The following is a 57,224-nucleotide window of genomic DNA, read 5'->3' as shown; positions in this document are numbered from 1 at the left end:
GCGCCGACACGGGTGTCGAGGGCATGGCGACCGGCCGCCTGCATTCACCCAAGGCGCGACTGGCGGACCGTCGGGGCGACCGCCATGGTGCGGCGGGAGTGAATCGGAGCGTTCGGCGATGAGAACCCTGTCCCTGCACCGTCGTTCGGCGCTGACCCTGGCGGGAGGCGGTCTGCTCGCCGGCCTGGCGCCCCTCCCCGCCTTCGCGCAGTCCGAAGACTGGGCCACGCAGGATTGGGAACAACTGGGCGCCGATGTGAAGGCCGAGTTCAAATGGGCCTGGGACCACTATGTCGAGCGCGCCTGGGGCAAGGACGAGATCAATCCCGTCTCCGGCACGTCCCAGTCCTTCTTCATCGAGGGCCAAGACCTGGGTCTGTCGCTGGTCGAGGCGCTGGACACGCTCTGGATCATGGAGCTTGACGCCGAGTTCCAGGCGGGCGTCGACTGGGTCAAGGCGAACCTGAACTTCGACATCGACGGCGAGGCCCAGGTTTTCGAGACCAATATCCGACTGGTCGGCGGCCTTTTGTCGGCGCACCTGGCCTGCGGCGATCCGGTGTTGCTGGAAAAGGCGAAGGACCTTGCCGACCGGCTGATGAAGGCGTTCGACGCCTCTCCGCACGGCCTGCCGTATCGCTATGTGAACCTGAAGACCGGCGCGGTGCGCGACCCCGAGACCAACCTCGCCGAGATCGGCACCTACATCTCCGAGTTTAGAGTCCTCAGCCGGCTGACGGGCGAGCCGAAATACCATGCGGCGGCCAAGCGGGCGATGATGCATGCCCTGAACATGCGGTCCGAGATCGGCCTGATGGCGGCCAACATCCATGCCGGGACCGGCGCGTTCACCAGCCGCAACGCCTCGATCGACGTCTATGCCGACAGTTTCTACGAATACCTGTGGGACGCCTCGGAGCTGTTCGGCGACGAGGAACTGAAGCTCGCGGCAGAGCAGTGTCTGCAGGCCATGATCGACCATCAGGGCAGGCGCTACGACGGCCTGCTGTGGTTCCCGATGGTCGACTACGAGACCGGCGCGGTGACCGGCACGTCGCAGACGGTGCTCGGCGCCTATCTGGCGGGGCTGCTGGGACAGGCAGGTTTCAAGACCGAGGGCGACGACTTCCTCAAGACCTACGAGACGATGCAGGATCGCTATCTGATCGTGCCGGAATCGACCGACGTCACGACCGCCCGCCCCCGCACCCTGCGCACCGGCCTGCGCCCCGAGGTGGCCGACGCCTGCCTGAACCTGTGGCAGCACGACCGCGACGATCGCTACCGCGCCATCGCGGCCACCCACTATCACAACATGAAGTCCAGCTCGAAGGCCGAGTACGGCTACACCTCGCTGCAGGACATCTCGACCCGGCCGATGACCCAGGGCGACAACTGCCCCGGCTACTGGTGGTCCGAGCAGATGAAATACTATTTCATCCTGTTCGCCGCGCCGAAGCGGATCGACATCGACCGGCTGGTGCTGAGCACGGAGGCCAATGTGCTGCGGGGGTTTGTCCGTTCGTCCTGACGAAAAACACCCTGACGAAACGGACGAAACGGACGAAATCCTCTGTTCGCCCTCTCCGCGAACCGTGACCATGAACTCTACACCCGCCGCGAACCAGGGCGCGTTCGGAAGGGTGTACGTCCCGCCGACACTGACTGGATCAGGATTTCCATGTCGAATAGAAAAATCCGTTCGACGTAGTTTGCAGGGTTTGAGATGGCGCCGGACGCGTCACCGCCCCACGCGCCTTCGCGCGCGCAGAGGTGATCGTCAGCGCCCGCTCATCGAATACGGCCGCGCCTCCGCGCCAGCGCCCCATGTCCGGTTCGGCTCTGAACCCATGACGAAGTGGAGTTCGCCGCCGGCGGTGATCTCATCGTGCCCGATCCAGGTGCGGTCGAGCGGGCGGCCGTTCAGGGTGACCGACTGGATATAGCGGTTGGCGTCCGCCAGACCGGCCGTCGAGATCACGAACCGACGCCCGTTCGGCAGGTTCAGCGTCGTCCGCTCGGTGAACGGGCGGCCGATGACGTACTGACCCGAGCCCGGCGTCACCGGATAGAAGCCCATGGCCGTGAACATCAGCCAGGCCGACATCTGGCCAACGTCATCGTTGCCCGACAGGCCGTCCGGCCGCGCGTGGTACTGGCTCTCGACGATCTGCTTCAGCCGCTCCTGCGTCCGACAGGGCTGGCCCGCATAGACATAGGCATAGGCCGAGTGGTGGCTGGGCTCGTTGCCGTGGATGTACTGACCGATCAGGCCGGCGATGTCCTCGGCGTGGGAGTAGTCGAGGCCGGCGTTGTCGTAGTCGAACATGGCGTCGAGCCTGGCGACGGTCGCCGCATCCCCGCCCATGACGCCGACCAGAGCCGCCATGTCATGGGGCACGAACCACGAATACTGCCAGGCGTTGCCCTCGGTGTAGTCGGAGCCGTAGTTGATCGCGACGGGATCGAACGGCTCACGGAACGAACCGTCAGCCAGACGGGCGCGGACGAAGCGGGTCTCCTGATCCCAGGTGTTCCGCCAGAAGCCGGCGCGGCGATCGAACTCGGCGGCGACGTCCGCGCGGCCCAGACGCTCGGCCATGCGGGCGATGGTCCAGTCGTCATAGGCGTATTCGACCGTCTTGGACGCCGCCTCGGGCTCGCGGTCGATGGGGACGTAGCCCAGGTCCATATAGTCGCCTAAGCCCCCGTAGGGACGGTAGGTGGCCGAGGCGACCATGGCGTCCAGCGCGGCCTTCCCGTCGATGCCGGGAATGCCTTTCAGGTAGGCGTCCGCGATCACCGGCACGGCGTGATAGCCGATCATGGTCCAGGTCTCCTGACCGTGGAACGACCAGACCGGCAGGATGCCGTAGGGGCTGACCTGCTGCGCGGCGATCAGCGAGTTGACGATGTCGGCGTTGCGCTGGGCCGGGGCCAGCAGGGTCAGCAGCGGATGCTCGGCCCGGAAGGTGTCCCACAGGCTGAAGGTCGAGTGGACGGTGAAGTCGGACCTGTGCACCGCATTGTCCGGGCCGCGCCAGCGACCGTCCACGTCCGAGTGGACCGAGGGCGCGATCAGGGCGTGGTACAGCGCGGTGTAGAGGGTGGTGCGCAGTTCCGGCTCGGCCTCGATGTCGACGGCGCCCAGCGCCTCGTTCCAGGCCGCCCGCGTCGCCGCGCGCCGGGCGTCGAAGTCGAAACCCTCGCCTTCGGAGTCCAGATTGGCGATGGCCCCGGCCTCGTCGACCGAGGAGATGGCGACCTTGACCAGCAAGGGCCCGTCGATCTGGCCGAAGTCGAACGCCGCCTCCAGCGCCCGACCCTGCACCTGTTGACGGTCATCCAGCGCTCGGCCCGGCTGGCGGAAACCGTTGTAGGGGACGTCGGTCTCGCGGTTCTGGATCTCGTGGCCGACCATGGGCGCCGAGAAACGCATGGCGAAATACAGCTGCCGCCCCGGCGCCCAGCCGCGCAACTCGCGGAAGCCCGTCACCGTCCCGTCCGGATGGACCCGGATGCGCGACCACAGAACCTTGCCCGGATAGTCGTAGATTGAGTTGCGCAGATCCAGCAGCACCCGCGCCCGCGCGCCGTCCTCGAAGGTGTAGCGGTGCAGGCCGGTGCGGACGCCGGCGGTCAGCTCGGCCCGAACCTTGGTGTCGGTCAGATGGACCGAATAGTAGCCGGGCTCGGCGGTCTCCGAGCTCTTGTCGTAGCGCGAGCGGTAGCCCGAGCCGGGCGTGGCGACGTCGCCCACATCCCATTTCACCGCGTCGCCCGTCTGCGGCGTGATCAGGACGTCCCCCAGGTCGGAGTGGCCGGTGCCGGAGAAATGGGTGTGGGAGAAGCCCATGATGGTCGGGTCGTCGTTGCGATAGCCCGAGGCCCAGTCATAGGACTGGCGGAAGGCGCGATAGTCCGTGTCGGGGCTCAGCTGCACCATGCCGAACGGCGCGACCGGGCCGGGGAAGGTGTGGCCCTTGCCCGCCGTGCCGATGAAGACGTCCACGGCCTCGACCGGATCGGACGGCTGCGTCCATCCGGGCCCCGCCAGACACACCGCCATCGCCGCCGCCAGACCGATACGCCGCATCAGGATACTCCCCGCCCCCGTTTCCCGACCCTATCAGCCGGGATTCTCCCTGTCGCCAAGCACCACGACAGGCGAACAGAGGTCCGGGCACTTGCAAATCATTCTCAACGTATGGCACAGGCCGTGTGTGACCGACGCCGCCGCAAAACCTGTCGCCAAGGCCGCCGCCCGTGCGCGGTCGATGAACGGCGCGCGCGCCTTCTGGCTGAAGGAACTGCACCGCTGGCACTGGATCTCGGCGGGGCTGTCACTGGCCGGGATGCTGCTGTTCGCCATCACCGGCATCACCCTGAACCACGCCGCCCAGATCCCGGCCGAACCCGTGACGATGGAGCTGACGGCGACCCTGCCCTCGCCTCTGCTGGAGCGGCTGTCGGATTTCCCGACCGAGACCACCGATCCGGTCCCCGACGCGATCGCCCGCTGGGTCTCCTCGGAGCTGGATATCTCCATCGCCGGCAAGGCGACCGAGACCGCGCCGGACGAAATCTATATCGCGCTGAAGGGCCCCGGCACCGACAGCTGGGTCACCATCGACCGGGGTACGGGCGAGGCCCTGCGCGAGACCACGACGCGCGGCTGGGTCGCCTACATCAACGACCTGCACAAGGGCCGCGACACCGGACCCGTCTGGTACTGGTTCATCGATGTCTTTGCGGTCGCCTGCATCGTCTTCACCGTCACCGGTCTGACCCTGCTCTGGCTACACGCCCGGACCCGCGCCTCGACCTGGCCCCTGGTCGGTCTGGGCATCGCCATCCCGGTCATCATCGCCCTCCTCTTCATCCACTGACGAGTCTCACCATGCGTCCTCTCCCCCTGATGCTCGCCGCGATCGCCGGTTCGATCGCCGCCCCGGCCCTGGCCGCCGATCTGACCGTCACCCTGGACGTGCCGCCGATCTCCACAGCCGCCTATCACCGCCCCTATGTCGCGGTCTGGATCGAGCAGCAGGACACGGCCCAGACGGCCGTGCGCACCATCGCCCTGTGGTACGAGGCCGGCGCCACGGCGCGCGGCGATGGCGACGGCGAACAGTATCTGAAGGACATCCGCACCTGGTGGCGCAAGGGCGGCCGCGCCATGGCCCTGCCGATCGACGGCGTCACCGGACCGACCCGCGCGCCGGGCCGCCAGACGGTCACCGTTTCCGGCGCCCGCCTCGCCAGCCTGCCGGCCGGTTCGTACAACATCGTCGTCGAGGCGGCCCGCGAACAGGGCGGCCGCGAGACCGTCCGCCTGCCCTTCATCTGGGGCGGCGCGGCCAACATCGCCTCCGCCGCAGGAACCTCCGAACTGGGCGCCGTGCGCGTCACCGTCACCCGCTAGGGATCAGTCGCCATGAAGACCTCCATCCTTCCCACGAAAGCCCTGGCCGCCCTGGCCGTCCTGGCCGCCGTCGCCGCGCCGATGTCGGCCAGCGCCCACCGGGGCTGGCTGATGCCCTCGCACACCGTCCTGTCGGGGGACTCCTTCTGGGTCTCGTTCGACGCCGGCGCCTCGAACGGCGTCTTCATCGCCGACCACGCCCCGCTGCGCCTGTCGCCCGAGAGCCTGTCGATCACCGCGCCCGACGGCTCGGCCGGCGCGGCCGCCAACCTGATGCAGGGCGCCTACCGCACCACCTTCGACGTCGAGGTCAGCAAGCCGGGCACCTGGAAGATCGCCAACGCCTCGGCCGGCATGACTGCGACCTGGACGCTGAACGGCGAACAGGGCCGCTGGCGGGGTCCGGCCGCCGAGATGGCCGCCAACATCCCGGCCGGCGCCACCGACGTCGCCTCGGCCTTCAGCGCCAACCGGCTGGAGACCTTCGTCACCCTGGGCGAGCCGACCACCACCGTCTTCACCCCGAGCGGGGTCGGCATCGAGATGGTCCCGGTGACCCACCCGAACGACCTGGTCGCCGGTGAGCCGGGCGTGTTCCAGTTCCTGAAGGACGGCCGGCCCTACGCCGACGCCGACGTCGTCGTGGCGCGCGGCGGCCTGCAGTACCGCGACAACCCGGAAGAGATCACCGCCAGGACCGACGCCGAGGGCCGGGTCTCGATCGCCTGGCCCGAGGCCGGCCTGTACTGGGTCAACACCTCGTGGCGCGATCCGGCGGCCCCGGCCGGCGGCGGCCGCAGCGGCCCGCCGGTCGCCTCGGCCCAGTACACCGCTGTCCTGCAGGTCCTCCCCTGACCCTTCGCGGATCGCGCGGAACCCCGCCGCCGCTCGATCTCCGCGAGGCGGACGACCGGTCGGCGACCCGCGTCCTGATCCCGCCCATGGGCGCTCCGCCGTCCAGACCGCCAGGCGACGACGTCCGGCGGCTGGGCGGCGAGACCATGGGCACGACCTGGTCGGTCCGCGCCGTCGCCCCGGCCGGGATCGACGACCCGGCGCTGATGGTCGCCGTCCGGACCGAGCTGGACGCGGTCATTGCCGCCTTCAGCCCGTGGGACCGGACCAGCGAGATCTCCCGCTTCAACGCCGCGCCCGCCGGAATCTGGGCCCTGTCCCAGACCTTCTGGACGGTGCTCGACGCCTCCATGAATCTGGCCGACGATACGGATGGCGCGGTCGATCCGACCCTGGGCGCGCTCGTCGATCTATGGGGTTTCGGCCCGTCCGGAGCGCGCGTCGGGACCGTCCTTCCGTCGGACGCCGAGGTCGCCGCGGCCCTGGCCGTCAGCGGCTGGCAGAAGCTGCGCCTGAACCGCGACGCGCGCGGCGCCATGCAGCCCGGCGGCATGAGGCTGGACTTCGCCGGCATCGCCAAGGGCCATGCGGTGGACCGGGTCTCCGAAGCCCTGACGCGTCTCGGCGCGACCTCCCACCTCGTCGAGATCGGCGGCGAGATGCGCGGCCAGGGCGTGAAGCCGGACGGCCAGCCGTGGTGGATCGGTCTGGAGGAACCGCCGGGCGCCCCCTCCACCCGCACCGTCGCCGCCCTGGTGGATATCGCGGTCGCCACCTCCGGCGACTGGCGCCGCGCCTTCGAGCACGACGGCCGGCTCTATCCGCACACCATCGACGGCCGCACCGGTCGGCCGATCGACAACGGCGTGACCTCCGTCACCGTCTTCCACGCCAGCGCCATGATCGCCGACGCCTGGGCCACCGCCCTGACCGTTCTGGGCCCCGAGGCAGGTCCGGCGACGGCGGAGGCCTACGACCTCGCCGCCCAGATGGTGGTTCGCACCGCCGACGGTATCGTCGAACACCTGACCCCCGCCTTCGTCGCCATGATGGACGAGGACGACGCCGGGTGAGCGACGACCCGATCCGGTGGATCTGGGCGGCCCTGACCGTCGTCGCCTGGCTCGGCTTGACCGGCTGGACGATCCGGCGGTTCCGCGCCAGGCCAGCGGCGCCCGCGCAGCAGGGCTCGACCCTGATCGCCGTCGCCAGTCAGACCGGCTTCGGCGACGAACTGGCCGAGATGACCCGCAAGGCCTTCGCCGACGCCGGTCGCCCCGCCCGGGTGAAGTCCTTAGTGGACATCGAGCCGACCGACCTGATCGGCGCCGCCCGCGTCCTGTTCATCGCCTCGACCACCGGCGAGGGCGACGCTCCCGACAGCGCCTCCCGCTTCGTCCGCCGGATCATGACCGATCAAACGCGCCTGGAAGGGCTGGAGTACGGTCTCCTCGCTCTCGGCGACCGGACCTATGTCGAGTTCTGCGGTTTCGGTCGCGCGCTGGACGGCTGGCTGAAGTCGGCCGGCGCGCGATCCCTGTTCGATGCGGTCGAGGTCGACAACGGCGACGCCGCCGCCGTCCGTCACTGGCAGGGCGAGCTCAGCCGCCTGACCGGCTCGGTCGCCGCCCCCGACTGGGCCCCGCCCGCCTATGCCGACTGGCGTCTGGTCGAGCGCCGCCTGCTGAACCCCGGCAGCCCCGGCGAGGGCGCCTGGCATCTGGTGTTCGAGCCCGTCGACGGCGCCCTGCAATGGGTCGCAGGCGACATCGCCGAGGTCGGCGCCCCCTCGCCCGAGGGCGGTCTGGCCCACCGCGAATACTCCGTCGCCTCCCTGCCCGCAGACGGCCGCGCCGAGTTCCTGATCCGTTTGATGCGCCGGCCCGACGGAACGCCCGGCCTCGCCTCCGGGTGGCTGACCGAGACGCTGGGAATCGGCGAGATCGCACCGATGCGCATCCGCGCCAACCGCGCCTTCCACGGCCCGGACGCGGCGACTCCGATGATCCTGATCGGCAACGGCACGGGCATCGCCGGCCTCCGCTCGCATTTGAAGGCTCGCGCTGCCCGGAAGGCGACCGCCGGCGCCTGGCTGATGTTCGGCGAGCGTACGGCGGCCCATGACAGTTTCCATGACGCCGAACTGCGCGGCTGGCTGACGAGCGGCGCACTGACCCGTCTCGATCGCACCTTCTCGCGCGATCCCGGCGACGGCCGCTATGTTCAGGCAGTGATCGAGGCTGAAGCCGTTGGCGTCCGCGACTGGGTCGCACGCGGGGCCGCGATCTACGTCTGCGGCAGCCTCGAAGGCATGGCCGGAGGCGTGAACACGGCGCTCGAAACCGTCCTCGGCGCCGACGCCCTGCGCGACCTCGTCGAGACCGGCCGCTACCGTCGCGACGTCTACTAGCCGCTGACGCAAACCCGGGTGTAGCCTCGTTGCGGGAATCGGGGAGACGACGATGACGAACTTCAGGGCGGCGACGCGCGACTGGCTGCTGACGCCCGTCATGATGCTTATGGCCGCCCTGACGCTGGGCCTCGCAGGCTGTTCCACCGTCGCCGCACCCACGACCTATGCCGCGCCTGCTCCGGCCGTCCTCGTCGAGGCCTGGGCCGGACCGGTCGAGGAGGTCCGCACCGGTCGCGTCATGACCTTCTACCGGGCGTACGGGGGTGGCGCGAACCGCCTCGGGGCCTGGCTGTCGCCCGTTCAGCCGACGTCTTCGCAAGGCGTGCGCGAGGCCATGGCCCTGCCGCCCGCCAACACGGCGGAGTTCTACTCCGTCGTCACGGTCCCCGCGGGCACCCTGATGAAGGTCGGTATCGCCGCCCCCGCCTTCGACCAGCCCGGCGGCGGCCGGCAGGTCCAGCTTCTCGAACTGATCCCGGCCGAGAGCTTCTCCGACCCGATCCCCCTTCCATGACGCAGATCGAACTTCCCGACGGCGACCGCCTGGTCCTTCACGGCCTGTCCGCGCCCGAAGACGAGCGCGGCGCGGTCGTCCGCCTGCATGCGACGGGTCGCCGGCGCTGGATCGCCCATCCGCCGAAGGGCGACGCCCAGGACGCCTTCGTCGCCATGAGGCTGGAGGACGGGGTCCTGTTCGCCGACAGTTTTCAGGGTCTGAGCTTCCACATCGACCTCGCCACCGGTGCGGTCCGGGCCAGCGCCTTCCTCAAATAGCGGCCGCGCGGTAGCCGAGCCGCACCCAGGCCGCAAAGCCGATCATCACTGCCGCCAACAGACCCAGCCACACCGGCCCGATCACGCTCCACAGCAGATAGACGTTCAGCGAGGCGATCACGGCGCAGATCGAATAGCCAACGACCTGCACGACGCGCCCGTTCGCGAACTGGCCCATCCTCGCCTTGTCCGACGTCAGCATCATCAGGGGGAAGATGGCGAACGGCAGCTGCATCGACAGCACGACCTGGCTGATGACCAGCAGCTGGACCGTATCCCGCCCGCCAGTGGCCGAGACGATCACCAGGGCCGGAACGATGGCGATACTCCGGGTGACCAGCCGCCGGATCCACGGCTTGATGCGGATCTTGAGGAAGCCCTCCATCACGATCTGACCGGCCAGGGTCCCTGTAATCGTCGAGGACTGGCCCGAGCACAGCAGGGCGACCGCGAAGGCGGTGGCCGCCGCTCCGCCCAGGGCGGGCTTCAGCAGTTCGTGCGCCTGGCGCAGGTCGTCGACCTCGACCCCCGCCTTCCAGAACACCGCCGCCGCCAGCACCAGAATCGCGGCGTTGACGAAGAAGGCAGCGCCCAGGGCCACGATCGTGTCGACCGTATTGTGTCCGATGGCCGCCTTCAGGTCGGCGATCCCCCGGCCGTGCGCCCGGGTCTGCACGATCGACGAATGCAGATAGAGGTTATGCGGCATGACCGTCGCGCCGAGGATGCCCAGCGAGATCAACAGCGCGCCGCCGCCCGGCAGGCTGGGAAGGAAGGCTCCGTGCGCCGCCGCGGCCCAGTCGGGCTGGGCCAGGAAGATCGACCAGGCGAAACAGGCTCCGATGGTCGTGACCAGGGCGATGACGATGGCCTCCAGCCAGCGGAAGCCGAAATTGATCAGCATCAGCAGGATCAGGACGTCGAACCCGGTGATCAGCACGCCCCACATCAGCGGGATGCCGAACAGCAGGTTCAGGGCCACCGCCGCCCCCACCAGCTCGGCCAGGTCGCAGGCGATGATGGCGATCTCGCACAGCAGCCACAGCGCGATCGACGTCGGCTTTGAGTAGGAATCCCGGCAGGCCTGGGCAAGGTCCTGGCCCCTGACCAGTCCCAGCCGCGCGCACAGCACCTGCAGGAAGATGGCCATCAGGTTGGAGGCCAGGATCACCCACAGAAGGGCGTATCCGAACTGACTGCCGCCCGCGAGATCGGTGCCCCAGTTGCCCGGATCCATATAGCCGACCGCGACCAGGAAGCCGGGGCCGGAGAAGGCCAGCATCCGCCGCCACCAGGGCCGCGCCGCACTGCCTTCGGTCCACACCGGGATGCTGCGATGGGCCTCCGGCAGGGAGTGGTTGTGGTCAGCGGCGCCCGGAGCGGCCATCGATATCCCCCTGCGCGGCGAGAATTCAGCCTCGGCTGAATCTATATACGCGACAAATCGTCACCGGATGCGAGGGAAATCAGCCCCCGTCGCGCAGGCGCCGGGTGAGGCTTTCGAACAGGGTCAGGGTCTCGGGACTGACGTGGTGCTCGATACCCTCAGCATCGGCCTCGGCGGTCTCTCCGGTGACGCCGAGCGCGATCAGGAACTCATGCACGATCCGGTGCCGTTCGCGCGACGCCGACGCCATCGTCTCGCCCGCCGGGGTCAGGGCGATGGAGCGGTAGGGTTTGGTTTCCACCAGCCCGTCCCGCTGCAGGCGCTGCAGGGCCTTGGCCGCCGTCGCCGGCGCGACGCCGAGGCAATCGGCCAGGTCGGTCAGCCGCGCCGAGCCGGTTTCCGCGATCAGGTCGCCGACCAGTTCAACATAGTCCTCCGCCACCTCGCTGGAGCGGGCGTCGCGCATTCGACGAAAGGCGGCGGCGCGTCGGGCGGCGCCGGGAACCTGGACCACATCGGTCTCCTGAAACGCACGGGCGCTCCGCGCGCGATCACCCTAGACGAGGCGGCGAGCGATTTCATCGTCCTGTCGTCTTAGGTCCGCATGAGGTCGGCATGGTATCAAGATTTCCGATGCGTTCGCCCCTGCTCGTCCTCATGGCTCCCGCGCTGCTGGCCCTCATGTTGGCGGACTCTCCCGGGCTTGCCCAGGCGCCCGCCGCGTCGCCGATCCCGGCCGCCGCCGAGCCGGTGCAGTTCTATGTCTTCAGCTTCACCGACACGCCCGTCGCCGAGGCGGCCCAGGACGTGGTCGGCGGAGCCCTCGCCTGGGACCTGACCATCGATCCGGCGGTCGACGGCCTCGTCACCTTCCGCGCCGACGGCTGGTACACGGGCGAGGCCCTGCTGAAGGATTTCGGGGCCGCCCTGCTGGATCAGGACATCGCCCTGATGCGCACGGGGGCCGGCGCCTACGCCGTCATCCCGCGCGCCAATGTGCCGATGATGCTGGCGCGAGGCGGCGTGCTGATGACCCTGGCCGAGCCGACGACGGCGCGCCCGCCGGTCCCGGCGCCTTCAGCCACCGCGCCGACCGCAGTGTATGGCAAGGACCGCTGGTGGGACGGGGCCTTCACCGCCCTTTTGATCTTCTTCGGCGGAGCCCTGGCGGGCGGCGTCGCCCTGTTCGGCGGCCAGACTGTCTATCGCCGGGCGGAGGCGCGGGGACGGATCGCGGCGCCCCTGCTGCGACTGACCGACCAGCGTCTGCGTTTCGAACGTCCGGCGGAGGGCGCCCCTGCCGATCCTGGCCTTGTCATCCCCCGGTTCACCCCGCGCCACGACCTTTGATCCCGTGCATCCCCGCGAAGGCGGGGACCCAGGTTTTAGCCAAGAGCACGGCGGGTGGGATTGCTGTCAGCACGGGGGCGGGCAGGTCTATCGCCCAAGGCGCCGGGTCCCCGCCTTCGCGGGGATGAACGGAGTGGGGCGGTCTAGAAAACCTCATCCACCTCGGGCTGGAGTCGGGGGTCGCGGGCAATCGGTTCCGGCCGCGTCGGATCGAGCCGCACCGGCTCCGAGCGCCGCAGCCGGTCGTAGGCGTCCTGCGCATCGAGCGCGACCGAGGCGCTGTCGCGCAGGATCGTCGGCTTGAGGAAGATGAACAGGGTCCGCCGCGTCTGGCTGTCACGCCGCGAGCGGAACAGATTGCCGATCACCGGAAGACTGCCCAGGCCGGGCACCTGACTGTTGGCGGTCTGGCGGTCGTCGGTGACCAGGCCGCCCAGCACGATCGTCTCCCCGTCGTCGGCCAGGGCCGAAGTCTGCAGGCTGCGCCGGTTGGTGACCAGATCCGCCGCCCCGATGATCGCCGTCGGCACCAGCGAGGAAATCTCCTGGCTGACCTCGAGCCGCACCACGCCGCCCTCGTGCACGCGGGGAACGACCCGAAGCGTCAGGCCCACATCCTCGCGGCTGATGGTGGTGAAGGGATTGGTCGAGTTGCCGTCGGTGGCGAAACTGCCGGTCCGGAACGGCACGTTCTGGCCGACCACGATCTCGGCCGCCTCATTGTCCAGCACGGTGATGCTGGGCGAGGACAGCAGGTTGGCCGCATTGTTGGTGCCCACGGCCTGCAGCAGCAGGCCGAAGTCGCCCTCCGACCCCGCCGCCAGCGACAGGCCCGCGCCCAGCAGGCGCCCGGCCGGATAGCCCAGCGCGCTCAAAACCGTGCCCAGGTCGCTCCCCGCGTTGGAGAAGCCGGTGCCCCCGACCACGCCGTCGGCCGGGACCGCGCCGCCGAGGCCCAGCTGCACCCCGATCTGCTCGCCCAGTTCGCCGGTGATCTCGACGATGGCGACCTCGATCTTCACCTGGGCGCGGCGCAGATCGAGCTGGCTGATGACGTCCTCCAGCATGTCCACCGTGGCCGGCGGGCCGCGCATGACGACGGCGTTGAGTTCGGGCGAGGCCTGAACCGTCACGCCTTCCAGGGTGAAGCCGTCGGCGCGGGCCGGCGACCCGGATGCGGGCAAGGAAGCCGCCGCGCCGGCGCCAGACGTCAGGGCGCTGGCCGCCATGGCCGCCGTGTCGCGGTTGGAGGCGCTGAGGCTGGCCAGTCCGGTATTGCCCCGCAGCGACCGCGCCACGGGATTGGTCGCCGACGGCTCGCCGCCCAGAAGGCCGCGCACGATCTCGGTGATCGACTCGGCGTCGGAGTTCCTCAGACGCACGACCCGCGTGACCGGCGTCGCCCCGCCCGGGGTGTCGAGCGCCGCGACGATCGATCGGGCCTGGGCCAGGTCGGCCGCGTCGCCCCGGATCAACAGGACGTTGGAGCGCTCGTCGGCCGTCACGCGCGGGCCGCCGGCGTCAGAGCCCAGCAGGGCGCTGACAGAGGCCGCCACCTCGGTCGCGGAGGCGTGGCGCAGGGCGATGCTGTCGAACGAGGTCCCGCCGCCCTGATCAAGGGTCGCGGCCAGCTCCTGCACCCGGCGAATGTTCTCGGCGTAGTCGGTGACGACGACGGCGTTCGGTTCGGTCAGGGCCTCGATGGCGCCGAAGGACGACACCAGCGGCCGCAGGGCGCGCACGGCCTGATCCGACGGCAGATTCCGCAGGCGGACCAGACGGGTCACGATCTGCTGGTTGGAGCTGGCGGCCCCGGTCTCCGACGCCCCGCTCTGGACCACGGTCGCCTGGGGCACGACGCGCCAGAGATTGCCGCTGCGCACGGCCGCGAAACCCGAGGTCCGCAGCACCGACAGGAACAGCTCCCACACGCCATTGCGGCTCAGCGGCTCGGCCGAGACGACGTTGACCTGGCCCTGCACCTGCGGGTCCAGCACCAGGGTGCGGCCGGTGATACGGCTGACCTGTTCGGCGACGTCCTTGATGTCGGCGCCGCGCATGTTGATGACCACGTCCTGCATGGCGACCGGCGCGGGCGCGACCGTCTGCGCGAAAGAGGCCGATCCCACGGGGCCGGCGGCGAGGCTGAGGGCCAGCACGCTGGTCGTTGTCAGGCGGAGAAACTTCGTCACGCCGGGCTCCTAGCGAAGGGGAAAGTTGAGGGTCAGGCGGCGTCCGTCACGGACGACTACCACGCGCGCCTGGCCGGCCGACCGGGCGCGTTCGAAAAGCTGCTGGTCCGAGCCCGCAGTGCCGACCGCCTGGCCGTTCAGCGTCTCGATCACATCGCCGGGCTGCAGGCCGAAGCGGCGCAGTTCGGGCGAGGGATTGGGGCCGATGCGATAGCCGGACGCCGTCGGAGTCACGCCTGCAGCGCCGGCTGCAGCGGCGACATTGGGGGTCGCGCCCGGATCGGCGACGCGGGGCGCGGGCTGCGAGGCCGCCGCCGCCGCACTGGCCACGGGCGAGGACATCGCCAGGGCCGCCGCCGCTGCCGGCGACTGCGGCGGCTGGACGGGCATCACGGTGATCCCCGCGCCCGGCGTGGCGCTGTACACGGTGGCCGGATCGATCGCGACCGGCTCGGGGAAGTCGAGCCGCTGGCGCGCGCCGCCGGAGGACAGGATGACATGGTCCACCTCGATGGCTTCGATCACCGCGTCGCCAACCGGCGTCTGGCCTATGCCATAGATGGCTGCCGGGCCTTCGCCGATCGCGATCAGGGCCGTCGAGGCGCTGGACGGATCCGCCATCAGGATGCCCTTCAGCACCAGACCCAGGGTCGAGGCCGAAAGGCCTCCCGCCGCTGTCGCGCCGCCGAACGGGGCCAGCGACACGATCCGCGCTACATCCGCATCGGCGCCCGGCGCCGCGGCGCCGCCCAAAGGCGCGAGACTTTCAGCGACCGCGACCTCGTCGCGTCCGTCGTCCCAGCCCGTCAGCCGCCAGGTGAGCCCCGCCAGAGCCAGAGCGAGCGATCCCACGACCACGACGCTGACGACCCTCAGCGCGATCTCGTCCCTGCGCTCCGGGGTCATGCCGTCGCTCCCCGGTCAACGAAGCCCGACAGCCGCACAGCCTCGTTCCTCGACCCCGCCGGAGACACCGCGACATCCACGGCGACCAGATCGGGATCGTCCGTATTCCGCCGCGCGACCCGCACGTCCCAGTCGCGATCCATCATGCGGACCACCGACGCGTCCGGCGTCTGCATCGGGCCTTCGAGATTCAGTTCGACCAGCCGGTTCTCGGCGACCCACTGGGCCACCACCCTCTGTTCCAGCCCGCGCACGCCGTCGACATGGGCCTGGGTCGCGCGCGTCAACCCCACCGTGGCGATGGCCAGGATGAACAGGGCGACCAGCGCCTCCATCAGGGAATAGCCGGGCCTCATGCGGGAGCCTCGTCGCTCACCGGCTCGGCCACGGCGTTCAGTCCGTCGAAGGTAACACGCCAGCGGCGGTCTCCCTTTGCCAGGCCGAAGGCCGCGACCGGCTGGGCGCCGTCGGGGTCGATCGACACGGGCGAAGCTACGCCCAGCCCGACCATCCGGACGCCCGCCGGCAGCGCATGCCGCCCGGCCAGGGCATCGACCACGCCGGTCGTGCCCGCGTCGCCGCGCACGAAGCCATAACCCTCGCCGTCAAAGGCCAGCGACAGGGGTCGGCGCGTCACCAGCACATCGTCGGCCGCCAGCCTCAACCGGTCGGCCAGACGGTTGGCCTCGGTCTCGACACCCATCCCGCGATCGGCCGCGCCGACGCCCAGGGTGACGACGCCCGCCATCACCCCGACGATGGCCAGCACCACCAGGATCTCGACCAGGGTCATCCCCGAGCGTCGCTTCAGACTGTGTCCCCCGACACGGCTCATCAGCGCGTGCGTTCGTTCAGGTCGGCGTCGAGCTTCTCGCCGCCCTCCTCGCCGTCCTTGCCATAGGACAGCAGGTCGTAGGCGCCGCCCGTGCCCGGGCTGCGATAGACATAGGGCTTGCCCCAGGGATCGGTCGGGACCTCGGTCAGATAGGGTTCGGCCGGATAGGCGCGCGGCTCCGGCGGCGTGGTCGGACGGGACGCCAGCGCCTCCAGCCCCTGCTGCGTCGTCGGATAGTCGCCGTTGTCGAGGCGATACATGCGCAGAGCGGTCGCGATGGTCTTCAGGTCGGTCTTGGCCACCGTCACCCGCGCCTCGTCAGGGCGGCCGATGACATTGGGCACGATCAGCACGGCGACCACGGCGATGATGGCCAGCACCACGATCATCTCGACCAGAGTCAGACCCGCACGCCGCGCCTCAAGACGACGATCAAGCTTGTGACGCTTGGACAAAGTAACCATGACACTTTTTCTCGACGGCGTAGCCAGTGGCGACAGGCTTGTTTTCGCTGCTATAGACCGGGTCAACGCCTCCGACCACGCCCTTCTATTGAGTTTCGCCAATGCTCGGTCGACCCGCCCGTTCGAACCTTCCGAGCCGAGGCTTATGGCGCATCGTCGATGACAGAATCATAGCAGTCGATCGGACCTACGCCGGTCCGACGACGGTTCTGGTCCCTTCGGAAGACGTCCTGACCCTGACGGTCGACCTGCCCTTCCCCACCCGCGCCCAGCGCGTCGCCAACCTGGCCTATGCGCTGGAGGACGCGGTCGGCGAGCCCCTGGCCACCCTGCATTTCGCGCTCGGCATGGAAGTCGCCCCGCGCCGCCACATCGCCGGGGTCGTGCGCCACGCGCGGATGCAGTCGTGGATCGCGATGCTGGCCGAGGCCGAGCTCGAGACGTCGATCCTGCTGCCCGACGCCCTGACCCTGCCGATGCCGTCGCCGGGTGCCTGGGTGGTCAAGGCAGAGGCGGATCGCGCCCTGGTCCGCACCGACAACGGCGCCGGATTCGCCCTGCCCCTTTCGGCCATCGACGCGGCCTGGACCGCTGCGGGCAAGCCCCGCCTCCAGACCATCGGCGATCCCCTGCCAGAGGCCCTGGCCGACGGGGTCGAGCACGAGGCCGCCCTGCTCGGGTCGATGGGAGAGACGGTCGCCGTCCTGCCGCCGCTCGACCTGCGCCAGGGCCCCTGGGCAGCCACCCGCTCCGGCGGGCCCAGCTTTGCCCGGACCCTCGCCCTGGTCGCCGGCATCGGCGTCCTGGCCCACATCGGCATCCTCGGCATAGACACCCTCCTGCTGCACAGCATGGCGGAGAAGAAGGAGGCGGAAACCCGCGCCCTGCTCCAGTCCGTCGCGCCGCAGATCGCGGCCGAAGACGATCTGATCGCCGCCGCCGGCCGCGTCCTGCCCTCCGCAGGCGGCGGCGTCCGCCCCTTCACCCGGCTGCTGGCCCAGACCTCGGGCGCCCTGCCGGGCGCAGGCGCCGTGGCCTTCAACTCCGCCGTCTACGCCCCCGGCTCCCTCGATCTCGGCGTCGCGGTCTCCGACATCGCCACCCTGGACCGCGCCGTCGCCGCCCTGAACGCCTCGGGCCTGACCGCGACCGGCGCGCCCGCAGCCGTCGACGCGACCCAGGCCACCAACGGCCTCAACGCCACCATACAGATCACGCCGGGAGGCGCCGGATGAGGTCCCCCGCCCTCGACAACGCCGCCGCCTGGATGATGTCGCGTTCGCGTCGCGAACAGGCGATGATCGCCTTCCTCGGCGGCCTGATCGTCATCGCCATCGTCTGGCTGGCCATCCTGCGCCCCCTGCTAGACGCCCGCGCCACGGCCATCGGCCGCATCGCCGCCTATGAGCAGGTCATGGTCGATGTCCGCACCGCCGGCGGCATGGTCGGCCCGACCGCCTCCCTGTCCGGCCCGCTGCAGACCGCCATCCCGACCCAGGCCGCGACCTTCGGCATCGTCCCCACGCTCACCGGCGACGACAGTTCTGCGGAGGTCAGCGTGACCGGCGCCCGCTACGACGCCGTCATTCCCTGGCTGGCGGCCCTGGAGGCCTCCGGCGCCACCCTGTCCTCCGTCAACATACGGCGCGGGGCGTCCGAAGGCGTCGTCGACGTCACTCTGCGCGTACTTCAACCATGAGCCTCTCTTCATACCGTGCACCCCGGCGAAGGCCGGGGCCCGGATCACAGTGGCTGTCGGCCGGGATGAGCCGCCAGGCCTTCAGCCCCAACAATCCCGTTCGCCATCTGGACCCCGGCCTTCGCCGGGGTGCACGGAGGGGATGATGAGCCTCGCCGAAGACACTGCGACCCCGAGCGCCAGCCTCGCCTACGGTTTCGCCCGCCGGCGGGGCGCCATGATCCTGCGGCCTTCAGGAGAGGGGGGCGACCGCCCCGTCTGCCTGCACCGCCGCTCAGCGACGCTCGAGACCCTGCTGGAGGTCCGGCGCGTCAACGGCGCCGACATCGCCTTCGAGGCCGTGGACGACGACCGCTTCGATGCCATCCTGCGCGAACAGACCGGAGGCGAGGCCGCCCCCGCCGCCGACTATGCCGCCTCGGACGACGACCTCGCCGCCCTGGCCGAGGATGCCGCCGCCGTCGACGACCTGCTGGACAGCCGCGACGATGCGCCTGTCGTGCGCCTGATCAACGCCCTGCTGCTCCAGGCCATCCGCGACGGGGCCTCTGACATCCATATCGAGGCCGAAGAAAAACGGCTTGTCGTCCGCTTCCGCATCGACGGCGTCCTGCGCGAGGTGCTGCAGCCCGCACGCGCCCTGGCGCCGCTCCTGGTCAGCCGCATCAAGGTCATGGCCCGCCTGGACATCGCCGAGAAGCGGGTACCCCACGACGGCCGCGTGACCCTGCGCATCGGCGGCCTCGACGTCGACGTCCGCGTCTCGACCATCCCCTCCCAACACGGCGAGCGCGTCGTCCTGCGCCTGCTCGACCGGGGCTCGACCTCGCTCGATCTCGCCCAACTGGGCATGAGCGACCGCGACCTCGAGACCTTCGAGCGGATGATTACCCGTCCGCACGGCGTCATCCTGGTCACCGGCCCGACCGGCTCCGGCAAGACCACCACCCTCTATTCGGCCCTGACCCGGCTCAACGACCGCCGCCGCAACATCATGACGGTCGAGGACCCGATCGAATATGCGCTCGACGGCATCGGCCAGATGCAGGTCAACGCCCGCATCGACCTGACCTTCGCGCGGGGCCTGCGCGCCATCCTGCGTCAGGACCCGGACGTCATCATGGTCGGCGAGATCCGCGACCACGAGACGGCCGAGGTCGCCGTGCGCGCCTCCATGACCGGCCACCTGATGCTGTCGACCCTGCACACCAATACGGCGGTCGGCAGCGTGACCCGGCTGACCGACATGGGCGTCGAACGCTATCTGCTGGCCCCCATGCTGTCGGGCCTGATCGCCCAGCGGCTGGTCCGCCGCCTCTGCCCCCACTGCAAGGCCCCCGGCAAGGCGACCCAGGCCGACAGCGAGATGACCGGCGGCGTGGTCCCGGTCGGAGCCCGCATCTTCCGCCCCGTCGGCTGCCCCGAATGCCGGGGCGAGGGCTACAAGGGCCGGCTCGGCGTCTATGAGGTCATCGAGATCGACGGCGAGATGCAGCAGGCCATCCATGACGGCGTCGCCGAGGCCGACCTGATCCGCCTCGCCCGCCAGCGCGGCCCCGGCCTTCTGGAAGACGGCGCCGCCAAGGCCCTGGCCGGCGAGACCTCCGTCCAGGAAGTCGCCCGCGTGGTCCGGGAAGACGTCTGATGCCGGTCTATGCCTTCCAGGCGGTCGATGCCGAGGGCAGGCCGCACAAGGGGACCATCGAGGCCGCCTCCGACGTCGGCGCGCGCCAGCTGGTCCGCGACCGGGGCCTGCTCCCCACCGCCGTCGCCCTGGCCGGCGAGCGCCGCAAGACCGACCTGTCCAAGGGCATCGTCATCTTCCGGCAGGGCATCAGCTCCAAGACCCTGTCGGCCGTGACCCGCCAGCTCTCGACCCTGATCGGCTCGGACATCCGCATCGAGGAGGCGCTGCGCATCGCCGCCCAGCAGACCGAGGGCCAGCCCATCGGCGTGGTCCTGACCGACGTCCGCTCCGCCATCCTCGAGGGCCGCAGCTTCGCCGCCGCGTTGGGGCGTCATCCGAAGGTCTTCCCCGAATTCTACCGCGCCTCGATCGCGGCCGGCGAACAGTCGGGCAAGCTCTCGACCGTCCTCGCCCACCTGACCGAGTTCGTCGGCAATCAGGAGAAGGCGCGCCGCAAGGTCCAGCTGGCCCTGCTCTATCCGGCGCTGCTGGCCGGGGTGTCCCTGCTGATGATCACCCTGATGATGATCTATGTCGTGCCGGACATCGTGAAGGTGTTCGTCTCGCGCGGCGCCGAACTGCCCTTCCTGACCCGCGCCCTGATCGCCCTCTCGGCCTTCGTCCAGGCCTTCGGGGTCTATGTGCTGATCGCGCTCGTCATCGCCGGGATCGCGTGGAACCGCTGGCTGGCCGTACCCGCCAATGCCCGCCGCTTCGCCGAATTCCTGTTGAAGACCCCGCCCTTCGCCGGCTTCGTCCAGCACCTGAACGCCGCCCGGTTCGCGGGATCGCTGGCCACCCTCGTCCGCTCCGACGTGCCCCTGGTCGAGGCGCTTGAGGCCTCCGCCGCCGTCACCCCCAACCGCTTCGCCCGCGAACGCGCCCTGATGGTCGCCGCCCGCGTCCGCGAAGGCTCGTCCCTGCGCCGCGCCATGGCCGAGGCCGAGATCTTCCCGCCCCTGCTGCTGGCCATCGTCGCGGCCGGTGAACAGTCGGGCAAGCTCGGCCACGGCCTCGAACGCGCCGCCCAGGATCTGGAACAGGAGCTGGACAGCCTCGTCCAGGCCCTCGTCTCCCTGGTCGAGCCCGGCGTGCTTCTGGTGATGGGCGGGATCGTGCTGCTGATGGTCCTCGCCATCCTCATGCCGATCGTGAACCTCAACAACCTCGCCGGGCTGTGACTATCCTCCTCCACCGTGCACCCCGGCGAAGGCCGGGGTCCAGAGGGCGGACACCGTCCGGGGATCAGCAAATCAGGTGCGCGATCCCGGCCGTTCCGGTCTGTGATCTGGACCCCGGCCTTCGCCGGGGTGCACGGAAAGAGATGCAGCGGGTTTCGAGACCCTACAGAGACGTCTCGATCGACACCGGCGCCCCGACGCCGGGGATCAGGCCGACGCCGCCCGGCTCGATGGAGGCCGTCAGCCCGCCGTCCGCCTGCACCCGCGCCTTCATGACCTCGGCGGCCGTATCCGCCCGCGCGAACACGACCGTGGTCGCCGCACCGTCCGCCGAGACCGTCCCGTTCAGCGCCGGCAGAGGGGTCGCCGCCCCGCCGCCGGAGGGCGCGCAATCACCGGGCGAGACCGGGATCGTCCCCGCCCCTTCCGGCCTCCCCTTGAGCGACAGCCGCGCCACGTCGAACCGCATAACCGACGAACAGGCGAACGGCAGGCCCGGCGCTGCCGCATTGATCAGCCGCATAGACGCCGTCCCCTCCAGGTCGCGGACCAGCACCCGCCCCGGCCGCGCCAGAACCTGCGCCGTCGCCGCCGTGTCCGGCCCGCGCAGGGCCAGCCGCAGCGCCCCCGACAGATGCAGGATCGAAGAAAAGGGCATCACCGCCCAGCGCGCCCCGAACCCGCCCGGCATGGCCCGCTCTCCGGCCCAGACCGTCCCGACCGCCTGCCGCTCCCCGTTGGAGGAGTGGGCGACGATGATCTCGGACGGCGCCATGGCGATCACGCCGAGCGCATACGCCCCGGCCGCGACGCCGGCCAGCACCACGCGCCAGCGCGTCACCTTCACCGTCAGCCGCTCGAACTGAAATGCGCCCGCAGCCCGGCCGCCTTCGCCCTCGCGTGTCCTCCAGACCTTCAGCATCGTCGCGCCTCCCGTTCCGCGCCGCAGATACCACGGGTGCGGACGAAGCGAAGCGCCGTCGCAAAGGTTTCACCCTGATCGAGGTGCTGATCGCCATGGCCCTGTTCGCCCTCATCGGCGTGGCCGGCTTCACCCTGCTGAACAGCGTCCTGCGCACCCAGGACGCGACCGACACCCGGCTCGGCCGGATGGCGGAGATCCAGCGCGCCATGCTGGTCGTCTCCTCCGACCTCGACCAGATCACCGGCTCGCTGGGCGGCGGCGCCACCTCCCTGTCGTTGCAGAAGGCCGACATTACCGGCGGCATCGTCAATGTCCGCTACGACCTCAACGGCGACGCCCTGACCCGCACGATCACCGGCGCGGGCGGCGAGCGGGTTCAGACCCTGCTGACCCGGGTCTCTTCCCTGCGCTGGACCTTCCACCGCCGTCGCGGCGACTGGCTCGACGCCTGGCCCCAGCCGCAGCAGCCCGCCCTGCCCCTGATCGGCCCCGACGGCCGGCTCCTCGCGACCGGCCCCGCCCCTGACGAGGGCGTCACCGCCGTGGCGCTCGACATCACACTGACCGGTGTCGACGGCCAGCCGACCGCCACCCTGCGTCGCGTCGCCTCCATCCCGCTGATGGAGCCGGCGCCGCCGGTCGTTGCGCCATGAAGCTCAGGGTGACCCGCCGCGAGGGCATGATCCTTCTCAACGTCCTGCTGGTCCTGGCCGTCGCCAGCGTCGCGGTCCTGATCATGGTCTCGACCCAGGACATCGAGGTCCAGCGCTCCACCCGCCTGCGCGACGCCGCCCAGGCCAATGCCTACGCCCGCGCCGGAGAGCTGTCCGCCGTCACCACCCTGCGTCGCGACGCCCTCGTCGCCGCCGGAACGGATAACCTTTCAGAACCCTGGGCCCAGCTCGGCCAGCAGGCCATCGCCGTTCCCGGCGGCCGTTTCGCCCTGGCCATCGAGGACGAACAGTCCCGCTTCAACCTCAACGCGATGCAGTCCGGCGAGGCCGCCCCCATCGCCCTGTTCCAGGCCATCGGCGCCTCGCTCAATCTCGACCCGGCGTCCCTGATCCGCATCGCCTCGGTCGTCCGCGTCGCCGGCCCCCTGACCGACGACAGTCTGATCGTCGCCGCCGGAGTCCCGCGCGGCGACCTCGACCGGCTGGCCCCCTATGTCGTCATCCTTCCCGAGGACGCGACCATCAACCTGAACACCGTGGGCCTGCCCCTTCTGACCCTGGTGACGAAAGACCCCGAGGTCGCCGGCAAGCTGCTGGCGGTCCGGGCCCGCAACGGCCTGCTGAACCCCGCCGACCTCTCGACCGAAGGCGCCCCGTCCCTGCCCGGCACCGGCTTCACCTCGAACCACTACCGCGTCATCACCACCGTCACGGTCGGCGACGTGACCCAGGCGCTCGACAGCCGCATCGCCCGCATCCGCCGCGACCGTACGGTCGACGTGGTGGTGACGGGGCGCAAGCGCATGGCGGGGTAGGACCGACGGAAAAGATGGCTCGGTCCCTGCGACAGCAGGGAGGAGCCTGAAATGACACCGGTGGCACTTGACGTTTTCGATGACACCGGTATCACTTGGTGCCAGAAACCGAGAAACGTTTCATCAAGAAGCGACGGCAGGGGGAGAAGACGATGACTTTGAAGGGGATTCTGTGCGCCTCGGTGGCGGCTTGGGCTTTCGGCCCCGTAGCGAACGCACAAACCGCCGGTCAAACCGAACAGGCGACCGCGCTGGACGAGATCGTCGTGACCGGCTTCCGCCGTTCGCTTCAGGCCGCCATTGCGGTCAAGCGGAATGAAAACTCGATCGTTGACTCCATCAGCGCCGAGGATATCGCCGATTTCCCCGATCTCAATCTCGCGGAATCGCTCCAGCGAGTCCCCGGGGTCCAGATCGACCGCGACGGCGGCGAGGGACGATCGATCAACGTCCGGGGCCTCAGCTCTGACTTCGTCCGGGTGCGCCTGAACGGCCTTGAGGCACTCGCGACCACCGGCGGGCGCGATCAGGGCCGGGCCAACCGGAACCGCGGCTTCGACTTCAACGTCTTCGCGTCCGAGCTGTTCAACAGCATCACCGTGCGGAAGTCCCAGGAGGCCTCTGTCAACGAAGGCTCACTGGGGGCCACTGTTGATCTCCAGACCGCCCGTCCGTTCGACTACTCCGGCTTCACCTTCGCCGCCGGCACCCAGGCGACCTATAATGACCTGTCGGAGAACACCGGCCCTCGCGCGACCATGCTGATCAGCAACCGCTGGCTGGACGGCCGCCTGGGCGCGCTGGTCTCGGCGGCCTACAGCAACCGGAACACCTTTGAGGACGGGTCCAGTTCCGTAGGCTTCCGTGTCCCGGCTGACGACGGTTGCGTGCCGACGACGGTCGCCGGAGTGATCACCTCCTACGTCAACACCACCCGCTGCTATCAGTCGGTCGGAACCATCACGACAGCGGACGGCCGCACCCTGACCGGGCTGGCAGCGCAACAGGCCGCGCATCTCGCCGCCCATCCCCGCATCCCCCGGTATGGCCGGATCAGCTATGATCGTGAGCGTCTGGGGGTCACCGGATCCATTCAGTTCGATGTCACGGACCGGACACGCCTCACGCTGGACTCGCTCTACGCCAAGCTGGACCAGACCCGGAACGAGGAATTCCTCGAGATCATCAGCCCCGCACGGGAAGCCGGGGTCCAGGGCTTCCGGGCCATGGACCTGGTCCGGGGCCGGATCGACAACAACAACACCCTGATCGCAGCGACCTTTGACGACGTCGACGCCCGGACCGAACAGCGGATCGACGTTCTGTCCACCGAGTTCACACAGAACGCCCTGACGCTGACCCATGAGTTCAATGACCGCTTCCGCTTCCGTGGTCTGATCGGCAGCTCCGAGGCTATCGGATCCAACCCCCAGCAGACGACGGTGTCCTTCGACCGTTACGACGTGGACGGATACAGCTATGACTATTCGGGCGACATCAACGTCCCGGCGATCAGCTACGGGTTCGACGTCAGCAACCCTGCAAGCTGGTCGCTCAGCCCTTCGGCGACCCTTGGTGATGCCTCGATCATCCGCCTGCGTCCGAACCGGACCGAGAACACCTACGACACCATCGAGGCCGAGTTCACCTACGATCTGAACGATAGCCTGACCATTCACGCCGGCGCGTCGCAAAAGGAGTTCGGGTTTGCGGTGGAAGAGAACCGCAAGGCGGTCGAGGCCGTGCCGGCTTCCGCCCTTGCGTTGCTGGCTGCTCGCGGCGTCACGATCGACCAGTACTCGACCACGGTGTCCAGCCTCAACCGGGGCTCCCTGACATTGCCAGGGGGCACTCCGACGAGCTGGGTTATCCCGGACATCGCCCGCCTTGATGCCCTGATCGGGTACAGCTGCAACTGCGTCAACGATTTCGGAGATTTCCGCGTGACGCCATTTGCGGGCGAAACGCGTTCCGTGTCCGAGGCCTCCAAAGGTTTGTTTTTGCAAGCAGATTTCCAGGCCGCGCTCTGGAACATGCCGGTTCGAGGCAACCTCGGCGTCCGGTATGTCGAGACTGAGGTCAATACGACCGGCCTGCTGGGCACGCGCACTTTGAACCTGACCAACACCTACGAAGACACCCTGCCGGCCCTGAACGTCTCAATTGAGCCGGTCGAAGACCTGATCGTCCGTTTTGCTGCCGCCAAGGTCATGGCGCGCCCGGCATTGAACCAGCTGACCCCCGGCGGCTCTGTGGCCCAGGGAGTGGCGGATGTGACCCTGACGGTCGGCAACCCGTTCCTCGATCCCATCCGCGCCACCAACTACGACCTCAGCGTGGAATGGTATCCCTATGACGAGGCCCTGTTCAGCTTCGCCCTGTTCCACAAGTCGATCGACTCCTTTGTCCAGACGACACGCGAACGCCTACCCTTCTCCCAGACCGGCTTCCCGAACGACATCCTGCCGGCCGGCGTGTCGCCCTCGTCGGACGTCATCTTCACCTCCAGCCGCAACACGCCCGGCGGCGACCTGGACGGGTTCGAGATCACCCTGCAGACACCGTTCAACTTCCTGCCCGCGCCGTTCGAAGGCTTCGGCGGACTGTTCAACTACACCCAGGTCGAATCCGAGATCGAATACATCGTCAGCGCCACCCTCGGCACCACCACCCGCCAGCCCATCGTGGGCCAGTCGCCGAAATCATGGAGCGCCACCCTCTACTACGAGAACGGGCCGTTCGAGGCGCGCGTCTCGACGACCTACCGAGACGAGTATCTGATCCGGGTTCCGGGGGCGAACAGCAATGACGTCGAGGGCAAGGCTGAATCGACCAACGTCGATTTCTCCATGTCCTACGACATCGGCGACAGCCTGACCGTCTCGCTGGAAGGCATCAACCTGACCGACCAGTACGACGAACGCTGGATCAACAGCCAGCGCCAGAACAACCTGAACTACGAACACACCGGCCGCGAGTTCGTGTTCGGGGTTCGATACAAATACTGAGCCGACACGCGATGACGATCCCTCTCCTGCGCTTTGCCTCCTGAAGCGACTCAGCCGGTGCCCCTGTGGTCAGGACCACGGCACCGGCATATCTTTCCATTCCCCGACCGGCCGCCAGATTGGGAACAATAGCCAGATGAAGCCGGGCCTTTCCCTCGCATGCGCCTCGGTGGCGGCACTCCTCGTTGCGGGCTGCATGACGCCCTCGTCTGGCCGCGACATGGCGGCTCGGGTCACCATCCCAGCGGCCATGAACCAGACCGTCACACAACGCCTCTCGCCACAGGTCGAGGCGCTGCTGGTTCGACTAATGGCCGAGCGCCGCGAGATGGTTATCGATGGTCAGCCCGTGTTCGGGGTGACCGACAAATTCCTGCCCGGAAAGATCGCAGTCGGCATGGCCAACCTCATCCTCGAGACGTCAGCCGACGATCCGCGACGATCCGCCTATATCGAGGGGTTCCGTGATCTTGCCGCCCTCACCGTGGCGGACGTGAACACGGAATGGGGCATCTACTATTCGCTGCTGGCCCTGAATCGACTGCAACAGGCGGGCCTTCTCGCGGACGCCGTTGATCCCGTAACCTTGGCCCGGCTCAGGACGCAACTCGACTGGCGCAGCTTTGTTCGCGAAAGCGACCTGACCCTGATCGATCTGCCGAACAACTACTACGGCGTCGCCTACAGTGTGGCACAGTTGCGGAACCTCCTCGGCTGGGAAGACGCCCGCGCGGCCGACGCCCTGCTGGACAAGACGCTGGCCCACTATTCGACCTACTCGGACTTCGGCTTCGCGGACGAGACCGACGGTCAGGGGCGGTTCGACCGCTACAGCGTCCTGCTCATCGGCGAGATCGCCCAGCGGTTCATCGACGTGGGGCGCGAGCCGCCCGAACAGGTCAAGGCGTGGTTGCGTCTGTCGGCCGACCTGGTTCTGCTGCGGGCCGGACCAGACGGCGACGGATTCGAATACGGTCGTTCGATCGGAGCCTATGGCGAGACCGCCATGCTGGAGGTCCTGACCGCCGCCGCCGTTCTCGGGGTGCTCAGTCCCGAGGAAATGGATGTCGCCTATGCCCTGTCCAGCGCCATCACCGCCCGTTACATGGACTTCTGGGTGGACCCCGACACCGGATCGGTGAACCTGTGGGACGAGGGCCGGCGCACCGACGCCTATCGCGGCAAGCACCGCATTCTCGGCGAGAACCTGAGCCTCGCGCGTCAGCACGTCTATACCAACGCCCTTTGGAACCGCCTCGGTTACGAGGACCGCACCCCGACCGCCGACCTCGCCGCCTGGCGGCGCTCCCGGCCCCGGTCCACCCTGACCTGGTTTGATCGGGGCGTTCACGACCGGGCCCTGCTGACGGTGATCGACGGCCCGCGACTGTTCGGTCTGCCGATCGTGAACGGCGGGCCGACCCAGCATATGAACAACCCCTATTTTCCGATCCCCTTCTCGCCCGGCCTGATCGCCGGATCGCCCGACGCGAGCTTTCCCCAGCTGATCACCCGTGTGACCCTCGCCGACGGCAGCGTCCTGCAGCCGCTCGCCTGGCTGTCGGAGGTCTCGCATAGCGAGGACGGCGACATCGTCCGGCTCGACGTCCGGCAGTCGGCCATGGACCGCATGGGCGAGACGGCGCCGGTCGCCGACGACCGCATCAGCGCCTTGACCCGCTACCGCTTCGCCCCGGGAGAGGTCGCCCGCCACGACACCTATGCAGCCCGCGAGGGGACCGGACCGGTGAATCTGGATTTCGAGTTCGCTGCCTTCCAGCCTGTGACCTCGGTCCGGCGGGACGGGGCCGGCTGGCGCATCGCCTACAGCGGCGGACCGCTGGAGGGCCTCACCGTCTCGGGGCTGGAAACCTGTGCGACGGCTCCCCTCGGCCCCGAGTATCAGACGCCGACCGGACCCTTCCGCAGCGTCGTGCGCTGCAGCAGCCGCGCACGCGACACCTCGATCCCGCTCGATCTGGGCTGGACACTCACCTACGCCGACATCGCCGGCCGCTGAAGCCCGGATCGCCCATGTCCCTGCCCGGCCTGCTGGCCCTTCTCGCCCTCGCCCCGCTCGCGCCCGGCGAGCCGGCACCTGCGGAAATTCCCGCCTTCCCCGGCGCCGAAGGGGCCGGGCGGCTGGCGCTCGGCGGGCGTGGCGGCGCGGTCCTGCGGGTCACCAACCTGAACGATTCGGGCCCGGGCAGCCTGCGCGCCGCGGTCGAGACAGACGGACCGCGCACGGTCGTATTCGACATCGGCGGCACGATCCGGCTGGCGACACCACTACGCATCCGCGAGCCGCGCCTCACCCTCGCCGGACAGACCGCGCCCGGCGGCGGCATCACCCTGCGCGGCCAGCCCCTGCTGATCTCGGCCGACGACGTCGTGATCCGCTATGTCCGTTCGCGTCTCGGCGACGAGGACGGGGTCGAGACCGACGCGGTCACCATCGACCGGGGCCAGCGCATCATCCTGGACCACGTGTCGGCCTCCTGGTCCGTGGACGAGACCCTGTCGATCGGCAGCCGCGACCGGGTCATCGACGCCGTCACCGTCCAGTGGTCGATCATCGCCGAGAGCCTGAACCTGTCCGCCCATTCGAAGGGCGACCACGGCTATGGCTCGCTGGTGCGCGGCAATCGCGGCGCCCGCTTCACCTTCCACCACAACCTGTGGGCCGCCCACCGCGCCCGGATGCCGCGCCCCGGCAACTATCTGACGCCCGACATCGATCCGGTCGGGCCCCGCTTCGAGTTCAGCAACAACGTCTTCTACGACTGGGGCCAGGGTCACGCCGGCTACAACTCCGACAAGGACCCGGCGACGGTCTCGACCTATGTCTTCGCCGGCAACGCCTACAGGCGCGGCCCGGACTCCACCGGCGCGGTGATCTTCGAGGAAGAATCGACGGCGGCTCACGCCTGGTTCGAGGGCAACAGCATCGACGGCGTCGTGCCGGCCGATCCCTGGGCGCCGGTCACGGGCGACGACACGCCCGGCTATCGTCTGACCGCCCTGCCCGACTGGGCCATGGGCGCAACCGAAACAGCGGATCAGGCCTTCGCGTCGGTGCTGGCCGGGGCCGGGGCCGGGGCCGGGGCCGGCGCCTCCCATGCCCGGGATGCCGTGGACGCGCGCATCCTCGCCGGCGTCGTCGACGGCACGGGCCGGATCATCAACAGCCAGACCGACGTCGGCGGTTGGCCCGATCTCGCCCCCGGCCGCCCCTGGACCGACACGGATGGCGACGGCATGCCCGACGCCTGGGAGACCGCCAATGGCCTTGATCCGGCCACGGCCGATGGCGCGGTCGACCGCGACGGCGACGGGTTCACCAATCTGGAAGACTGGTTGAACAGCCTGGTCCAATGACTTCCGAGCATCCCCGCCTTCGCGGCGATGCTCGGAAGAAGGTCAATTTTCCTGCGGATCCCCGTCCCGGAATCGCCACTTCATCGTCAGCACCCCCGCCGCCATCACCAGCGCCGCCGCATTGGCGACGATGATCGGCCACGCGTGACTCAGCACGCCATAGGCCACCCACAGCATGAAACAGATCACCGTCAGGGAATAGGTTTTCAGCGACACCGACGAGGCTTCCCGCGCCTTCCAGATCTTGATCATCTGCGGCGCGAAACTGACGATCGAACAGGCCGCCGCCGCCGTGCCGAAGACATTGGCCAGCAGATCGCTCACGACTTGGCGACCTTTCCGGCCGACGCTCTGGCGGGGCTCTTCTTCGGCGAAGCCTTGGCCGGCTGCTCAGCCTCTATGTCCTCGGCCCGCTTTCCGCGCGGACCGGGTATCGGACCGGGCGCCTTGCCGGACTGCACCCGCATGCCGCGCTTCTCGACCTCCTCCAGGATGGCGTCCAGTTCCGCCTCGGTCAGGTGCTCGATGCCGATGAAGCGGCTGTCCGCCCGTTTCACCGCATAGACCAGCTCGTCCAGCTTGGCCTGCATCGCCGCCCCGTCGCGGTTCTGGGTGTTCTGGATCAGGAACACCATCAGGAAGGTGATGATGGTCGTGCCGGTATTGATCACCAGCTGCCAGGCCTCGCTGAACTTGAAGATCGGCCCGGTGGTCGCCCAGACCACCACGATCGCCAGACAGGCGATAAAGGTCCACGGCTTGCCCGCCACCTTGGCGGTCAGGGTGGCGAAACGAACGAACAGCTTTTCCATGGCGGACAAAGTGCACCGCCCGGGGTCAGGTTCCCAGATCAGCTATCGGATTCAGCGCGTCGAGACGATCAGGGCTGCGCCACCACCGGCGCCAGCACCGAGGCCACCTCCCCCAGGTCGTCAACGGATCGACGCATGACGGCGGGCCTGAATGCATGGGTCGCCTGCTCGAAGGCGTAGCCGAGCGACAGGATGCGCGCGTCGTCCCACTTCGCCCCGATGAAGCTCAGCCCCACGGGCAAGCCCTGCACGAACCCCATCGGCACGGTCAGATGCGGATAGCCCGCGACCGCCGGCAGCGTCGACGCCGCGCCCAGGTAGTGGTCGCCGTTGACCACATCGATCGACCACGCCGGTCCGACCGTCGGAGCGACCAGGGCCACGACCGCGTTCCGGCTCAGCAGCCGGTCGATCCCCTCGACTCCCGCCAGCCTCAGCGAGGTCTCGCGCGCCGAGATATATTCCGGACCGTTCAGCCCCCGCGTCGCCTCGGCCTCGATGAAAGTCTCCTGCCCGAACAGAGCCATCTCGCGCGGCGTGGCGATATTGAAGGCGATGACATCGGCCAGGGTCCGGGTGCGGACCTGCGCCGGGTCGGTCGAGGCCAGATAGGCGTTCAGGTCGGCCTTCAGCTCGTAGTGCAGCACGGTCGTCTCGGCCTCGCCGATGGCGTCCATGTCCGGCCCGTCGGTGATGTCGATCAGAACGGCTCCGGCATCGCGCAGGGCCTGCAGCGTCCGTTCGAACACCGCATCGGTGCCGGGCGAATAGCCGGTCAGGAACCGCGCCACCCCGATCCGCGTCCCGCGCAGCGAACCGGCGTCGAGAGCCGCCCGGAAGTCGGTCTTCCTCGCATCCGCCTCGGCTGTCGCCGGATCGGCCGGGTCGCTGCCGGCGATGACCGACAGCACGATGGCCGCATCCTCGACGGTGCGCGTCATCGGCCCGGCCGTGTCCTGCGAATGGCTGATCGGCACGATGTGCGTACGTGACACCATCCCGACTGTGGGCTTGAAGCCGACGATGCCGTTGATCGCGGCTGGGCAGACGATCGACCCGTCCGTCTCCGTCCCGATGGCCGCGGGGGCCAGTCCCGCCGCCACCGCCGCGCCGGAGCCCGAGGACGAGCCGCAGGTGTTGCGGTCCAGCGCATGCGGATTGCGCGTCAGGCCGCCCACCCCGCTCCATCCGGACACCGAGGCCGACGAGCGGATGTTGGCCCACTCCGACAGGTTGGTCTTGCCCAGGATGACCGCGCCCGCCGCTCTCAGCCGCGCGACCAGAGGCGCGTCCCGCCCCGGCGCGTTGTCGAGCAGCGCCATCGACCCGGCGGTCGTCGGCATGTCGGCCGTCTCGATATTGTCCTTGAGCAGGATCGGCACGCCGGACAGGGGGCCCGGCGCGAACACGCCCGGCTCCATCCCTTCGAGATCGCTGACCGCGATCACAGCGTTGATGGGTTGATCCGATCCGACCCCGGTGGAGGCGATCAGCGCCATCGAGGCGCTCAATGCATCCGACGCCAGCGTCGGGTCCGCGATCAGAGCGGCCACGGTCGGCGGCTGGTATCGGGGAGCGTCCTGACCCAGATCCCAGGTGCCGTCGCCATTGGGCGTGGCGCATCCCGTCAGTGTCAGGGCGGCCAAGGTGAGGCCGAAAACCAGTCCGCGCCGGATCATCATTGTGCGTCCTGACCGGCGCGGGCCCGTTCGCCCGGCGCCCGTCGCGCCATCGTCTTCTGCTCGAAGGCATAGCCCAGCGACAGCACGGTCGCGTCCTGCCAGGCGCCGGCCATGAAGCTGATGCCGACAGGCATGCCGCGATCCATCCCCATCGGGACGGTCAGGTGCGGATAGCCGGCGACGGCCGCGAGCGTGCTCGCCGACCCCTGCCCCTCGTCCTGATCGTCGCGGTCGTTGGTCCAGGCCCGCGAGGTCGTCGGCGAGACCAGGGCCACGACGCGGTTCTCGGCCATCATCCGGTCGATCCCCTCGACGCCGGCCAGCCTCAGCGAGGTCTCCCGCGCCGTGACATAGGCCGGGTCCTCCAGCCCCCCGGTCGCCTCGGCCCGTTCGAACAGCTCTTGTCCGAACAGCACGGTCTCGCGCGGTTCGGCCGCGTTGAAGGCGATGACCTCGGCCAGGGTTCGTGTCGGCACCTGTTCCGGGTCGGTCGAGGCCAGATAGGCGTTCAGATCGACCTTCAGCTCGGTCAGCAGGACCGTCAGCTGCGCCCCGCCTATGGCCCGCATGTCCGGCCCCTCGGTGATCTCGACCAGCTCGGCGCCGGCGTCGCGCATGGCCTGCAGCGACCGCTCGAACGCCGCCTTCGTATCGTCGGAGAAGTTGTTGGCCATGAACCGCAGCACCCCGATCCGCGCGCCTCGCAGGGAGTCCGCATCGAGGGCGGCGACATAGTCGACCTTGCGCGTGTCCGCCTCGGCCGTCGCGGCATCCATAGGGTCCGAGCCGGCGATGGCGGTCAAGACCAGGGCCGCATCATGCACCGTGGTGGCGATGGGGCCGGCGGTGTCCTGGGAATGGCTGATCGGCACGATATGGGTGCGGCTGACCAGACCCACGGTCGGCTTGAACCCGACGACGCCGTTGACCGAGGCCGGGCAGACGATGGAGCCGTTGGTCTCCGTGCCGATGGCGACGGGCGCCAGTCCGACGGCGACCGCGACCGCGCTGCCCGACGAGGAGCCACAGGCCGTCCGCGTCGTGTCATAGGGATTGGGCGTCAGACCGCCGACCGCACTCCAGCCGCTGATCGACCGGGTCGAGCGGATGTTGGCCCATTCCGACAGATTGGTCTTGCCGAGGATGAAGAAGCCCGCATCCCGCAGCCGGGTCACCAGGGGCGCATCCCGGCCCGGCGCATTGTTCGCCAGCGCCAGCGACCCCGCCGTCGTCGGCATGTCCGCCGTCTCGATATTGTCCTTCAGCAGGATCGGCAGGCCCGCCGCCTCGCTGGCGCCGTAGGCGACCGCATCCGCCGTGGCCGCCCAGCGGATCACCGCATGCGAGGTCATCGCGTCACGCTGACACGCAGAGATCACCAGCCCCGCCGCGACCCCGGCTTCGCCGCCGTTGAGCGGCGTCAGGCCGGCGCAATGCGCCTCCGCCTCCGCCGCCTGCGCGGCCAGGATCGGCGCCGTGTCCTGCGCGACCGCCGGCGCCGTGAACCCGGCGAGGATCAGTCCGCCAAGGGCGCCCGCGATCCGATCGTGCGGTCGAGGAAGTCGAGATACATGCGCCATTGTTGCAGCTGCCTGTCGTTGCCCCGCACGCCGTGCCGCTGCCCGGGATAGAGCATCAGTTCGAACGGGATGGATTTGGACTGAAGCGCGTCGATGACCCGCGTCGAGTTTTCGAGAATGACGTTGTCGTCCGCCATGCCGTGCATCAGCAGAAGCCGGCCGGTCAGTTTATCGAGACGCGGAATGGCGTCCGACGCGGCATAGCCTTCGGGGTTGGCCTCCGGCGTCGACATGAACCGCTCAGTGTAGTGGGTGTCATAGAGGCTCCACTCCGTCGGCGGCGCCCCGGCGATGGCCGACGCCAGCCCCATTTCCGGCTCGGTCAGCGCCATCAGGCTCATGAACCCGCCATAGGACCAGCCCATCATGGCGATGCGCCTGTCGTCCACGTAACGCAGCGATCTCAGATAGTTGGCTGCCAGAACCTGATCCTCGACCTCAACCGTTCCCATCTGCCGGTACAGCGACTGTTTGAACGCCGCCGAACGGTCGCCCTCACCCCGATTGTCGAGACGGAAGACGATATATCCCGCCTCGGTCAACAGTTGATTGGTCGTTGACTGCCAGCTGCGTTTCACTCCGGCTCCGGTGCTGGGGCCGCCGTAGACCTGCATCACAACCGGATAGGTCCGGGTTGGATCGAAGTCGGGCGGCGTCTGCATGCGCCAGACCAGGGTCTCGCCGTGGCTCTCCAGCGTGCCGAACTCCGGCGCCCGAGTCCGCGCTGCGAACGGGAAGAAGGGATGCCCCTCGGCCAGCCGGTTCTCTTCGATCCAGCGCACCCGCGTCCCGTCGATCCGGTACAGGGCCGACTGCGGCGGCGTCACCGGATCGGAATAGTCGCCGACATAGGCCGTGGCCGTCCGGTTGACCGAAGCGCTCCACCATCCGCCCGCCGGGGTGATCGCCACGGGCGTGGCCGCCCGGTTCATGTTGGCGCGAAACAACTGCTGCTCGATCGGCAACTCGCGCCCGTCGCGCATCGAGGCGGTGAAGAAGACCTCGCCCGTCCGCTCGTTGACGCCGTTCAGCGCCTTGACCGGCCAGTCGCCCGAGGTGATCGCCCGGATCTTCGTGCCGTCGGCGTTGTACAGATACAGGTGCCGCCAGCCGGTGCTCTCGTCCGACCAGATGAACCGGCCGTCGCTCAGGGCCTTGAAATCGTCGGTCAGATCGACCCAGGCGTCCGAGGTCTGGGTCGCGATCACCTGCGATGCGCCCGTCGTCGGATCGACGCGCAGCAGGTCCAGCGTCTGCTGGTCCCGTGACTGGCGCTGGACGTAGAGAGTCCGCCCGTCCTTCGACCAGTTTACCCGGCCCAGATAGATGTCGGTGTCAGCCCCCAGGTCGACCTTGACCCGACGTCCGGCCGCGACCTCCTGCACATAGAGTTCGACCACGGCGTTCGGCCGCCCGGCGCGCGGGTAGCGCTGCTCGACCACACTCGCGCCGCCGCCGGTGATGTCGAGACGGGGGACGATATCGACGGGCGTCTCGTCGGTCCGTTGCAGGGCGATGTAGGTCTCGTCCGGGCTCCACCAGTAGCCGGTGTCGCGGTCCACCTCCTCCTGGGCTATGAACTCCGCCGTCGCCCAGGTGATCAGGCCGTCGCCTTCGGTGGTGATTGCCTGCTCGGCGCCCGAGGCCAGGTTCATGACCACCAGATCCTGATCGCGCACGAAGGAGACGTAGTTCCCCTCCGGCGACACCTTGGCGTCGATCTCGTCGGCCTCGGTCTCGGTCAGGCGGCGAATCCCGCCCCCTTCCCGGCTGGCCAGGAAGATGTCGCCTTCCAGAGGCGCGAGAATATAGCGCCCCTGTTCGTCCCAGGAATATTCGACCACGCCGCGCTGGGAGATGCGCATCCGCTCGCGCCGCGCCTTCTCGGCCTCGGACAGTTCGCCGGCGTCGGGGACCAGGGCCCGCGCGTCGATCAGCTTGAACGGCTCGCCCGCTCCGGTCGGCGCGGCCCACAGGTCCAGCACCGAAACATCGTCCTCACGCGCCCTCAGGAAGGCGACCAGTTCGCCGTCGGGCGACAGGCTGACCCCTTGGGCGACCGGGCCGTTCAGGCTGGGGTTGGCGAACACCCGCTCCGGCGTCAGCACGGCGGGGTTGGCGGACTGGGCGAAGGCCGAACCGGCCGTCAGGGCGAAGACGGAAGCAAGAAGAACTGTGCGCATGGGCGCGGACGCTAGTCGCAGAAAACGGCCGCGTCATCCCCTTCCATCCGAAGGGCTGCGACCTATCTTGGCGTGTCCGTCTGATAGTTCCGTTCGCATGAGGTCCGATGCGGCGAACAAGACTCAGTGGACTATCTAGACTCCAATTTCCGGAGTCGGGGGCATCAGACTCTATGGACTACCCGGACTCCAATTTCCGGAGTCGATTCGGCCACGACCCCGACGACCTTTCGCCCGGCGGCCCGTCCGCCTAGAAGACCCGCAATGACCGACGCCGCCCTGTCCCCGCCACCGCCGAAGCCCTCCGCCTTCCATGAGCTCGAGGTGCAGTGGGTCCATCACTGGACCGACCAACTGTTCAGCTTCCGCATCGCCCGCCCCGAGGATTTCCGTTTCCGGTCTGGGGAGTTCGTGATGATCGGCCTGCCGGACGCTGACGGCGGCAAGCCCGTCCTGCGCGCCTATTCGATCGCCAGCCCGTCCTGGGACGAGGCGCTGGAGTTCCTCTCCATCGCCGTGCCCGACGGCCCCCTGACCTCGCGCCTGGTCAACATCAAACCGGGCGATACCGTCCTGATGGGCAAGAAGCCGACCGGGACCCTGGTGCTGGACGCCCTCACCGGCGGCGAGACCCTGTGGCTGATCGGGACAGGTACGGGCCTTGCCCCCTGGCTCAGCGTCGCCCGCGATCCCGACACCTACAGCCGCTTCGGTCGCGTCATCGTCTGCCACACGGCCCGCAACGTCGCCGACCTGTCGTACCGCGACTTCCTGACCACGGGCATCCATGACGATCCCCTGATCGGCGACGAGGCCATGGCCAAGCTGACCTACTACCCGACGGTCACCCGCGAGGATTTCGAAACCCCCGGCCGGATCACTGATCGCATCAAGTCCGGCGCCCTGTTCGAGGACCTCGGTCTGCCGCACAGCTTTTCGCCCGAGCGCGACCGGGTCATGCTGTGCGGCTCCATGGCCATGATCAAGGAAACCGCCGCGCTGCTCGAAGGCTTCGGCATGAAGGAGGGCTCCAACGCAGAGCCCGGCGACTATGTTCTGGAGCGCGCCTTTGTCGGCTGAACACCACCCGCAGATCGTGGCCGTGGATGCGCGAGTGGATCCCGCAGCCTGCCAGTCGATGACCGAGGTCCGCCAGGGCGTCGACGCCCTGGACCGCGCCCTCGTCGCCCTGCTGGCCGAGCGACAGCGCTACATGGACGCCGCCGCCCGGATCAAGCCGGACCGCGATGCAGTCCACGACGATGCCCGTATCGAGGATGTGGTCTCGAAGGTTCTTGCGGCCGCCGACGCCCGTCATCTGTCGCGCGACATCGCCGAACCGGTCTGGCGCCTGCTCATCGACCGCTGCATCGCCCACGAGTTCTCGACCTACGACCGCACGCGTCGCTAGCCCTTCAGCGACCTCAGCATCAGCTCGTGCCGCCAGGCCGCGACGTCGGCCAGCGCCGCGTTGAGGGCGTCGCGGACATGGTCCAGCCTGGCCGGCGCGACATCCTTTTCAGCCGCCTCGGCCTCGGCGCAGACCTCGGCCAGCGCTTCCGCTCCGATCCCCGCCGCCGCGCCCCGGATCGTGTGCACGGCGTCGCACCAGCCCTCGATCCGGGCGTCCAGCATCGGCGACCACATCTCGGCCTGTTGCACGAACAGCCCCAGCACCTCCTCAGCGACCCCGTCGTCGCCGCCCGTCGTCCGGTCCAGGACCGAAAAGTCGACGGCGCCGGACAGGTCGCGGCGGGACATCAGGCGGCCTGATCGGGGTTCTTCGCCAGCCGGGCGTTCCGCGCCGACCACAGGAAGTAGATCACCAGACCGACGGCGTTCCAGACCACGAACCACATCTGGGTCGATGGCCGCAGGCTGAAGAAGAAGACGACGCAGCCGACGATGGTGATCGCCCCGACCAGCCACCACAGCGGCGCCCGGAATTTCCGCACCCGGTTCGGATCGCGCAGCCGCAGGACGATCAGGCAGACCCCCACCGCCGCGAAGGCCGCCAGGGTCCCTGCATTGGCCAGCGACGCCAGTTCGTCCAGCCGCATGACACCGGCCAGGGCCGCGACCACGATGGCGGTGAACACCGTCACCACCGCCGGCACGCCGCGCGACGAGATCTTGGCCAGCGAGGTCGGCAGCAGGCCGTCGCGCGCCATGCCCAGGAAGATGCGGCTCTGGCCGAACAGGAAGGCCAGGAGGACCGTCGGAAGCGCGATGACGGCCGAGGCCGCGATCCATTGCGCCGCCGTCCCCTGCCCCATCTCGCGCAGGATCAGGGCCAGAGGCTCGGGGCTGTCCGCGAAGCTCGCCACCGGCCGCGCACCGATCGCCGCGGCCGCCACGACCAGATACAGAACCGTGCAGATCAGCATCGAGCCGACGATACCGATGGCCAGATCGCGCTCGGGCTTCTTGGTCTCTTCAGCCGCTGTGGAGATGGCGTCGAACCCGTAGAAGGCGAAAAAGATGATCGCGGCCGCCGCCATGACCCCGGTCTGCACGGCCGGCTGTCCGGTGATCAGCTCCCCGAACGGCAAGGCGGGCGCTCCAAACCCGTTGGGCATGAAGGGGGTGAAGTTGGCCGCGTCGAACGCCGGCAAGGCGATGGCGACGAAGGCGATCAGGGCCGCGACCTTGATCACCACCAGGATGGCATTCAGGGTCGCGCTCTCCCGCGTGCCCAGCAGTAGCAGTCCGGTCACAAGGCCGATGATCGCCACCGCCGGCAGGTTGACCAGGCCGCCTGCGACATGAGGTCCCGCGGTCAGGGCCGTCGGCAGGTCGATGCCCAATCCGGTCAGGAAGCCGACGGCGTATCCCGACCAGCCCACCGCCACCGCCGAGACCACCAGAGAATATTCGAGGATCAGGCTCCAGCCCACGATCCAGGCGATCAGTTCGCCCAGCACCGCATAGGAGTAGGCGTAGGCGCTGCCCGCCTGGGGCATCATCGTCGACAACTCGGCATAGGCAAGGGCCGCGCAGGCGCAGACCAGTCCCGCCAGGGCGAAGCTGATCATCACCGCCGGCCCCGCCAGCCCCGCGCCGACGCCGATCAGGGTCAGGATGCCCGTCCCCACGATGGCCCCCACGCCCAGCGCCAGCAGGTGCGGCCAGCTCAGGGTCGCCTTCAGCCTCGGTCCGTCCGAGGCCTGGTGCATCGCGTCGATCGACTTGCGCCGGTTCCAGAAGGCCATTCGCTTACTCCCCCGATGGCCCTTGCCGGACCGATTCCGCGGGGATGCTAGACCGCCCTGCGGCGAACCGGAACACCGGGCGGAAATCCCTTGCATCCCCGCGCTGATGTCTCTATTTCCGCCCCCTTCGCCGGACGTCCCTGACGACCGCGCGACGATGGTACGGGTGATTAGCTCAGTTGGTAGAGCAGCTGACTCTTAATCAGCGGGTCGTTGGTTCGAACCCAACATCACCCACCATTGTCTCCAATGTGTCCGCACCGCACAGATCCACCGCTCAAACCCAAACCTGCCTCTTGCCTATCAAGGGCCGTCCACAGATGTGAGCACCGTGAAAAGCTAATCTGACGACGCCGCCATGAGGTGGTCGCTGATCGCCTGGTAGGCCGGCAGTGACATTGGATCGATCAGCGCGTTTCCAGCGTTGGGACCGGAAGCGAAGCGGACGATAGTCATTTCGGCTTTCGGGTCGGCGTAGCAGGCCTGGCCAAAGACGCCGCGCGCCATGAAGGCGCCGTTGGGATTGTGCGAGACCCACCACTGATCGTGATAGCTCCAGCCTGGCAAAGTACCATACCCGCCATAGACGAAGGCCGCAGGGCTGCCGCCCGCCACGATGTCGGCGACGACGGTCTCGGGTACAATCTGGCGACCATTGAAACGGCCGCGATTTCTCATCATTTCGCAGAACCGGCCGAAGTCCCGAAGCTGCAGGTTGAGCCCCCCCGCGGCGTAGCCGGCACCGTTTGAACCGACCTGGATATAGGCGTCGCGCTCCATTCCCATCGGTCGCCAGAAGCGTTCGCTCATGACCTCCGCGAGGGTCATGCCGCTGACGCGTGAGACCAGCCAGCCTGCGACCTCTGTGTTGACTGACTTGTAGTGGAACTCCCTGCCGTGCTCGCCCGCCTTTTTCAGGGTCGCGAGGTAGTCATAGCCGGTGGTCGGTCCCGAGTATCCCGGGGGGCGAGGCAGCATTCCGACCGCACGGACAAAGTGGAAGGCGTCGGAGTCCGGATCGGTATAGACTTCCGTGTAGGCGAGGCCGGTGGTCATATCGAGCACTTGTCCGACAGTCGCGTCGGCAAAGGCGCTGTCGGCCAGTTCAGGGAGGTACTGCGTGACCAGGGCGTCGCGATCGAGCCTGCCTTCGGCAATCAACATCGCCGCCAACGTTCCAACAAACGACTTGGTCACCGAGTGGGCGATATGCTGGCCCTGCGCCGTCAGGGCCCCGAAATAGCGTTCATAGACGATCTCGCCCCTGTGCAGGACCAGAATGCCGTCGGTGTAGTTGGCGGCCAGGGACTGTTCCCAGGTCATCGGCGCCGCGCCACCCATCGGGGTGAAGGTGACGGCGTCGAGGTCATCGCGCAGCGCCACGGGCAAGACGCTTATCGGGCCATCACCGCGCGAGATCTCGGCCGTCGGCATCAGTTCGCGCCAGTGCGAGAAGCTCCAGCGGATCTGGGGAAAGCGCAGGAGACTCTGATCCTCGAACTGGATCAGCCGGTCGGGTGACGGCGGCGAACCGACCATCCAGCCGAGGGTGACGGGATCCGTCGTGGCAGCGTCCGGGACGGCCTGCGGCGACTGGGCGTTGGCAAGCGCGGGAGCCAGGAGGGCGACCACCATCATGATCGGCAAGTGCTTCATTGCAGCCTCCGGCATCCGTACAGATCGCAGGCTACAGGAGGCCCCTACTTGCGTAAACAGACTTGCGTGGTTTCCGCCCGCAATGGCCCCTCGCGAGCCCTCGGCGAAATGACTTGCAATGTTGGACCAAACAGCAAAATCATTCACCTGACATCATTCTGGGAACGCCATGGATCAGCCCGTTCGAACGTACCGGCCAGGGGAGGCTGCGGCCGCCTGGCCGACCCCCTCCCGTGCCTGGGCGACGGTCTTCGTCCTGATGGCCGCCTATGCGCTGGCGTTCGTCGACCGCCAGATCCTGACACTGCTGGTTGAGCCCGTTCGTCGGGACCTCAACATCAACGACACCCAGTTCAGTCTCCTTAGCGGTCTCGCCTTCACCCTATTCTATACCGTTATGGGTTTGCCGTTCGCGTGGCTGGCGGATCGGAGTTCGCGCCGCAACCTGATCATTGCCAGTATCGGCTTCTGGACCCTCATGACGGCTGCGTGTGGCATGGCCAGCAGCTTTCTGACGCTGTTCCTGGCCCGTATCGGCGTCGGCGTTGGCGAAGCCGGCCTGTCGCCGGCGGCCTACTCCATGATCGCCGACAACTTTCCGCCAGCCAGGCGCGCGCGGCCGCTCGGAGTCTATGCGATCGGGTCAATCTGCGGGGTCGGCCTCGCCCTCATCATCGGCGGGGCCGTCATCCAGTGGGCTATGACCGCGCCGCCGGTCAGTCTGCCCTTACTGGGTGAGCTGAAGAGCTGGCAGCTGGCCTTCCTGGTCGTCAGTCTCCCGGGGCCGATCCTGATGCTTGCCATGCTGCCCCTGCACGAGCCGAAGCGACAGGAGAAGGTGCTGGCGGATGGCGAGACGCGCCCATCATTCGTGGCCTTCCTGCGTCGTCGCTGGCGGCCCTTCACCCTGCTGTCCCTGGGCTATTCCCTGATCGGCGTTTCGGTCGCCGCCTATCTGACCTGGACCCCCGCCTTCATGGCCCGGCGCTTTGGCTGGGAGATGAGCCAGGTGGGCGCAGCCTACGGAACGGTTCTGCTGATCTTCGGTACTGGCGGAATCCTCGTCGGCGGCTGGTGGTCTGACAGGATGGCTGCGCGAGGGGCCCCGGATGCCGTCCTGAGAGCCGCCATGGCGGGCGCCGCTCTCGCCCTGCCTTTCGCGCTGGGTGCACCATTTGCCCCGAACGGGACGCTGGCGATGTCGATGATCGCCGCGATGTCGTTCGCATTCGGCCTGACCCAGGGCCTGCCTGCGCCGAGTCTTCAGGCCATCGCGCCGAACCGCCTGCGCGCGAGGGTCATGGCCCTCTATCTGCTGATCGGCAATATCGTCGCCTTTACCGTCGGCCCGACCGGCGTGGCCCTGATCAGCGACTACTGGCTGAAGGACTCCGCGCGGATCGGCGTCGCCGTGGCCATCGTGTCCGCCATGGTGGTGCCGCTCGGACTGTTGTCTTTGCTCGCGGCCCGCAAGAGTTTCATCGAGGCTTCCGCGTTCGAGGCTGGCGAGGGCTGACGCCTTCTTGCTGATGGACCACCGGCCGGCGCCCTCCTGGCGCCGGCCGGATCTTGTCGTTCAAAGCCGTGTCCGCGGGATGGCGTTCCGGGACGGATGCGGCATGACCTGAGGCTGCGCGCCCTAACCTGAACCGTGATCCGGATGATTTCCTGCCGCGGCCAGGGAGGCGGACCTGTCGGTCGTTGTTGCCGGTGTTCGGGCGACCAAAGAAAAGCGCCCGCGATGCTCCTTGCGGAGGATCGCGGGCGAAGTCGGTCGGGACGCAAGGACGGCTGATCAGAAAGAGTAGCTCAGATCGACGCCGTAGGTTCTGGGGGCGCCGTAGTAGTTCATCAGGTCGCCGAAGAAGGCCTGAGCGGCCACGGCGTAGAGTTCGTCCGTGAGGTTCTTGCCCCAGACCGTGACGTTCCAGTCAGCGTTGGGCGGCTGGAACCGCAGCGATGCGTCGAGCAGACCGAAGGCCTCCTGCTTGATCGTGTTGGCGGGGGTCCAGAAGCTTTCGCCCGTCTGGGTGTAGTTGGCCTTCAGGCTGAACGCCCGATCCAGGGCTCCCTGCCCGAAGTCATACGAGAAGCCGAGGTTGAACTTGTTCTCAGGCGAGCGCTGGACCCTCTTGCCGCTGAAGACCACGCCAGCGGCACTGACGAAGTCCACGTATTCGGCATCAATCAGCGAACCGGACGCGTTGATCAGCAGGTTGTCGGTCACTGCCCAGGTCAGTTCGGCCTCTACCCCCCTGATATCTGCCGCGCCCGCATTGCTAGTGACGGTGCACAGGCATTCCAGAATCAGCTGCTGGGACTGCAGGTTGGTGTAGTCCATCTGGAAGGCCGCAACGTTCAGACGGACGTGATTGTCGAACAGGTCGGTCTTCGCCCCGATCTCGTAGTTGATGACCTCTTCCGGCTGGTATCCGACCAAGGCCCCCGCGCGCGTGCCAGGAAGGTGATCCCAGCCTCCGCCCTTGAAACCCTTCCCCACGCTGGCATACATCATGATGTCGTCGTTGGGCCGGTACTCGATGATGCCCTGGGGCGTGAAGGCGTCCCATTCGTCGCTGTAGTCGACGGTGAAGCTCTGGCCGGCGGCCAGGATAAGCGCCGCCACGCACAGGCCGTCACCGCCATCGCTGAGACAACGTGCAACCCGGTTGCCGCCTTTCTTGTCCCGGGTATAGCGAGCGCCGACGGTCGCCGTGAGCTGGTCGGTCAACGCGTAACTGATCTGGCCGAAGACCGCCGCCGTGTCGAGTTCGGCCGCGTTGGTGTACAGGAACTCGCCGCTGAGCGCAGCGATGGTCGTGTTGGTTGTGGCCTTGTTGGCGTCGAAGCGATCGACATTGTCATGCTGGATGAAGGCCCCGACGATCCAGTTGAACCGGCTGTCCGGACTGGTGGACGCCAGCCGCAGTTCCTGGGCCAGCGTCTCTGGCTCGTCCTGGACAAAGTAGAAGGTATCGGCCAGGCCGGGAGGAGAGCCCACGCCCAGCTGGTTGAAGCCCATTTCACCGGACGAGTTGCGATAGCCGGTGATCGCGGTCAATCGCGCCCAGTCGAAGTCATAGTCGATCCGCAGGCTGGCCCCGAAAGTCGTCCGGTTCGAGTAGTCGCGCTGGGGGCTCAGGCTTTCGCGCGGACCGAGGCCGCGCGCATTTCGAAAGGTGGTCACCGCGCCGATGCCTGCGGCGAAGGGATCGTCTGTCATCGTCCGGGCGCCGGGGGTGGCCTTGGACGAGCCGTAGTCCACGGTCAGGAGGGCCCGAAGCGGGCTGTCGTCAGGCCGGTACAGAAACTCGGCCCGGGCCTGATGCGCCGTCAGGTCATCCATATCGTAGTTGAGGAGGACATTGCGACCGTAGCCGTCGCGATTGCGGACCTGGAAGGCGAATCGGGCGGCCACGTCGCTGCTCAGCGGCCCGGTCATGTAACCATCGGCGTTAAAACCGTTGTAGTTGGCCAGGCCCGCCGTGATGCGGCCTGAGGGCTCGAAACTCGGCTTGTTGGTGATGATGCTGATCGCACCGCCGACCACGTTCTTGCCGAGCAGCACGCCTTGGGGACCGCGGATGACCTCGATCCGCTCAAGGTCGTAGAAGTCGGTAAAGGCGGACCCCATCCGGGAGATATAGACCTCGTCCACAAAGGTGCCGATCGAGGGCTCGGCGCTGGCGTCCAGAATGCGCACACTTGTGATGCCGCGAATGTTCAGCTCCTTGCCGAGTGGAGACCCCTCGGTCAGGTTGAACGACGGCACACTGCCTGACAGGCTGCCGAGGTCGACGATCCGTTGCCGGTCCAGCGTTTCACTGGTCACCGCCGTGATCGCGCTGGGCACGTCCTGAAGCCGGCGCTCGCGTCGGTCGGCGGTGACGATGACGTCCTCGATCGCGGTCGCAGTTTCGGGCGGACTGGTCTGCGGACCCGTCTGGGCCATCGCGGACAAGGGGACCGCACACAGGGCCGTAAGTGAAGTGGACGCAAGGCAAGCCAAGGTAAGTTTGCGCATTCGATTTCCCTCCCAGGGCTTCGCCCTTTTTGTTTCCCCCCAACCGACGAGATCGTCGGCTATCGGCCATTCCGACGCGACGTGGCACGTCCCTCGGGCGGTGAAGCAAGGAGTGACTTCAAAGTCCCTGCCCAGCTTCACGACGACAACAGTCCGGCAATAAATCCATAATTGCAAGTCATTGAACGGGGTCGCTTCGCTTAACTTGCGTCAGCAGACTTTTCTCAAGTTTCCTCAATGTCTTGCGACTGTTGTGCGCTGCGAAATGACCGGCCCGAGAGTCGGAAGACAGCCGATCGGGACCTGACAACTTGGGTCGGCCGAACCGAAAACGCCCCTCCCTTCCCCGCTTCAGGCAGCCCGGGTCGCCGCCGCCCAGGCGTCGTTTGCCTGGCCCCGCAGCGTGCGGAGCCCGAGGCGGGAGATCAGAGGGGGTTGCAGATTGAAGGTGTTTTCGATCGGGCCGTGGCTGGAGAGGAAACGCTGGGCTGAGCCCTGGGATTCGAACTTCTGCTGCTTTCGCTCTCGTCGTGGGATCACGAGATGCGAGTTCTCGGCGCGATCGTTCTCCCGCATCCCGCCCGGACGGTGGCGGAGGTTGGCCGCAACCAACGGTCCGAACTTGATGACCCGGCAGCGTATCGCCTCGCGGCTGATCTCGATCCGGCTGGTCTGGGGCTTCGTCGGCCCGCGTCATGCCCGTTTCTCGGACTTCATCGCAGGCCCCCGTCGCCTCGTCGGCTATCTAAAGGCCATGATCCAGCGACGGGAGCCCCGCTACATCGGCCATAATCCCGCGGGCGGCCTGATGATGGCAGCCTTGATCCTGCTGTCGCTCTTCTGCGGCGTCACCGGCTGGATGATGGGTCTGAACGCCTTCTGGGGCGCACCCTGGCTCGAGGCGACCCATGAGACGGCCGCCAACACGATCATGGCCCTTGCGATCCTGCATGTGCTCGCAGCGCTGGTGGAACGCTGGCGTCACCGCGAAAATCTGGTCATGTCGATGGTGACCGGCTGGAAACGCGCCGCCAGCGGTACGGATGTCGATCATGCGTCTCCTCCTCGTTGAAGACACGATCCGGCTGGGCGAGCTGCTCAGCGAAGGGCTCGTCCACGACGGCTTCGTCGTCGACTGGCGCCAGGATATCGAGGGCGCGGCGGAAGCCGTCGCCAGCGCGACCTACGATCTGATCCTTCTGGATCTTGGCCTGCCGGATGGCGACGGGCTCGACTGGGTGCGGACGCTGAGGCGGGCGACAGACCTGACGCCCATCCTGGTGCTGACCGCGCGAGGCGGGCTCGACGATCGGGTCACGGGGCTGAACGCCGGGGCAGACGACTATCTGGTCAAGCCGTTCGAGGCTTCGGAGCTGTCGGCGCGGTGCCGGGCGATCCTGCGGCGACCGGGTCAGCGGATGACCCCCGTGCTTCAGGTCGGGCCTCTCGCGTTCGACGTCGCCTCGCGCCAGGCCGTGCACCGCGACCTGCCGATCGAACTGTCACGCCGTGAAGGCGATCTCCTGGAGGCGCTGATGCGCCGGGCGGGGTCGGTCGTGACCCGGGGATCGCTGGAAGAGTCGCTCTATGCGTTCAACGAGCCGGTCACGCCCAACGCCGTCGAGGTGGCGGTCTCCAGACTTCGCCGCAAGCTCGACGATGCGGGCTGCACAGGAATGCTGCACACCGTCCGTGGGCTGGGCTATCTGATGCGGGACACCGTCGCTTGACCCGTACGCCGTCCATCTTCCAGCGACTGATGCTCGGGTTCGCCCTGATGAGCGTCATCGGCGGCTTCATCCTGCTTCTGTTCATCGGGGTCGAATACGGCCTGTCGTCCCGGGCGAGGCGAGACGAGATCCAGTTTGCGGGGATCGCGAACGAGGTCGCCGACCATGTCGTGGTGCCCTTGCTGGTGCTGATCGTGCCCATGACCCTGGCCGCGCTGTGGGTCATCCGCTCATCCCTGCGACCGCTGAGCCTTGCCGGTGCACGGATCGAGGCCGCCCAGGCCGCCGACAAGGGCTTCCGGGTCGATGTGCATGACTTTCCGGCCGAGGCGACGGGTTTCGCGGATGCCGTCAACGGGATGCTCGCTCGCCTGGACGAAGCCGCGACTCGCCAGGAAGCCTTTGCCGCCGACGTCGCCCATGAGCTGAGAACGCCGCTGGCTGTCCTCGCGCTGGAGCTGGACCGGCTGGAGTCGGCCGAAGGGCAGAGGTTGAAACGGGATGTCGCGGCAATGTCGCGGCTGGTCGATCAGCTTCTGGTGCTGGCGCAGCTGGACGCGCAGGCGGCGGCGCCGGTGACTGCGACCCCGGTCGATCTGGCCGAAGTCGCCACGGAAATCGTCTCGCAGTATGCCCCCCTGGCCGTCGCCGAAAACAAGTCGGTGGCGCTGGAGCTTGATGGTGGCGTCCTTGTCGAAGGCCGCCGCGAAGCCATTGCCGCCGCCCTTCGTAACCTCGTCGAGAACGGGCTTCGGGTGACGCCTCCCGGAAGCACGGTGATCGTAGCGGCCGGGCCAGGCGCAAGGCTCTCGGTGATCGACGGCGGGGGCGGGCTGACGTCGGAACGCCTCGCCGACCTCAGCCAACGGCATCGCCGTGGAGACCACGCCAGCATAAGCGGGGCCGGTCTGGGATTGGCCATCGTCTCGCGGATTATGGCGGCGCATGGTGGACGGATAGAGACCCGGCCGGACCGGTCCGAATTGATCCTCGTCTTTGCTCCGGCCAAGGAAAATCAAACATGAGCCGACTTGAACGCCATCCCGAACGCCATCTGGTCGCCAGGATCGGATGGCTGCGCGCCGCAGTGCTGGGGGCCAATGATGGACTGGTGTCGACCGCCAGTCTGATCGTTGGCGTTGCCGCCGCCCAGACCAGCAAGACAGGGATCCTCGTCGCGGGCGTCGCGGGACTCGTCGCCGGGGCCATGTCGATGGCGGCGGGCGAGTATGTTTCGGTCAGTTCTCAAGCCGATACCGAGGCGGCCGACATGGTCCGCGAGCGCGCCGAGCTGGACGCCGATCCCGAGGCCGAAACCCGCGAACTGGCCGCCATCTATCGCAGCCGGGGCGTCGACGCGCAGGTCTCGCTGGAGGTCGCGCGCCAGCTCATGGTCCACGATGCGCTGGGCGCTCATGCGCGAGACGAACTGGGGATGTCGGAGCATACGGCCGCACGCCCGATCCAGGCGGCCCTGACGTCAGCCGCGACCTTCTCGGTGGGGGCGATCCTGCCGCTGGCGGTGGTGGTCGTGGCGCCCGGATCGCTGCTCGTCGCATTGGTGTCGGGCTCCGCCCTCGTCGGTCTGGCCCTGCTGGGCGGCATCGGAGCCAGGGTCGGCGGGGCCGGCATCGTCAAGGCCGTATTGCGCGTCACCTTCTGGGGGGCTTTCGCCATGGGGCTGACCGCAGGCATCGGCCACCTGTTCGGGACCGTCATCTAGCCTGGCAAGGTCCAGAACGGTTCAGTCTTCGTCCGCTTCACCGGCCTCGCCGCCCTCACCGCCTTCGCCATGCGCGCCGGGTGTGAAGGCCTGCGGGTCGATGCGGGTCGCGGCATAGGCGGACACCGCCACGACGAGGACGGCGAGGGGTACGGCTAAGCGCGCGGCCGGAGCGGCATCCTGGGCGTTCGGGAAGTGGGTCGTCTTCTTGCGGCCGGTGATCATGGCGCCGATCAGATTGTCCCGGGTCAGGAACGACATGGCCACGACCGCGACGACGTGCAGGGCGATCATCGCCAGAAGGATGTAGGCGATGGCCTCATGCCCGTCCTCTCCGCCCGTGATCCCGGTGAAGGTTGTCGCGGCGACCAGGGCCAGAAGCACCAGCACGGCGATCCCGCCCAACGGGTTGTGACCCAGCGAGGCATGGACCCGCCCCGCGAACAGACCCCTCACATGGCCCGCCATCCGCGACGGACGGATCAGGTTCGCGAAGCGGGCGTGTTCGCCGCCCACGAAACCCCAGACCAGCCTGAAGGCGATCAGGACCGCCGCCACCCAACCCGCAGGGACGTGCCAGGGCGACAACGCGCTGCCCTCCTCGGAAGACAGGAAGGCGACCGCGATGGCGGCCACGAGGAGCCAGTGAAACAGGCGAACGCCCCAGTCCCAGGTCTTGATGATTCTGATCGCCTGTGGAGCCGTACTGGTCATGAAACTCTCCGTTCGATCGCATGCTGGGCTCAAAGTCTGACGTCAGCCTGACGTCGGCGAGGTCCCGTTCACGCAGAGATGCCCCGGGCGGCGAATGACCGTCACCGCTCTCACAGGCATGCTGCTCAGAGAAGGCTGACGGGTTTGCCCGGGCCAAACTCCCGTCAACCGAAAGGACAGGCGCACCGTATGCTTCGTGCACGATCGCGCGTTGATCCACGTCAAGCCTGCGGGCAGCATTCGAGACGTCGATGGATCGACTTTCTGACACTGGCGCGGCCGCCTTATGGGTGAGTCCGCAACGCGGTCATTGCTGGAAACCAGACAGGGCGAACGACGGAGAAGATCGGTGACGGACATCCCTGCCTGCCACCACCACCCAGGCTGTTCGACGAAAGTCGATCTGCCTGAAGCGGTCGATCGCTGTCACGGTCCAGATCGACGCCGCCTGCGCGGCGACAGAACAGCCGATCAACGGCGAGATTTGGGAGGATTTCTATGACCGACAGCGCCGTGGGTGCGCCCGCTATGGACCAGCGAGCCCTCGACAAGCGATCCCGCCTTGTCATTCTCGCCTCGTCCGTCGGCACCGTGATCGAGTGGTACGACTTCTATCTGTACGGCTCGCTGGCCGCGATCATCACGGCCCAGTTCTTCTCGGGCGTAAACGAGACCACCGGCTACATCTTCGCGCTGATGGCCTTCGCGGCCGGGTTCGCGGTGCGCCCCTTCGGAGCCGTCTTCTTCGGACGGCTGGGCGATCTTTGGGGTCGCAAGAACACCTTCCTGGTGACCATGCTGCTGATGGGCCTGTCGACCTTCGTGGTTGGTCTGTTGCCGTCCTATGCCGCCATCGGTATCGCGGCGCCGATCATCCTGGTCGCCATGCGCCTGATCCAGGGCCTGGCCCTGGGCGGCGAATACGGCGGCGCCGCAACCTACGTCGCCGAGCACGCTCCCAAGGGCAAGCGGGGCTTCTTCACCTCCTTCATCCAGATCACGGCGACCGCCGGTCTGGTTCTCAGCCTGCTGGTGATCCTGGGCGTCCGCCTGGCGGTCGGCGAGGAAGCGTTCGCTGACTGGGGCTGGCGCATCCCCTTCCTGGTCTCGATCCTGCTGCTGGGCGTGTCCCTGTGGATCCGACTGAAGCTGGCGGAGAGCCCCTCGTTCCAGAAGATGAAGGCCGAGGGCAAGGGCTCGTCGACGCCGCTGAAGGACTCCTTCCTGAAATGGCCGAATCTGAAGCTGGTGCTGATCGCCCTGGTCGGTCTGACGGCCGGGCAGGCGGTGATCTGGTACACGGGCCAGTTCTACGCCCTGTTCTTCCTGGAACGGGTCATGAAGGTCGACTCCACCCTCGTCTACATCCTGCTGGCCATCGCCCTGGTCGCCGCCTCGCCCTTCTTCGTTTTCTGGGGCTGGCTATCGGACAAGGTAGGACGCAAGCCCGTGATCCTGGCCGGGTGCCTGCTGGCGGCCCTGACCTATTTCCCGCTGTTCCAGGCCCTGACGACCGCGGCCAATCCGGCCCTCGCCCATGCGACGGCGTCCCAGCCGGTCACCATCTATGCCGATCCGGCCGACTGTAACGTGCAGTTCGATCCCGTGGGCAAGACGGTGTTCAACCAGTCCTGCGACCTGGCCAAGTCCTATATCGCCAAGGCCGGCGTCAACTACACGAACCTGGCGGCGCCTGCGGGCGCCGTCGCCGAGGTCCGGATCGGCGACAGCGTGGTCTACCCCAGCTTCAGGGGCGAGGCGCTTCCCACCGCCGAGTTCACGGCCGCGAAGAAGACCTGGGAAACCGGATTGGGCGGCGCGCTGGCCACCGCAGGCTACCCCGCCAAGGCCGACAGCGATCAGGTCAACAAGCCGATGGTGGTGCTGATCCTGTTCATCCTCGGCTTCTATGTGACGATGGTCTACGGGCCGATCGCGGCGGCGCTGGTGGAGATGTTCCCGACCAACATCCGTTATACCTCGATGTCGCTGCCCTATCACATCGGCAATGGCTGGTTCGGCGGGTTCCTGCCGACGACGGCCTTCGCCATGGTCGCGGCGACCGGCAACATCTTCTACGGCCTCTGGTATCCGATCATCGTCGCCCTGGCGACGGTGGTGCTGGGCTTCCTGCTGGTCAAGGAAGGCAAGGACGTCGACCTGAACGCCTGACACGACGCAGGGCGGCAACGGCAGGGGCGGGTGGATCGGCAATGATCCCCCGCCCTTTGCCTTGCAGGGCCAGACCCAAACCCCTCTAGATGATCCTGATGTTCAGTCTGCTGATCCTGGCGATGGTCGCCGCCTATATGGGGGTGCTGTTCTTCGTCGCCTGGCGGACGGAACGGCCGGGACCTCATGCGCCCGCCCGTCGACCGGGCCCCTGGGCCTATGCCCTGTCGCTGGCGATCTACTGCACCTCCTGGACCTACTACGGCGCGGTCGGCACAGCGTCCCGCGACGGCTGGGAGTACCTGCCGATCTACATCGGTCCGGCCCTCGGGATCGTCGTTCTGTTCCCGATCTGGCAACGAATCGCCGCCGCCGCCCGGCGCGAGAATATCGGCTCGATCGCCGACTTCATCGCCGCCCGATATGGAAAGAGCCAGACGCTCGGGGCCCTGGTCGCCAGCGTCGCGATCATGGGGTCGCTGCCCTATATCGCGCTGCAGCTGAAATCACTGTCCATGGCCTGGCAACTGGTGACCGCGGGCACGCCCGTCGCCGGGTCCGAGCGGCTGACGGTCAGCGTCATCGCCTGCATTCTGGCCGGGTTCACCATCCTGTTCGGGGCGCGGCGCCCGGACCTGACCGAGCACAATCGCGGCCTGATCCAGGCCATCGCCCTGGAGTCGATCGTCAAGCTCGCGGCGCTCGTGGCCGTCGCGATCTTCGCGGCCCTGCTCCTGTTCGGCTCGCCTTCGCCCGACGCGGTGACGGCCGCCCTGAAGGATCTCGCCGCTCCCCCCGTGATCGACGCGCGCTTCATCGCCATCACCTTGCTGGCGACGCTCGCCATCTTCTGCCTGCCGCGCCAGTTCCACGTCGCCTTCGTGGAGGAGTCGCAGCCCGCCCAGATTCGCCGCGCGCGCTGGGTCTTTCCGATCTATCTCCTGATCACCAGCCTCGCCGTCGTGCCGCTGCTCGCGGCGGGCGGGGTGTTTACGCAGATCGCCAACCCCGACCTGTATGTGTTGGACCTGCCCTTCTCACAGGGTGCCACGCTGCTGACCGCCATAGTCTTCGTCGGTGGTTTCTCGGCGGCCACCGCCATGGTGATCGTGGAGACCGTCGCCCTTTCGGCCATGGCGTCCAACAACCTGATCCTGCCGTTGCTGGCCCGCGGTCGGTGGCGGCGGCGAGAGGATTCCTCGGACGTCGCCAAGACCATCCTGCAGGTTCGTCGGATCGTCATCTGCGCCATCCTTCTGCTGGCCTGGCTCTATTTCCAGGCCATCGATCGCTCGTCCGGCCTGGCGTCGATCGGCCTGACGTCGTTCGCCGCCCTGGCCCAGCTGGCGCCCGCGCTGTTCGGCGCGGTGATGTGGCGAGACGGCCATGCACGCGGGGCCATCGCAGGGATCATCTGCGGCACGGCGATCTGGCTATTGCTGCTGGCCTTGCCGCAAATCGGCGCCACCCTCGGCGCCGGCGCGATCCGGCCGTTCGGTCTGGATGACGCCCTGCCCGCCGCCGTCTTCGTGAGCCTGGGCCTCAATGCCCTGGTCTATGTCCTGGTCTCGCGGGCCGCCCAGCCACGACTGATCGATCGGATCCAGGCGCGCGCCTTCGTCGATCGCCTGAGTCCGGACTGGCGGGAACAGGCGTCTGCCCCGTCCGGCGCCTCGGTGGGCGATCTGAAGACGCTGGTCGCCCGGTTCGTAGGCGATCCCGGGGCCGAGCGGGCCTTTGCTGCCTACGGACGAGAGACCGGCCGCGTCCTGAAGGACGCCGGACCGGCCGATGCGGGCCTGGCGCGTGCGGCCGAGCGGATGCTGGCGGGCGCGGTCGGAGCCTCCTCGGCCCGACGGGTCATCTCTGCGGCGCTCGCCGGCGGCGGTCGGGCGCCGGAGGACGTGGTGCGCATGCTCGACGAGGCGTCCCAGGCCGTCCAGTTCAACCGGGAACTGCTGCAGGCCACACTCGACAACATCGACCAGGGTGTCAGCGTGGTCGACGAGGACCTGCGCCTCATCGCCTGGAACGCCCGCTATATCGAGATGTTCGGTCTGCCGTCGGGCTTCGTCCACGTCGGCCAGCCGGTGGCCGCGGTCTATCGGCTGAATGCCGAGCGGGGTGAGGTCGAACAACCCGATCTGGAAGCCTGGATCGAGCGGCGGCTGGAGGCGCTGCGACGCCGCGAGCCGCATGACCACGAGCGCGCCCAGCCGACCGGTCGCATCCTCAAATCGACCGGCGCACCGATGTCGGGGGGCGGCTATGTCACCAGCTACACGGATATCACTGAGCTGCGCCGCGCGGCCCTGGCGCTGGAGGAGGCCAACGAGCAACTTGAGGCCCGCGTGGCGGACCGGACCGAACGGCTGGTCGAGGCGAAGCAGGCGGCTGAAGACGCCACGGCTTCCAAGACCCGCTTCCTCGCCGCCGCCAGTCACGACCTGCTGCAGCCGCTTCACGCCGCCCGGCTGTTCATCGCGGCGCTGAAGGAGGGCAAGGGCGCGCAGGAGCCCGAGACCCGGCGTCTGGTGGACAACGCGGATCGTTCGATCGAATCCGCCCACGGCCTGCTGAAAGCCCTGTTGAACCTCTCGCAACTCGAGGCGGGGGGTGTCCGTCCGGCGGTCGAGGCCTTGGCGGTCGAAGCCCTTTTCTCCGATATCCGCCGCGAGTTCACGCCCCTGGCGGTCCAGAAGGGGCTGCGACTGACCGTCATCTCATCACGTCGATGGGTGCTGTCCGACGCCGACCTGCTGCGCTCCCTGCTTCAGAACCTCGTCGGGAACGCCATCCGCTACACCGACACCGGCCGCATCCTCGTCGGAGCGCGCAAGGTGGGCGAGACGCTGCGCGTAGAGGTTCTCGACACCGGCCGGGGCATCGCCGAGGATCAACAGGAAACGATCTTCACCGAATTCACCCGGCTGCCGGGCCAGGACGGCGGCGAGCCCGGGGTGGGCCTGGGCCTGGCGATCGTGCGGCGGGTCGCCCGTCTCCTCGACCACCCGCTGACGCTTCGATCGGTCATGGGCAAGGGATCCTGCTTCTCGGTCACAGCGCCGCTCGCCGAGGCGCGGCCGGGCGCGACAGCCGCGACGTCGTCGCCCCGGCCCCTGCCGTCGGGATTTCGGGTTCTGTGCGTCGATAACGAGCCCGCCATCCTCGAGGCCCTGAGGGCCCTGCTGTCGCGCTGGGGCATGACCGTCGTGACGGCCTCGGACGCCGCCTCGGCCCTCGCGGCGAACGGCCCATTCGACGCCGCACTGGTCGACCTGCATCTGGGCGAGGGGCCGGATGGCCTGGTCATCATCGACACGCTGAGGTCGCGCGGCGTGGGCCACCTCGCCCTGATCAGCGCCGACGCGGACACGACCCTGCCCGCCCGCGCGGCGGCCGCCGGATCCGTCTTGATGTACAAGCCCGTCAAGCCGGCGATCCTGAAGGCTTTTCTGTCCAGCAAGCGAGGGGTCTGAGCGGCCCGTCCGGCTCAGGCCTGTGGGAACAGGGCCTGGGTGGTCAGGGCCTGGGCGGCGATCACGGCCTGGGTTCGGTTGTGGACGCCCAGCTTCTTGAAGACGCCTGTCAGGTGCGCCTTGATCGTCGCCTCGGTGACGCCCAGGTCGAAGGCGATCTGTTTGTTCAATCGGCCCTGTTGCAAGCCGATCAGGATCTTCAGTTGTGACGGCGTCAGGCTGGCGATCCGCGACTCCATGGATTCGGCCGGCGCGACTTCGGTGAGGGCGGGCGCCCAGACGTCCCCGGCCAGAATGGTCTCCAGCGCCTCGACCATGTTCGCAAGGGTCGCCGACTTGGGAATGAACCCGGCCGCGCCGAACGCCAGCGCCCGGCGAACCGTGCCGTCGTCGTCGCTGGCGGAGACGATCGCGACGGGCGCCGCAGGAAAATCGGCGCGAATGCCGGCAAGGCCGGCGAAGCCCTCGCTGTCCGACAGCTTCAGGTCCAGCAGCAGCAGATCGACCGGGCCGGCCGACAGGGCGGCGCGCGCGCCGGTCAGGCTGGACGTTTCCTCGATCGCGGCCATGGGCGCCGCGCGCATCAGCGCCGTCGCGAGGGCCGCCCGGAACAGGGGATGGTCGTCGGCGATGACGATGCGGTCCATGATGTGGTCTGCTCCCGGGCCGGGCTCTGGCGGCGCGTGCCCTGCGCCACTCTGACACCCCCCGACCTTGGTCGTAACTAGACCAATGGCTAATGGCTCCAAAGCGGTTCCTTCCGGAAAGGTCTCGACAGGCGCGCATCAGACGCACCCCGGGAGGAAACCATGCTCAGACCCATCCTGATGGCCGGCGCCGCAACGCTCGCCCTGATCGGCGGTCCGGTCCGGGCGCAGGACGGCGCCGCCGCGCTGGAGGCCCGGATCGCCCTGCTGGAGGGCCAGCTGAACGCGCTGAAAGGCGAGGTCCAGGCGTCGCAAGTCCAGCAGACGGCCCAGGCCCGGGACATCATCCGCATCGACCAGACCGCCGCCGCCGAGCCGCAGGCGCCCCCGCCCGTCGCCGCCCCGGCGGACGGCTTCCGCATCGGCAACAACGTCCTGAAAATCGGCGGCTATGTGAAGGCCGACTTCATGGCCAGTCAGTACAGCGGCGGCGACCCGGCGAACGGCGACCTGTTGCGCGACTTCTACCTGCCGGGGTCGATCCCCGTCGGTGGCGCGGACGAGCGTACAGCGACCGACTTCAATGCGCGTCAGACCCGGTTCTGGCTGACGACCGACGGCATGATCAGCGGCCACAAGGTCGGCACGCGGATCGAAATGGACTTCCAGGTCCTGTCCGGAGCCGGCGACCAGCGAACAACCAGCCCCTCTACCCCGGCGCTGCGTCGGGCCTTCGTGACCATCGACAACTGGCTGTTCGGCCAGGAGTGGACGAACTTCCAGAACCTCGCCGTCCTGCCCGACACGGCCGACTATGTCGGGGCCTCCGAGGGAACCGTCTTCAACCGTCAGGTCCAGGTCCGCTACACGCGCGGGCCGTTCTCGATCGCGCTGGAGAATCCCGAAACGACCGTCACGCCCCATCTCGGCGCGACCCGGATCGTCGCCGACGACAACAGTCTGCCGGACCTGACCGCCCGCTATGCGGTCTCCCGGCCATGGGGCGAGGCCTCGGTCGCGGGCCTCGTGCGCCAGCTGCGGTATCAGACGACAGGCGTCGGCGCGATCGACTCCTCGACCGCAGGCTGGGGCCTGTCCGCCGCAGCCAGGATCAAGGTCGGCGCCGCCGATGATCTTCGTCTGATGCTGTCCGGCGGCGAGGGCATCGGCCGCTACGTCGGCCTGAACTTCGCCAACGACGCCGTCCTCGACGCGTCCGGAAACCTGCAGGCGATCCGCCTTGTCGCCGGCTTCGCCAGCTATCGCCATATCTGGTCGCCGCAGTGGCGCTCGAACCTGACCTGGTCAGCCCAGACCGTGGACAATGACCGGTCGATCATCGGACTCGCGGCCAACAGGTCGGCCCGGAGCATGCGGGCCAACCTGATCTGGACGCCCATCCCGGGCATGGATCTCGGCGCCGAGCTCATGCAGGGCGAGCGGGAGCTGGAATCGAGGCTGTCGGGTGATGTGACCCGCCTTCAGGTGTTTGCAAAATATGGCTTCTAGCGCCTTGAAGGTCCCCCCCATGACCGACCCCGACCTGTATCCCGTTCCTGCCGACTGGGCCGAGCGCGCCCATATGGACGCCGCCGCCTACGAGGCCGCGCGGCTCGCGGCGCGCGAGACGCCGGACGCCTTT

47 protein-coding genes, 1 tRNA gene and 1 pseudogene are annotated in these 57,224 nt (G+C 68.2%); 29 read left to right on the top strand and 20 right to left on the bottom strand.

Annotated features, from left to right (window positions below):
• The first annotated feature begins 118 nt into the window (after positions 1-118).
• Complete coding sequence (locus tag ACP7AB_RS14385) at positions 119-1,531, top strand: glycoside hydrolase family 47 protein (protein WP_425992538.1); 1,413 nt, start codon at positions 119-121, stop codon at positions 1,529-1,531.
• Between the two features lie 249 nt (positions 1,532-1,780).
• On the opposite strand, the gene ACP7AB_RS14380 is transcribed toward ACP7AB_RS14385, so the two are convergent.
• Positions 1,781-4,096 carry a GH92 family glycosyl hydrolase gene (locus ACP7AB_RS14380; RefSeq protein ID WP_425992536.1) on the bottom strand — a complete coding sequence of 772 codons (2,316 nt, stop codon included), beginning with the start codon at positions 4,094-4,096 and terminating at the stop codon, positions 1,781-1,783.
• Positions 4,097-4,223: 127 nt separating this feature from the next.
• Here ACP7AB_RS14380 and ACP7AB_RS14375 point away from each other — a divergent pair, with 127 nt between their 5' ends.
• The 7 genes from ACP7AB_RS14375 (at position 4,224) to ACP7AB_RS14345 (ending at position 9,467) form a co-directional block, all read left to right on the top strand.
• Positions 4,224-4,889 (top strand): PepSY-associated TM helix domain-containing protein, encoded by a 666-nt coding sequence (locus ACP7AB_RS14375; RefSeq protein ID WP_425992534.1) that lies wholly within the window; start codon positions 4,224-4,226, stop codon positions 4,887-4,889.
• A gap of 11 nt (positions 4,890-4,900) precedes the next feature.
• Positions 4,901-5,425 (top strand): DUF2271 domain-containing protein, encoded by a 525-nt coding sequence (locus ACP7AB_RS14370; RefSeq protein WP_425992532.1) that lies wholly within the window; start codon positions 4,901-4,903, stop codon positions 5,423-5,425.
• Positions 5,426-5,437: 12 nt separating this feature from the next.
• Positions 5,438-6,280, top strand: a complete 843-nt coding sequence (locus ACP7AB_RS14365) for a DUF4198 domain-containing protein (protein ID WP_425992530.1) — start codon at positions 5,438-5,440, stop codon at positions 6,278-6,280.
• A gap of 86 nt (positions 6,281-6,366) precedes the next feature.
• Positions 6,367-7,353 carry an FAD:protein FMN transferase gene (locus ACP7AB_RS14360; RefSeq protein ID WP_425992528.1) on the top strand — a complete coding sequence of 329 codons (987 nt, stop codon included), beginning with the start codon at positions 6,367-6,369 and terminating at the stop codon, positions 7,351-7,353.
• Positions 7,350-8,690: a sulfite reductase subunit alpha gene (locus ACP7AB_RS14355; RefSeq protein WP_425992527.1), complete on the top strand. Its 1,341-nt coding sequence runs from the start codon at positions 7,350-7,352 to the stop codon at positions 8,688-8,690. Before ACP7AB_RS14360 ends, ACP7AB_RS14355 begins: the two co-directional genes overlap by 4 nt.
• Before the next feature lie 52 nt (positions 8,691-8,742).
• Complete coding sequence (locus tag ACP7AB_RS14350; RefSeq protein WP_425992525.1) at positions 8,743-9,207, top strand: hypothetical protein; 465 nt, start codon at positions 8,743-8,745, stop codon at positions 9,205-9,207.
• A complete protein-coding gene (locus ACP7AB_RS14345) occupies positions 9,204-9,467 on the top strand; it encodes a hypothetical protein (protein ID WP_425992523.1) in 264 nt (87 codons plus the stop codon). Before ACP7AB_RS14350 ends, ACP7AB_RS14345 begins: the two co-directional genes overlap by 4 nt.
• On the opposite strand, the gene ACP7AB_RS14340 is transcribed toward ACP7AB_RS14345, so the two are convergent.
• Entirely contained in the window at positions 9,460-10,854 is a 1,395-nt protein-coding gene (locus ACP7AB_RS14340; protein ID WP_425992521.1) for an Nramp family divalent metal transporter, read from the bottom strand. The genes ACP7AB_RS14345 and ACP7AB_RS14340 overlap by 8 nt on opposite strands.
• A gap of 79 nt (positions 10,855-10,933) precedes the next feature.
• Positions 10,934-11,374 (bottom strand): annotated as a pseudogene (gene mntR, locus ACP7AB_RS14335) (manganese-binding transcriptional regulator MntR); the annotation flags it as partial.
• A gap of 113 nt (positions 11,375-11,487) precedes the next feature.
• Here mntR and ACP7AB_RS14330 point away from each other — a divergent pair.
• Positions 11,488-12,204 (top strand): hypothetical protein, encoded by a 717-nt coding sequence (locus ACP7AB_RS14330; protein WP_425992520.1) that lies wholly within the window; start codon positions 11,488-11,490, stop codon positions 12,202-12,204.
• A gap of 143 nt (positions 12,205-12,347) precedes the next feature.
• Here the strand turns inward: ACP7AB_RS14330 and gspD are convergent, their stop codons facing one another.
• The 5 genes from gspD to gspG are packed head-to-tail and all read right to left on the bottom strand — an operon-like array spanning position 12,348 to position 16,601.
• Complete coding sequence (gene gspD / locus ACP7AB_RS14325) at positions 12,348-14,396, bottom strand: type II secretion system secretin GspD (RefSeq protein ID WP_425992518.1); 2,049 nt, start codon at positions 14,394-14,396, stop codon at positions 12,348-12,350.
• Positions 14,397-14,405: 9 nt separating this feature from the next.
• Positions 14,406-15,302 (bottom strand): type II secretion system protein N, encoded by an 897-nt coding sequence (locus ACP7AB_RS14320; RefSeq protein WP_425992517.1) that lies wholly within the window; start codon positions 15,300-15,302, stop codon positions 14,406-14,408.
• Positions 15,299-15,658: a type II secretion system minor pseudopilin GspI gene (gspI, locus tag ACP7AB_RS14315; RefSeq protein ID WP_425992515.1), complete on the bottom strand. Its 360-nt coding sequence runs from the start codon at positions 15,656-15,658 to the stop codon at positions 15,299-15,301. The genes ACP7AB_RS14320 and gspI overlap by 4 nt, the downstream gene beginning before the upstream one ends.
• Positions 15,655-16,137 carry a prepilin-type N-terminal cleavage/methylation domain-containing protein gene (locus ACP7AB_RS14310; RefSeq protein WP_425992514.1) on the bottom strand — a complete coding sequence of 161 codons (483 nt, stop codon included), beginning with the start codon at positions 16,135-16,137 and terminating at the stop codon, positions 15,655-15,657. Before ACP7AB_RS14310 ends, gspI begins: the two co-directional genes overlap by 4 nt.
• On the bottom strand, positions 16,137-16,601 hold the full coding sequence (gspG, locus tag ACP7AB_RS14305) for a type II secretion system major pseudopilin GspG (protein ID WP_425992512.1): 465 nt from the start codon (positions 16,599-16,601) through the stop codon (positions 16,137-16,139). The genes ACP7AB_RS14310 and gspG overlap by 1 nt, the downstream gene beginning before the upstream one ends.
• A gap of 101 nt (positions 16,602-16,702) precedes the next feature.
• Here gspG and gspL point away from each other — a divergent pair, with 101 nt between their 5' ends.
• The 4 genes from gspL (at position 16,703) to ACP7AB_RS14285 (ending at position 21,168) form a co-directional block, all read left to right on the top strand.
• Entirely contained in the window at positions 16,703-17,836 is a 1,134-nt protein-coding gene (gene gspL, locus ACP7AB_RS14300; protein ID WP_425992511.1) for a type II secretion system protein GspL, read from the top strand.
• Positions 17,833-18,300, top strand: coding sequence for a type II secretion system protein GspM (gene gspM, locus ACP7AB_RS14295; protein ID WP_425992509.1), 468 nt, complete (start codon positions 17,833-17,835; stop codon positions 18,298-18,300). Before gspL ends, gspM begins: the two co-directional genes overlap by 4 nt.
• A 145-nt stretch (positions 18,301-18,445) precedes the next feature.
• Positions 18,446-19,945, top strand: a complete 1,500-nt coding sequence (gspE, locus tag ACP7AB_RS14290) for a type II secretion system ATPase GspE (protein WP_425992507.1) — start codon at positions 18,446-18,448, stop codon at positions 19,943-19,945.
• Entirely contained in the window at positions 19,945-21,168 is a 1,224-nt protein-coding gene (locus tag ACP7AB_RS14285; protein ID WP_425992505.1) for a type II secretion system F family protein, read from the top strand. Before gspE ends, ACP7AB_RS14285 begins: the two co-directional genes overlap by 1 nt.
• 163 nt (positions 21,169-21,331) lie before the next feature.
• On the opposite strand, the gene ACP7AB_RS14280 is transcribed toward ACP7AB_RS14285, so the two are convergent.
• Complete coding sequence (locus ACP7AB_RS14280; RefSeq protein WP_425992503.1) at positions 21,332-22,090, bottom strand: hypothetical protein; 759 nt, start codon at positions 22,088-22,090, stop codon at positions 21,332-21,334.
• On the opposite strand from ACP7AB_RS14280, the gene ACP7AB_RS14275 reads away from it, so the two are divergent.
• The 5 genes from ACP7AB_RS14275 (at position 22,069) to ACP7AB_RS14255 (ending at position 29,968) form a co-directional block, all read left to right on the top strand.
• A complete protein-coding gene (locus ACP7AB_RS14275; RefSeq protein WP_425992501.1) occupies positions 22,069-22,746 on the top strand; it encodes a prepilin-type N-terminal cleavage/methylation domain-containing protein in 678 nt (225 codons plus the stop codon). The genes ACP7AB_RS14280 and ACP7AB_RS14275 overlap by 22 nt on opposite strands.
• 8 nt (positions 22,747-22,754) lie before the next feature.
• Positions 22,755-23,582: a general secretion pathway protein GspK gene (locus tag ACP7AB_RS14270; RefSeq protein WP_425992499.1), complete on the top strand. Its 828-nt coding sequence runs from the start codon at positions 22,755-22,757 to the stop codon at positions 23,580-23,582.
• A 152-nt stretch (positions 23,583-23,734) separates the two neighbouring features.
• Positions 23,735-26,590: a TonB-dependent receptor gene (locus ACP7AB_RS14265; protein ID WP_425992497.1), complete on the top strand. Its 2,856-nt coding sequence runs from the start codon at positions 23,735-23,737 to the stop codon at positions 26,588-26,590.
• Between the two features lie 136 nt (positions 26,591-26,726).
• A complete protein-coding gene (locus ACP7AB_RS14260) occupies positions 26,727-28,610 on the top strand; it encodes a hypothetical protein (protein ID WP_426046167.1) in 1,884 nt (627 codons plus the stop codon).
• 14 nt (positions 28,611-28,624) lie between these two features.
• A complete protein-coding gene (locus ACP7AB_RS14255) occupies positions 28,625-29,968 on the top strand; it encodes a pectate lyase family protein (RefSeq protein WP_425992495.1) in 1,344 nt (447 codons plus the stop codon).
• A 42-nt stretch (positions 29,969-30,010) separates the two neighbouring features.
• On the opposite strand, the gene ACP7AB_RS14250 is transcribed toward ACP7AB_RS14255, so the two are convergent.
• The 5 genes from ACP7AB_RS14250 to ACP7AB_RS14230 form a co-directional block, all read right to left on the bottom strand.
• Positions 30,011-30,292 carry a SemiSWEET family sugar transporter gene (locus tag ACP7AB_RS14250; protein WP_425992493.1) on the bottom strand — a complete coding sequence of 94 codons (282 nt, stop codon included), beginning with the start codon at positions 30,290-30,292 and terminating at the stop codon, positions 30,011-30,013.
• Positions 30,289-30,780 (bottom strand): low affinity iron permease family protein, encoded by a 492-nt coding sequence (locus tag ACP7AB_RS14245; RefSeq protein WP_425992491.1) that lies wholly within the window; start codon positions 30,778-30,780, stop codon positions 30,289-30,291. The genes ACP7AB_RS14250 and ACP7AB_RS14245 overlap by 4 nt, the downstream gene beginning before the upstream one ends.
• A 68-nt stretch (positions 30,781-30,848) precedes the next feature.
• Complete coding sequence (locus ACP7AB_RS14240; protein ID WP_425992578.1) at positions 30,849-32,279, bottom strand: amidase; 1,431 nt, start codon at positions 32,277-32,279, stop codon at positions 30,849-30,851.
• A 179-nt stretch (positions 32,280-32,458) separates the two neighbouring features.
• Positions 32,459-34,042, bottom strand: a complete 1,584-nt coding sequence (locus ACP7AB_RS14235; RefSeq protein ID WP_425992490.1) for an amidase — start codon at positions 34,040-34,042, stop codon at positions 32,459-32,461.
• On the bottom strand, positions 33,979-36,225 hold the full coding sequence (locus ACP7AB_RS14230; protein WP_425992488.1) for a DPP IV N-terminal domain-containing protein: 2,247 nt from the start codon (positions 36,223-36,225) through the stop codon (positions 33,979-33,981). Before ACP7AB_RS14230 ends, ACP7AB_RS14235 begins: the two co-directional genes overlap by 64 nt.
• 264 nt (positions 36,226-36,489) lie before the next feature.
• On the opposite strand from ACP7AB_RS14230, the gene ACP7AB_RS14225 reads away from it, so the two are divergent.
• Together ACP7AB_RS14225 and ACP7AB_RS14220 are read left to right on the top strand one after the other, a co-directional pair.
• On the top strand, positions 36,490-37,305 hold the full coding sequence (locus ACP7AB_RS14225) for a ferredoxin--NADP reductase (RefSeq protein ID WP_425992486.1): 816 nt from the start codon (positions 36,490-36,492) through the stop codon (positions 37,303-37,305).
• Positions 37,277-37,636: a chorismate mutase gene (locus ACP7AB_RS14220; protein ID WP_425992484.1), complete on the top strand. Its 360-nt coding sequence runs from the start codon at positions 37,277-37,279 to the stop codon at positions 37,634-37,636. Before ACP7AB_RS14225 ends, ACP7AB_RS14220 begins: the two co-directional genes overlap by 29 nt.
• Here the strand turns inward: ACP7AB_RS14220 and ACP7AB_RS14215 are convergent.
• Positions 37,633-37,986 (bottom strand): Hpt domain-containing protein, encoded by a 354-nt coding sequence (locus ACP7AB_RS14215; RefSeq protein ID WP_425992482.1) that lies wholly within the window; start codon positions 37,984-37,986, stop codon positions 37,633-37,635. The two genes, ACP7AB_RS14220 and ACP7AB_RS14215, sit on opposite strands and share 4 nt — an antisense overlap.
• A complete protein-coding gene (locus tag ACP7AB_RS14210) occupies positions 37,986-39,437 on the bottom strand; it encodes an amino acid permease (protein WP_303694840.1) in 1,452 nt (483 codons plus the stop codon). Before ACP7AB_RS14210 ends, ACP7AB_RS14215 begins: the two co-directional genes overlap by 1 nt.
• A gap of 164 nt (positions 39,438-39,601) precedes the next feature.
• On the opposite strand from ACP7AB_RS14210, the gene ACP7AB_RS14205 reads away from it, so the two are divergent.
• A tRNA-Lys gene (locus tag ACP7AB_RS14205) sits at positions 39,602-39,677 on the top strand.
• Positions 39,678-39,776: 99 nt separating this feature from the next.
• Here the strand turns inward: ACP7AB_RS14205 and ACP7AB_RS14200 are convergent.
• Positions 39,777-41,093 (bottom strand): serine hydrolase domain-containing protein, encoded by a 1,317-nt coding sequence (locus ACP7AB_RS14200; protein WP_425992480.1) that lies wholly within the window; start codon positions 41,091-41,093, stop codon positions 39,777-39,779.
• Positions 41,094-41,262: 169 nt separating this feature from the next.
• Between ACP7AB_RS14200 and ACP7AB_RS14195 the strand changes: the two genes are divergently transcribed.
• Positions 41,263-42,609 carry a spinster family MFS transporter gene (locus tag ACP7AB_RS14195; protein ID WP_425992478.1) on the top strand — a complete coding sequence of 449 codons (1,347 nt, stop codon included), beginning with the start codon at positions 41,263-41,265 and terminating at the stop codon, positions 42,607-42,609.
• Between the two features lie 279 nt (positions 42,610-42,888).
• Here ACP7AB_RS14195 and ACP7AB_RS14190 read toward each other — a convergent pair whose 3' ends face one another.
• Positions 42,889-45,045 carry a TonB-dependent receptor gene (locus ACP7AB_RS14190; RefSeq protein ID WP_425992576.1) on the bottom strand — a complete coding sequence of 719 codons (2,157 nt, stop codon included), beginning with the start codon at positions 45,043-45,045 and terminating at the stop codon, positions 42,889-42,891.
• A gap of 697 nt (positions 45,046-45,742) precedes the next feature.
• Here ACP7AB_RS14190 and ACP7AB_RS14185 point away from each other — a divergent pair.
• The 4 genes from ACP7AB_RS14185 to ACP7AB_RS14170 are packed head-to-tail and all read left to right on the top strand — an operon-like array spanning position 45,743 to position 48,570.
• A complete protein-coding gene (locus ACP7AB_RS14185) occupies positions 45,743-46,189 on the top strand; it encodes a cytochrome b/b6 domain-containing protein (protein WP_425992476.1) in 447 nt (148 codons plus the stop codon).
• Positions 46,170-46,847 (top strand): response regulator transcription factor, encoded by a 678-nt coding sequence (locus ACP7AB_RS14180; RefSeq protein WP_425992474.1) that lies wholly within the window; start codon positions 46,170-46,172, stop codon positions 46,845-46,847. The genes ACP7AB_RS14185 and ACP7AB_RS14180 overlap by 20 nt, the downstream gene beginning before the upstream one ends.
• Complete coding sequence (locus tag ACP7AB_RS14175) at positions 46,844-47,872, top strand: sensor histidine kinase (protein ID WP_425992473.1); 1,029 nt, start codon at positions 46,844-46,846, stop codon at positions 47,870-47,872. Before ACP7AB_RS14180 ends, ACP7AB_RS14175 begins: the two co-directional genes overlap by 4 nt.
• On the top strand, positions 47,869-48,570 hold the full coding sequence (locus ACP7AB_RS14170; protein WP_425992471.1) for a VIT1/CCC1 transporter family protein: 702 nt from the start codon (positions 47,869-47,871) through the stop codon (positions 48,568-48,570). The genes ACP7AB_RS14175 and ACP7AB_RS14170 overlap by 4 nt, the downstream gene beginning before the upstream one ends.
• A 21-nt stretch (positions 48,571-48,591) precedes the next feature.
• Here ACP7AB_RS14170 and ACP7AB_RS14165 read toward each other — a convergent pair whose 3' ends face one another.
• Positions 48,592-49,284, bottom strand: coding sequence for a cytochrome b/b6 domain-containing protein (locus ACP7AB_RS14165; protein ID WP_425992469.1), 693 nt, complete (start codon positions 49,282-49,284; stop codon positions 48,592-48,594).
• Between the two features lie 498 nt (positions 49,285-49,782).
• On the opposite strand from ACP7AB_RS14165, the gene ACP7AB_RS14160 reads away from it, so the two are divergent.
• Positions 49,783-51,456, top strand: coding sequence for an MFS transporter (locus ACP7AB_RS14160; RefSeq protein ID WP_425992467.1), 1,674 nt, complete (start codon positions 49,783-49,785; stop codon positions 51,454-51,456).
• A gap of 98 nt (positions 51,457-51,554) precedes the next feature.
• Positions 51,555-54,935 (top strand): hybrid sensor histidine kinase/response regulator, encoded by a 3,381-nt coding sequence (locus ACP7AB_RS14155; protein WP_425992465.1) that lies wholly within the window; start codon positions 51,555-51,557, stop codon positions 54,933-54,935.
• Between the two features lie 14 nt (positions 54,936-54,949).
• On the opposite strand, the gene ACP7AB_RS14150 is transcribed toward ACP7AB_RS14155, so the two are convergent.
• Positions 54,950-55,582, bottom strand: coding sequence for a response regulator transcription factor (locus ACP7AB_RS14150; protein WP_425992463.1), 633 nt, complete (start codon positions 55,580-55,582; stop codon positions 54,950-54,952).
• Positions 55,583-55,744: 162 nt separating this feature from the next.
• Between ACP7AB_RS14150 and ACP7AB_RS14145 the strand changes: the two genes are divergently transcribed.
• Positions 55,745-57,091, top strand: a complete 1,347-nt coding sequence (locus ACP7AB_RS14145; protein ID WP_425992462.1) for a DcaP family trimeric outer membrane transporter — start codon at positions 55,745-55,747, stop codon at positions 57,089-57,091.
• The last annotated feature ends 133 nt before the right edge of the window (positions 57,092-57,224 follow it).

This window comes from Brevundimonas sp. TWP3-1-2b1 (assembly GCF_049896165.1).
In the GTDB taxonomy this organism is placed as follows: Bacteria; Pseudomonadota; Alphaproteobacteria; order Caulobacterales; family Caulobacteraceae; genus Brevundimonas; species Brevundimonas subvibrioides_B.
Note: the sequence above shows the minus strand (reverse complement) of the source record. Positions and strands in the feature narration are given on the sequence as shown.

Excerpts from the sequence above, each read along its gene's own strand:
- ACP7AB_RS14385 (WP_425992538.1), top strand. The coding sequence starts at position 119 with ATGAGAACCCTGTCCCTGCACCGTCGTTCGGCGCTGACCCTGGCGGGA.
- ACP7AB_RS14380 (WP_425992536.1), bottom strand. The coding sequence starts at position 4,096 with ATGCGGCGTATCGGTCTGGCGGCGGCGATGGCGGTGTGTCTGGCGGGG.
- ACP7AB_RS14370 (WP_425992532.1), top strand. The coding sequence starts at position 4,901 with ATGCGTCCTCTCCCCCTGATGCTCGCCGCGATCGCCGGTTCGATCGCC.
- ACP7AB_RS14365 (WP_425992530.1), top strand. The coding sequence starts at position 5,438 with ATGAAGACCTCCATCCTTCCCACGAAAGCCCTGGCCGCCCTGGCCGTC.
- ACP7AB_RS14360 (WP_425992528.1), top strand. The coding sequence starts at position 6,367 with ATGGGCGCTCCGCCGTCCAGACCGCCAGGCGACGACGTCCGGCGGCTG.
- ACP7AB_RS14350 (WP_425992525.1), top strand. The coding sequence starts at position 8,743 with ATGACGAACTTCAGGGCGGCGACGCGCGACTGGCTGCTGACGCCCGTC.
- ACP7AB_RS14345 (WP_425992523.1), top strand. The coding sequence starts at position 9,204 with ATGACGCAGATCGAACTTCCCGACGGCGACCGCCTGGTCCTTCACGGC.
- ACP7AB_RS14340 (WP_425992521.1), bottom strand. The coding sequence starts at position 10,854 with ATGGCCGCTCCGGGCGCCGCTGACCACAACCACTCCCTGCCGGAGGCC.
- ACP7AB_RS14330 (WP_425992520.1), top strand. The coding sequence starts at position 11,488 with ATGCGTTCGCCCCTGCTCGTCCTCATGGCTCCCGCGCTGCTGGCCCTC.
- ACP7AB_RS14320 (WP_425992517.1), bottom strand. The coding sequence starts at position 15,302 with ATGACCCCGGAGCGCAGGGACGAGATCGCGCTGAGGGTCGTCAGCGTC.
- gspI (WP_425992515.1), bottom strand. The coding sequence starts at position 15,658 with ATGAGGCCCGGCTATTCCCTGATGGAGGCGCTGGTCGCCCTGTTCATC.
- ACP7AB_RS14310 (WP_425992514.1), bottom strand. The coding sequence starts at position 16,137 with ATGAGCCGTGTCGGGGGACACAGTCTGAAGCGACGCTCGGGGATGACC.
- gspG (WP_425992512.1), bottom strand. The coding sequence starts at position 16,601 with ATGGTTACTTTGTCCAAGCGTCACAAGCTTGATCGTCGTCTTGAGGCG.
- gspL (WP_425992511.1), top strand. The coding sequence starts at position 16,703 with ATGCTCGGTCGACCCGCCCGTTCGAACCTTCCGAGCCGAGGCTTATGG.
- gspM (WP_425992509.1), top strand. The coding sequence starts at position 17,833 with ATGAGGTCCCCCGCCCTCGACAACGCCGCCGCCTGGATGATGTCGCGT.
- gspE (WP_425992507.1), top strand. The coding sequence starts at position 18,446 with ATGAGCCTCGCCGAAGACACTGCGACCCCGAGCGCCAGCCTCGCCTAC.
- ACP7AB_RS14285 (WP_425992505.1), top strand. The coding sequence starts at position 19,945 with ATGCCGGTCTATGCCTTCCAGGCGGTCGATGCCGAGGGCAGGCCGCAC.
- ACP7AB_RS14280 (WP_425992503.1), bottom strand. The coding sequence starts at position 22,090 with ATGCTGAAGGTCTGGAGGACACGCGAGGGCGAAGGCGGCCGGGCTGCG.
- ACP7AB_RS14265 (WP_425992497.1), top strand. The coding sequence starts at position 23,735 with ATGACTTTGAAGGGGATTCTGTGCGCCTCGGTGGCGGCTTGGGCTTTC.
- ACP7AB_RS14260 (WP_426046167.1), top strand. The coding sequence starts at position 26,727 with ATGAAGCCGGGCCTTTCCCTCGCATGCGCCTCGGTGGCGGCACTCCTC.
- ACP7AB_RS14255 (WP_425992495.1), top strand. The coding sequence starts at position 28,625 with ATGTCCCTGCCCGGCCTGCTGGCCCTTCTCGCCCTCGCCCCGCTCGCG.
- ACP7AB_RS14245 (WP_425992491.1), bottom strand. The coding sequence starts at position 30,780 with ATGGAAAAGCTGTTCGTTCGTTTCGCCACCCTGACCGCCAAGGTGGCG.
- ACP7AB_RS14240 (WP_425992578.1), bottom strand. The coding sequence starts at position 32,279 with ATGGCGCTGATCGCCTCCACCGGGGTCGGATCGGATCAACCCATCAAC.
- ACP7AB_RS14235 (WP_425992490.1), bottom strand. The coding sequence starts at position 34,042 with ATGGCGCATGTATCTCGACTTCCTCGACCGCACGATCGGATCGCGGGC.
- ACP7AB_RS14230 (WP_425992488.1), bottom strand. The coding sequence starts at position 36,225 with ATGCGCACAGTTCTTCTTGCTTCCGTCTTCGCCCTGACGGCCGGTTCG.
- ACP7AB_RS14225 (WP_425992486.1), top strand. The coding sequence starts at position 36,490 with ATGACCGACGCCGCCCTGTCCCCGCCACCGCCGAAGCCCTCCGCCTTC.
- ACP7AB_RS14220 (WP_425992484.1), top strand. The coding sequence starts at position 37,277 with ATGTTCTGGAGCGCGCCTTTGTCGGCTGAACACCACCCGCAGATCGTG.
- ACP7AB_RS14215 (WP_425992482.1), bottom strand. The coding sequence starts at position 37,986 with ATGTCCCGCCGCGACCTGTCCGGCGCCGTCGACTTTTCGGTCCTGGAC.
- ACP7AB_RS14210 (WP_303694840.1), bottom strand. The coding sequence starts at position 39,437 with ATGGCCTTCTGGAACCGGCGCAAGTCGATCGACGCGATGCACCAGGCC.
- ACP7AB_RS14200 (WP_425992480.1), bottom strand. The coding sequence starts at position 41,093 with ATGAAGCACTTGCCGATCATGATGGTGGTCGCCCTCCTGGCTCCCGCG.
- ACP7AB_RS14195 (WP_425992478.1), top strand. The coding sequence starts at position 41,263 with ATGGATCAGCCCGTTCGAACGTACCGGCCAGGGGAGGCTGCGGCCGCC.
- ACP7AB_RS14190 (WP_425992576.1), bottom strand. The coding sequence starts at position 45,045 with ATGGCCCAGACGGGTCCGCAGACCAGTCCGCCCGAAACTGCGACCGCG.
- ACP7AB_RS14185 (WP_425992476.1), top strand. The coding sequence starts at position 45,743 with ATGACCCGGCAGCGTATCGCCTCGCGGCTGATCTCGATCCGGCTGGTC.
- ACP7AB_RS14180 (WP_425992474.1), top strand. The coding sequence starts at position 46,170 with ATGCGTCTCCTCCTCGTTGAAGACACGATCCGGCTGGGCGAGCTGCTC.
- ACP7AB_RS14170 (WP_425992471.1), top strand. The coding sequence starts at position 47,869 with ATGAGCCGACTTGAACGCCATCCCGAACGCCATCTGGTCGCCAGGATC.
- ACP7AB_RS14165 (WP_425992469.1), bottom strand. The coding sequence starts at position 49,284 with ATGACCAGTACGGCTCCACAGGCGATCAGAATCATCAAGACCTGGGAC.
- ACP7AB_RS14160 (WP_425992467.1), top strand. The coding sequence starts at position 49,783 with ATGACCGACAGCGCCGTGGGTGCGCCCGCTATGGACCAGCGAGCCCTC.
- ACP7AB_RS14155 (WP_425992465.1), top strand. The coding sequence starts at position 51,555 with ATGTTCAGTCTGCTGATCCTGGCGATGGTCGCCGCCTATATGGGGGTG.
- ACP7AB_RS14150 (WP_425992463.1), bottom strand. The coding sequence starts at position 55,582 with ATGGACCGCATCGTCATCGCCGACGACCATCCCCTGTTCCGGGCGGCC.
- ACP7AB_RS14145 (WP_425992462.1), top strand. The coding sequence starts at position 55,745 with ATGCTCAGACCCATCCTGATGGCCGGCGCCGCAACGCTCGCCCTGATC.